This is a genomic window from Candidatus Collinsella stercoripullorum, assembly GCF_027669965.1.
Taxonomy (GTDB): Bacteria; Actinomycetota; Coriobacteriia; order Coriobacteriales; family Coriobacteriaceae; genus Collinsella; species Collinsella stercoripullorum.
Genome location: NZ_JAQECM010000005.1, coordinates 1 through 57,671, shown reverse-complemented (window position 1 = coordinate 57,671; position 57,671 = coordinate 1). Strand labels below are relative to the sequence as shown.

At 68.0% G+C, this 57,671-nt stretch carries 44 protein-coding genes, 5 tRNA genes and 2 pseudogenes (1 of these 51 running past the window's edge); 36 read left to right on the top strand and 15 right to left on the bottom strand.

The features are described from left to right. The 3 genes from greA to PHA29_RS02465 form a co-directional block, all read left to right on the top strand. Positions 1-203, top strand: partial view of a transcription elongation factor GreA gene (greA, locus tag PHA29_RS02475; RefSeq protein ID WP_270403116.1) — the end only. The gene continues 271 nt to the left of window position 1, outside the view; only the last 203 of its 474 coding nucleotides appear in the window; its start codon lies off the left edge, out of view; its stop codon occupies positions 201-203. Between the two features lie 88 nt (positions 204-291). Next, positions 292-2,250 carry a lysine--tRNA ligase gene (gene lysS / locus PHA29_RS02470; RefSeq protein WP_270847906.1) on the top strand — a complete coding sequence of 653 codons (1,959 nt, stop codon included), beginning with the start codon at positions 292-294 and terminating at the stop codon, positions 2,248-2,250. A gap of 106 nt (positions 2,251-2,356) precedes the next feature. Beyond that, complete coding sequence (locus tag PHA29_RS02465; protein WP_270847905.1) at positions 2,357-3,745, top strand: MFS transporter; 1,389 nt, start codon at positions 2,357-2,359, stop codon at positions 3,743-3,745. 258 nt (positions 3,746-4,003) lie between these two features. On the opposite strand, the pseudogene PHA29_RS02460 reads toward PHA29_RS02465, so the two are convergent. Further along, positions 4,004-4,399: pseudogene (locus tag PHA29_RS02460) on the bottom strand (ATP-binding cassette domain-containing protein); the annotation flags it as partial. A 285-nt stretch (positions 4,400-4,684) separates the two neighbouring features. Between PHA29_RS02460 and PHA29_RS02455 the strand changes: the two are divergent. Then, positions 4,685-5,575: a LysR family transcriptional regulator gene (locus PHA29_RS02455; protein WP_270403249.1), complete on the top strand. Its 891-nt coding sequence runs from the start codon at positions 4,685-4,687 to the stop codon at positions 5,573-5,575. A 237-nt stretch (positions 5,576-5,812) separates the two neighbouring features. Here the strand turns inward: PHA29_RS02455 and PHA29_RS02450 are convergent, their stop codons facing one another. Continuing rightward, entirely contained in the window at positions 5,813-10,279 is a 4,467-nt protein-coding gene (locus tag PHA29_RS02450; RefSeq protein WP_270847904.1) for an acyl-CoA dehydratase activase, read from the bottom strand. Positions 10,280-10,728: 449 nt separating this feature from the next. Here PHA29_RS02450 and PHA29_RS02445 point away from each other — a divergent pair, with 449 nt between their 5' ends. From PHA29_RS02445 to cysS, 6 genes are all read left to right on the top strand, one after another. Further along, a complete protein-coding gene (locus PHA29_RS02445) occupies positions 10,729-11,670 on the top strand; it encodes a ribokinase (RefSeq protein ID WP_270847903.1) in 942 nt (313 codons plus the stop codon). 268 nt (positions 11,671-11,938) lie between these two features. Next, complete coding sequence (locus PHA29_RS02440) at positions 11,939-14,560, top strand: ATP-dependent Clp protease ATP-binding subunit (protein WP_270574990.1); 2,622 nt, start codon at positions 11,939-11,941, stop codon at positions 14,558-14,560. Between the two features lie 407 nt (positions 14,561-14,967). After that, entirely contained in the window at positions 14,968-16,032 is a 1,065-nt protein-coding gene (gene disA, locus PHA29_RS02435) for a DNA integrity scanning diadenylate cyclase DisA (RefSeq protein WP_270403106.1), read from the top strand. 3 nt (positions 16,033-16,035) lie between these two features. Further along, positions 16,036-16,791, top strand: a complete 756-nt coding sequence (gene ispD / locus PHA29_RS02430; RefSeq protein WP_270847902.1) for a 2-C-methyl-D-erythritol 4-phosphate cytidylyltransferase — start codon at positions 16,036-16,038, stop codon at positions 16,789-16,791. 112 nt (positions 16,792-16,903) lie between these two features. Beyond that, the gene (ispF, locus tag PHA29_RS02425; RefSeq protein ID WP_270403104.1) at positions 16,904-17,395 is read left to right on the top strand and encodes a 2-C-methyl-D-erythritol 2,4-cyclodiphosphate synthase; all 492 of its coding nucleotides are present in this window, start codon (positions 16,904-16,906) and stop codon (positions 17,393-17,395) included. A gap of 256 nt (positions 17,396-17,651) precedes the next feature. After that, entirely contained in the window at positions 17,652-19,118 is a 1,467-nt protein-coding gene (cysS, locus tag PHA29_RS02420; RefSeq protein ID WP_270403103.1) for a cysteine--tRNA ligase, read from the top strand. Positions 19,119-19,670: 552 nt separating this feature from the next. On the opposite strand, the gene PHA29_RS02415 is transcribed toward cysS, so the two are convergent. Beyond that, positions 19,671-20,951, bottom strand: coding sequence for a hypothetical protein (locus tag PHA29_RS02415; RefSeq protein ID WP_270847899.1), 1,281 nt, complete (start codon positions 20,949-20,951; stop codon positions 19,671-19,673). A gap of 855 nt (positions 20,952-21,806) precedes the next feature. On the opposite strand from PHA29_RS02415, the gene rlmB reads away from it, so the two are divergent. Together rlmB and PHA29_RS02405 are read left to right on the top strand one after the other, a co-directional pair. Next, positions 21,807-22,826, top strand: a complete 1,020-nt coding sequence (rlmB, locus tag PHA29_RS02410) for a 23S rRNA (guanosine(2251)-2'-O)-methyltransferase RlmB (RefSeq protein WP_270847897.1) — start codon at positions 21,807-21,809, stop codon at positions 22,824-22,826. Between the two features lie 6 nt (positions 22,827-22,832). Further along, complete coding sequence (locus PHA29_RS02405) at positions 22,833-23,537, top strand: NYN domain-containing protein (protein WP_270404591.1); 705 nt, start codon at positions 22,833-22,835, stop codon at positions 23,535-23,537. A gap of 272 nt (positions 23,538-23,809) precedes the next feature. On the opposite strand, the gene PHA29_RS02400 is transcribed toward PHA29_RS02405, so the two are convergent. The 3 genes and pseudogenes from PHA29_RS02400 to PHA29_RS10600 all read right to left on the bottom strand — a co-directional run. Next, positions 23,810-23,884 (bottom strand) — tRNA-Thr (locus PHA29_RS02400). Between the two features lie 121 nt (positions 23,885-24,005). Beyond that, the gene (locus PHA29_RS02395) at positions 24,006-24,836 is read right to left on the bottom strand and encodes a hypothetical protein (RefSeq protein WP_270847896.1); all 831 of its coding nucleotides are present in this window, start codon (positions 24,834-24,836) and stop codon (positions 24,006-24,008) included. Positions 24,837-24,957: 121 nt separating this feature from the next. After that, positions 24,958-25,980 (bottom strand): annotated as a pseudogene (locus PHA29_RS10600) (S8 family serine peptidase); the annotation flags it as partial. 807 nt (positions 25,981-26,787) lie between these two features. On the opposite strand from PHA29_RS10600, the gene PHA29_RS02385 reads away from it, so the two are divergent. From PHA29_RS02385 to PHA29_RS02330, 12 genes are all read left to right on the top strand, one after another. After that, positions 26,788-26,872 (top strand) — tRNA-Tyr (locus PHA29_RS02385). Between the two features lie 6 nt (positions 26,873-26,878). After that, a tRNA-Thr gene (locus tag PHA29_RS02380) sits at positions 26,879-26,954 on the top strand. A gap of 4 nt (positions 26,955-26,958) precedes the next feature. Continuing rightward, positions 26,959-27,035: transfer RNA gene (locus tag PHA29_RS02375), tRNA-Met, on the top strand. An 89-nt stretch (positions 27,036-27,124) separates the two neighbouring features. Next, positions 27,125-28,315 carry an elongation factor Tu gene (gene tuf / locus PHA29_RS02370; protein WP_270404586.1) on the top strand — a complete coding sequence of 397 codons (1,191 nt, stop codon included), beginning with the start codon at positions 27,125-27,127 and terminating at the stop codon, positions 28,313-28,315. 206 nt (positions 28,316-28,521) lie between these two features. Beyond that, complete coding sequence (gene rpmG / locus PHA29_RS02365; RefSeq protein WP_270404584.1) at positions 28,522-28,671, top strand: 50S ribosomal protein L33; 150 nt, start codon at positions 28,522-28,524, stop codon at positions 28,669-28,671. A 12-nt stretch (positions 28,672-28,683) separates the two neighbouring features. After that, positions 28,684-28,759 (top strand) — tRNA-Trp (locus PHA29_RS02360). A gap of 75 nt (positions 28,760-28,834) precedes the next feature. Beyond that, on the top strand, positions 28,835-29,215 hold the full coding sequence (secE, locus tag PHA29_RS02355; RefSeq protein WP_270404582.1) for a preprotein translocase subunit SecE: 381 nt from the start codon (positions 28,835-28,837) through the stop codon (positions 29,213-29,215). A 2-nt stretch (positions 29,216-29,217) separates the two neighbouring features. Beyond that, entirely contained in the window at positions 29,218-29,754 is a 537-nt protein-coding gene (gene nusG / locus PHA29_RS02350; protein WP_270404580.1) for a transcription termination/antitermination protein NusG, read from the top strand. 120 nt (positions 29,755-29,874) lie between these two features. After that, positions 29,875-30,303: a 50S ribosomal protein L11 gene (gene rplK / locus PHA29_RS02345; RefSeq protein WP_270404578.1), complete on the top strand. Its 429-nt coding sequence runs from the start codon at positions 29,875-29,877 to the stop codon at positions 30,301-30,303. Positions 30,304-30,414: 111 nt separating this feature from the next. Further along, positions 30,415-31,122 (top strand): 50S ribosomal protein L1, encoded by a 708-nt coding sequence (gene rplA / locus PHA29_RS02340; RefSeq protein WP_270847892.1) that lies wholly within the window; start codon positions 30,415-30,417, stop codon positions 31,120-31,122. Positions 31,123-31,347: 225 nt separating this feature from the next. Further along, entirely contained in the window at positions 31,348-31,698 is a 351-nt protein-coding gene (locus PHA29_RS02335; RefSeq protein ID WP_270847890.1) for a PadR family transcriptional regulator, read from the top strand. Further along, entirely contained in the window at positions 31,695-32,870 is a 1,176-nt protein-coding gene (locus tag PHA29_RS02330; protein ID WP_270847889.1) for a hypothetical protein, read from the top strand. Before PHA29_RS02335 ends, PHA29_RS02330 begins: the two co-directional genes overlap by 4 nt. Positions 32,871-33,130: 260 nt before the next feature. Here PHA29_RS02330 and PHA29_RS02325 read toward each other — a convergent pair whose 3' ends face one another. Further along, a complete protein-coding gene (locus PHA29_RS02325) occupies positions 33,131-34,186 on the bottom strand; it encodes a threonine aldolase family protein (RefSeq protein WP_270847888.1) in 1,056 nt (351 codons plus the stop codon). A gap of 497 nt (positions 34,187-34,683) precedes the next feature. Here PHA29_RS02325 and PHA29_RS02320 point away from each other — a divergent pair, with 497 nt between their 5' ends. The 6 genes from PHA29_RS02320 (at position 34,684) to PHA29_RS02295 (ending at position 42,087) form a co-directional block, all read left to right on the top strand. Further along, entirely contained in the window at positions 34,684-36,219 is a 1,536-nt protein-coding gene (locus tag PHA29_RS02320) for a 2-isopropylmalate synthase (RefSeq protein ID WP_270847887.1), read from the top strand. A gap of 233 nt (positions 36,220-36,452) precedes the next feature. Beyond that, entirely contained in the window at positions 36,453-37,718 is a 1,266-nt protein-coding gene (leuC, locus tag PHA29_RS02315; protein ID WP_270847886.1) for a 3-isopropylmalate dehydratase large subunit, read from the top strand. Between the two features lie 114 nt (positions 37,719-37,832). Beyond that, complete coding sequence (locus PHA29_RS02310; RefSeq protein WP_270847885.1) at positions 37,833-38,339, top strand: 3-isopropylmalate dehydratase small subunit; 507 nt, start codon at positions 37,833-37,835, stop codon at positions 38,337-38,339. A gap of 64 nt (positions 38,340-38,403) precedes the next feature. Beyond that, a complete protein-coding gene (gene leuB, locus PHA29_RS02305; protein ID WP_270847884.1) occupies positions 38,404-39,570 on the top strand; it encodes a 3-isopropylmalate dehydrogenase in 1,167 nt (388 codons plus the stop codon). 554 nt (positions 39,571-40,124) lie between these two features. Next, positions 40,125-40,949: a hypothetical protein gene (locus PHA29_RS02300; RefSeq protein ID WP_270847883.1), complete on the top strand. Its 825-nt coding sequence runs from the start codon at positions 40,125-40,127 to the stop codon at positions 40,947-40,949. 103 nt (positions 40,950-41,052) lie between these two features. Further along, positions 41,053-42,087, top strand: a complete 1,035-nt coding sequence (locus tag PHA29_RS02295) for a DUF6591 domain-containing protein (protein WP_270847882.1) — start codon at positions 41,053-41,055, stop codon at positions 42,085-42,087. A gap of 23 nt (positions 42,088-42,110) precedes the next feature. Here PHA29_RS02295 and PHA29_RS02290 read toward each other — a convergent pair whose 3' ends face one another. Next, positions 42,111-42,317, bottom strand: coding sequence for a helix-turn-helix domain-containing protein (locus tag PHA29_RS02290; protein WP_270847880.1), 207 nt, complete (start codon positions 42,315-42,317; stop codon positions 42,111-42,113). A gap of 89 nt (positions 42,318-42,406) precedes the next feature. Between PHA29_RS02290 and PHA29_RS02285 the strand changes: the two genes are divergently transcribed. From PHA29_RS02285 to PHA29_RS02265, 5 genes are all read left to right on the top strand, one after another. Then, complete coding sequence (locus PHA29_RS02285; protein WP_270847879.1) at positions 42,407-43,699, top strand: DUF4839 domain-containing protein; 1,293 nt, start codon at positions 42,407-42,409, stop codon at positions 43,697-43,699. Positions 43,700-43,710: 11 nt separating this feature from the next. Then, positions 43,711-44,406 (top strand): zinc ribbon domain-containing protein, encoded by a 696-nt coding sequence (locus tag PHA29_RS02280; RefSeq protein WP_270847877.1) that lies wholly within the window; start codon positions 43,711-43,713, stop codon positions 44,404-44,406. A gap of 44 nt (positions 44,407-44,450) precedes the next feature. Further along, entirely contained in the window at positions 44,451-45,848 is a 1,398-nt protein-coding gene (locus PHA29_RS02275; protein ID WP_270847875.1) for an SPFH domain-containing protein, read from the top strand. Positions 45,849-45,859: 11 nt separating this feature from the next. Beyond that, on the top strand, positions 45,860-46,273 hold the full coding sequence (locus PHA29_RS02270) for a DUF4339 domain-containing protein (protein WP_270847873.1): 414 nt from the start codon (positions 45,860-45,862) through the stop codon (positions 46,271-46,273). 122 nt (positions 46,274-46,395) lie between these two features. Beyond that, positions 46,396-47,583 carry a hypothetical protein gene (locus tag PHA29_RS02265; protein WP_270847871.1) on the top strand — a complete coding sequence of 396 codons (1,188 nt, stop codon included), beginning with the start codon at positions 46,396-46,398 and terminating at the stop codon, positions 47,581-47,583. A gap of 49 nt (positions 47,584-47,632) precedes the next feature. Here PHA29_RS02265 and PHA29_RS02260 read toward each other — a convergent pair whose 3' ends face one another. The 6 genes from PHA29_RS02260 to asnS form a co-directional block, all read right to left on the bottom strand. Next, positions 47,633-48,421 carry a mechanosensitive ion channel family protein gene (locus PHA29_RS02260; protein ID WP_270847869.1) on the bottom strand — a complete coding sequence of 263 codons (789 nt, stop codon included), beginning with the start codon at positions 48,419-48,421 and terminating at the stop codon, positions 47,633-47,635. 203 nt (positions 48,422-48,624) lie between these two features. After that, entirely contained in the window at positions 48,625-49,419 is a 795-nt protein-coding gene (locus PHA29_RS02255; protein ID WP_270404542.1) for an ABC transporter ATP-binding protein, read from the bottom strand. 3 nt (positions 49,420-49,422) lie between these two features. Beyond that, entirely contained in the window at positions 49,423-50,352 is a 930-nt protein-coding gene (locus tag PHA29_RS02250; RefSeq protein ID WP_270847868.1) for an ABC transporter permease, read from the bottom strand. Positions 50,353-50,542: 190 nt separating this feature from the next. Beyond that, positions 50,543-51,562, bottom strand: a complete 1,020-nt coding sequence (locus PHA29_RS02245) for an ABC transporter substrate-binding protein (RefSeq protein ID WP_270847866.1) — start codon at positions 51,560-51,562, stop codon at positions 50,543-50,545. 79 nt (positions 51,563-51,641) lie between these two features. After that, positions 51,642-52,661 (bottom strand): ABC transporter substrate-binding protein, encoded by a 1,020-nt coding sequence (locus PHA29_RS02240; protein ID WP_270404536.1) that lies wholly within the window; start codon positions 52,659-52,661, stop codon positions 51,642-51,644. 858 nt (positions 52,662-53,519) lie between these two features. Next, positions 53,520-54,923, bottom strand: a complete 1,404-nt coding sequence (gene asnS / locus PHA29_RS02235; protein ID WP_270404534.1) for an asparagine--tRNA ligase — start codon at positions 54,921-54,923, stop codon at positions 53,520-53,522. A 218-nt stretch (positions 54,924-55,141) separates the two neighbouring features. On the opposite strand from asnS, the gene PHA29_RS02230 reads away from it, so the two are divergent. After that, positions 55,142-56,878 (top strand): ABC-ATPase domain-containing protein, encoded by a 1,737-nt coding sequence (locus PHA29_RS02230; RefSeq protein WP_270847863.1) that lies wholly within the window; start codon positions 55,142-55,144, stop codon positions 56,876-56,878. 166 nt (positions 56,879-57,044) lie between these two features. Here PHA29_RS02230 and PHA29_RS02225 read toward each other — a convergent pair. Further along, positions 57,045-57,671, bottom strand: a 627-nt coding sequence (locus PHA29_RS02225) for an SGNH/GDSL hydrolase family protein (RefSeq protein ID WP_270847861.1), incomplete at its 5' end; no start/stop codon positions are given.

Below are 57,671 nucleotides of genomic sequence, written 5' to 3'. Positions count from 1 at the left end.
CGGTGTCGCTCGTCGACGGCGACGGCGTCGCCACCGACGTCACCCTGGTCGGTACCACCGAGACCAACTCGCTCGAGCACAAGATCTCCAACGAGTCCCCGGTGGGCCGCGCCATCATCGGCCGCGCCGAGGGCGAGACCGTCGAGGTCGTCACCCCCGCCGGCAAGAGCCGCGTCTACACCATCACCAAGATCACGCGCTAGGCCGCACGGTCCCGCGCGTCGACGGCATCATCGTCAGCCCCCTGGGACCTCGCGGCCTCAGGGGGCGTTTTCAGTTCGGAGGACAACCATGGAAGACAACCAGACCGCCACGCCCGACGCATCGACGGCCAACGACGAGCGCGCCCGCCGTCTGGCGGACCGCGCCGCGCTCTACGCCGCCGGCGTGAACCCCTACCCGGAGCATTCCGACGTCACCGACCACGCGGCGGACATCGAGGCCCGCTACGCCGACCTCGAAGCGGGCGTGGACACCGCCGACGTCGTGAAGATCGGCGGCCGCGTCGTGGCCAAGCGCGGCCAGGGCAAGATCATGTTCATCGTGCTGCGCGACCCGAGCGGCGACATGCAGCTGTTCTGCCGCATCAACGACATGCCCTCCGAGGCGTGGGAGCTGCTCGGCGAGCTCGACCTGGGCGATATCGTGGGCGCCGAGGGCGTCGTGGTGCGCACGAAGCGCGGCCAGCTCTCCGTCGCCCCCCGCAAGCTCACGCTGCTCTCCAAGGCCGTCCGCCCGCTGCCCGAGAAGTTCCACGGCCTCTCCGACAAGGAGACGCGCTACCGCCAGCGCTACGTCGACCTGATCGTCAACGCCGACGTGCGCGAGACCTTCCGCCGCCGCTCCGCCATCGTCTCCGCCTTCCGCCGCTACATGGAGGACAACGGCTACATGGAGGTCGAGACCCCCATCCTGCAGACGATCCAGGGCGGCGCCACGGCCAAGCCCTTCATCACGCACTTCAACGCGCTGAACCAGGAGAACTACCTGCGCATCGCGACGGAGCTGCACCTGAAGCGCCTGCTCGTGGGCGGGTACGAGCGCGTGTTCGAGATCGGCCGCATCTTCCGCAACGAGGGCATGGACCTCACCCACAACCCCGAGTTCACCACCATGGAGGCCTATCGCGCCTACTCCGACCTCGAGGGCATGAAGGAGCTCGCCGAGGGCGTCATCAAGGCCGCGAACGCCGCCGTGAACGATTCCGAGCAGATCGAGTACCAGGGGCAGACGATCGACCTGTCCGGCACGTGGCCGAGCCGTCCCATGACGAGCGTCGTGTCCGACGTGCTGGGCCGTGAGATCACCCTCGACACCCCCGTCGAGGAGCTGCGCGCCGCCTGCGCCGAGCACGGCATCGAGACCAAGCCCGAGTGGGGCGCCGGCAAGCTCGTCGCCGAGCTCTACGACGAGCTGGGCGAGGGCTCCATCGTGAACCCTACCTTCGTCACCGACTACCCCGTCGAGGTCTCGCCGCTCGCCAAGCGCCATGAGGACGACCCGCGCCTCACCCACCGCTTCGAGCTCGTGATCGCCGGCCACGAGTACGCCAACGCCTTCTCCGAGCTGAACGACCCGGTCGACCAGGCCGAGCGCTTCCGCGCGCAGGTCGAGGAGAAGTTCGCCGGCGACGAGGAGGCCATGGAGTACGACGAGGACTACGTGCGCGCCCTCGAGTACGGCATGCCCCCGGCGGGCGGCATCGGCATCGGCATCGACCGCGTGGTCATGCTGCTCACCAACCAGGCCTCCATCCGCGACGTCCTGCTGTTCCCGCACATGAAGCCCGAGCGCCGGCCCGGCGCCCCCAAGAAGGCCGCGGCGGCGTCCCCCGAGGCGTCCGCCGCCGTCGCCCCCAACAAGCTGCCGACGCTCGATCTCGACAAGGTCGCCGTCGAGCCGCTGTTCGCCGACGAGGTCGACTTCGACACCTTCAGCCGCTCCGATTTCCGGGTGGTCAAGGTCAAGGACTGCGTCGTGCCGCCCAAGAGCAAGAAGCTGTTGAAGTTCACGCTCGACGACGGCTCGGGCACCGACCGCGTCATCGTCTCCGGCATCCACGACTACTACGAGCCGGAGGACCTGGTCGGCCGCACCTGCGTCGCCATCACCAACCTGCCGCCGCGCGCCTTCATGGGGGTGGAGTCCTGCGGCATGCTCATCAGCGCCATCCACAAGGAGGGCGATGAGGAGCGCCTGAACCTGCTCATGCTCGACGACGCCATCCCGGCGGGCGCCAAGCTGTACTGATCGCCTGCCTCCGCCCGGCCATGCGGCCGCGGCGTCCTCGAGGGGCCGCGTCGACGCTCCGGCGTCCGGCGCGGCCTCCTTTATGGCCGGGATAGGGGGTTGTTCCATGGAAGATGGGTCGACGGGCGCGTCGGGGGAGGCACGGGCGGCCGCCGACGGGTCGCGGAGGCCGATCACGCGCGCGCAGCTGCATGTCATCGCGGTGCTGGGGTTCTGCGGCTTGGTGTCCGCCGCCGACAACTGGTTCGTCTCGCCGGCGCTGCCCGCGATCGCGCGCGGGCTCTCCGTGCTGCCCGCGGCGGCGACGGTCGTCCTCACCGCCTACATGGTGCCCTACGGCGCCCTCCAGCCGGTGTGCGGGGCGATCGCCGACCGCGTGGGGCGCCTGCACCTGCTGCGCGCGATCGTGCTCGGGCTGTGCGCGGGGACGGTGCTGTGCGCCGCCGCGCCGAGCCTCGAGCTGCTGGTCGCCGCCCGCATCCTGACGGGTTGCTTCGCCGCCGGGATCATCTCGGTCTCCCAGGCCTTCGTGGGGGACGTGGTGGAGCCCGCGCGCCGCGGCGGCGCGGTGGGCATGCTCATGGGGATCACCTTCACCGGCCAGGGGCTCTCCGCGGGGCTCGGCGGCATCCTGACCGAGCTGGTGGGGTGGCGCGTCGCCTTCGCATCGTTCGGCATCCTCGCCGCGGCGGCGTGGATCCTGCTGTCGACGCTGCGCGAGCCGGACGGAGCCGGGTCGCGGACGTCGGGAGGCTCCGGGAGCGTTTCCGCTGCGGGAGGGGGCTGCTCTCGGACGTCGGGGGGCTCCGGTGGCGTTTCCGCTGCGGGCGGGCACGGGCGTGCGGACGGGACGGCGGGCGAGGCGCGCGCCCGCGCCGCTTCCGGGCGGAGGGGGACGGGGGCAGAGAGCCCCGTCGTCGCCTTCCTCGCCACCGCCGTGCGCATCTTCCTCGGGCCGCACCGCGCCGTGTTCCTCCTCGCCTGCTCGACCGGCGTGCTGTTTCTCGGCGTCTACGGCCTCATGGGGACCTTCCTCAACGCGGTGTGCGGCCTCGGGTCCACGGAGGCGGGCCTCGTGATGATGCTCTACGGCGTGTTCTGCCTGGTCGGCGGCGCTCTGTCCGGCCGCTTGGGCGGGCGCCTCGGGCTGCCCGGCGTCATCGCCGTGGGCGAGGCGTCGGCGGTCGCCGCCGCCTGCGCCCTGCTCGCGAGCGCGGCCACCGCGTCGTGGGTCCCGGCCCTCGTCGCCGCGGGGTGCCTCGGCTTGGGCTATATCCTGGTCCAGCCGACGCTTGTCACGCTCTCCATGGATGCGGACCCGGGGCGGGCGGGGCTCTGCACGGGCCTCATCGGCTCCGGCGTCTTCATCGGCGGCGGGGTGGGTTCCGCGCTCGGCGGGCTCCTGCTGGGTGCCGGCGGCTACCTCGTGCTCTGGGGCGTCGCGGCGGCGGGGCTCGTCGTCCAGCTCGCCGCGAGCCGGCGCCTGCTGGGCTGACGCGGCATCAGGGCGCGGCCCGTCGCCCCCGGGACTCCATGACGACGGGGCGCGTCTCGGCTGCGGCCGCCCGGCCGCGGCCGCTCCGACGGCACGCCCCCTCTCGACCTCTTGACCCCCGCTCGGGGTGTCCATGCCCCGGGAACGCTGTTTTCCACGGCCCGAGGCGGATTCCGCCCTTCCCGGGGCAGGAGCGCTCGTTCCCGGGGTACGTGCCATCGCTCCCGGGGCAGGCTCGCCCGGTCTTGCCGCCGCCCGTCATGCCGCCGGCCGGCCGTCCGCCGAGCCGCCGGTGCAGAGCTGCCAGTACCGCCCGCGCAGCCCCATGAGCTCCTCGTGGTCGCCGCGCTCCACGATGCGGCCGTCCTCCATGACGCAGATGCAGTCGGCGTCGCGCACCGTGGACAGCCGGTGCGCGATGACGAAGGTCGTGCGACCGGCCATGAGCGCGTCCATGCCGCGCTGCACGACCTCCTCGGTGCGCGTGTCGATCGACGAGGTCGCCTCGTCCAGGATGAGGGCCGGCGGGTCGGCGACGGCCGCCCGCGCGATGGCGAGCAGCTGGCACTGGCCCTGGGAGAGCCCCGCCCCGTCGCCCGATACGACCGTCCGGTACCCGTCCGGAAGGCGGCGGATGAACCCGTCGGCGCCGGCCTCCACGCCGCGGTCGATGATGTAGGCCATGATGAAGGGCAGGAAGACCTCTATCACCACCTCCCCCACGGTTCCCGTGACCGCGAGCGCGGCCTCCCTGCGATACCGCCCCAGCGGGGCGGGCAGCTCTCCCATGAGCACCTACGAAACTTCCGTTGGTTCGAATCGGAGGTTAGTATTGCCGTTCAAATTTGGGGGAGGAGGTTCGTCTTTTCGATTATTGATAGCTATATGTTATAACGTTAGATAGAGACACCTTCATGAAGGGAGCGCCCTGTGAACACCATGCAGCTTTCGTGCTTCGTCGAGGTCGCCTCGCAGCTCTCGTTCTCCAGGGCCGCGGAGGCGCTGCACGTGTCGCAGCCGACCGTGAGCCACCAGATCCAGGCCCTCGAGACGGAGCTGGGGTGCTCGCTGCTCGTGCGCAGCACGCGCTCGGTCCGCCTCACGGACGAGGGCATCGAGTTTTTGGCGACGGCCAACGAGATGCTCGCGCTGGCGGATCAGGCCAAGCGCCGCGTCGCGCGCGGCGGCGCGCGCAGCGCCGACACGCTGCGCATCGGCGTGACCGACGGGATGGAGGCCCAGCTGCTCGCCCCGGTCATGGGCAGGATCCACCGGGAGGACGCCGCGTTCGACCCGGTGCTGCGCATGGGGCCGTACTCCGCGCTGTGCGACATGCTGGAGACCGGGATGATCGACGTGATGCTCGCCTACCGCGACCCGGACGGCGACCCCGCGGGGGCGACCGTGTTCCGCCGCGTGATCGACGTCCCCGTGGCGTGCGTCTACAGCGGCCAGCATCCGCTGGCGGCGTGCGAGCGGGAGACGGTGGGGCTGGACGAGCTGGCCGAGGCCGGTCGGATCGCCGTGGTGAACCCGCGCATGTCGCCCGCGGCGATCGTGCGGGCCCAGCGCGACGCGGGCCTGCGGGTCGACCCGGAGCGCATGATGATGTGCCAGTGCATGGAGATCGCCCTCGCGCTCGCGCATGCGGGCGTGGCGTTCACGCTGATGGCCGACATCCCGGCGATGCACCGCGCCGATCTGAACTTCGTCCCGGTCAAGGGGCTGGGCACCATCTCCCTGGGCGTCCGCACCCGCCGGGGCCGCCGCCCGGCGCTGGTCGACCGCTTCATCGACGTGCTGGGCGTGGAGCTGCTCCGCGAGCCGTGAGCGCCGGCGCGCCATCATTTCCCCGGCCCCCCGCGAGCCGGGGCACCGCAAGGCCCTGGAACGCAGAGACCCGTTCCCAAGCGAGACATCCCGCAGTGCGCAGCACGAGGACGTCGAGCGGGGAACGGGTCTCTGCGCTTCAGGGCCGCCCGGGAGGCTGCCCCTGCTCGCGCCCAACGCGCAAGGACGTCGAGCGTGAAGCCGCCGGGCCGTCCACTGTCAGGGCCGCCCGGGAGGCTACCCCTGCTCGCGCGCCTCCATGATGAGCATCTGGAGGCGGTTCTCGATGTTGGCCTGGCTCGTGTCCGGGTCGTAGTCGAGCGGCAGGATCGAGACGTCCGGGTAGCGCTCCTTCAGGCTCTTCACGATGCCGCGGCCCACGATGTGGTTGGGCAGGCACCCGAAGGGCTGCAGGATGATGAAGGCGCGGCAGCCGTGCGCCGCATGGTGCAGGATCTCGGCGGGGATCAACACGCCCTCGCCGGCGTCGAACGTGTGGTGCACGATGTCGTCGCTCGCTCGCACGAGTTCGCCCATGCGCTCGGGCGGCTCGTAGAGCGGATGGCGGCGGGCGATCCGGTCGGTCGCACTCTGCGCGAACTCGAAGACGTCGTCGGACACGGCCCACTCGGCGCGCTGGGCGAAGGGCTTGTGGATGCCGTACTCGCGCACCTGGGCGTGCTTGTAGAAGTAGGTCTTGCGGATGACGTCGGTCATGCGCGCCTCGATCACCTCGAAGCCGTTGCGCTCGAGGTACAGCTCGATGTCGCGGTTCGCCCCGGGATGGAAGTTCAGCAGGTACTCGCCGACGATGAGCACGCGCGGGCGCGGGTTCGAGCGGTCGACCTCCACGTCCGCCATCACCTCGACGGCACGGCGGAACCCGGCGACGCCGCCGCGCACGCCGCGGGTCTTGATGCCCTCGATCACGTGGTCGAGGGCGATCTCGAAGGCGCGGTCGGACGCGCCGGGCTCGATCTCGTAGGGGCGGGTCTTGCGCAGCAGCTCCTCGAGCGCGTCGATCATGGGCAGGCCGTAGGCGATGCGCATGGCGGTGAGCAGGCTCATCTTAAAGCCGGGATGCAGATCGTGGTCGTCGGCAAGATCGTTGGTGATGATGGGCACGTGCGCGAAGCCGGCGTCGTCGAGCGCCTTGCGCAGCAGGGCGGAGTAGTGCGTGAGACGGCAGTCGCCCACGTACTTGGCCATCATGACGGCGGTGCGGTCGAGGTCGTACCGACCGCTCATGAGCGCGTCGAGGACCTCGCCGATCACGATCTGTGCGGGAAAGCAGATGTCGTTGTGGACGTAGCGCTTGCCCAGACGGATGGCGTTCTCGCGGCCGACCGGCAGCGAGACGGCGTTGATGCCCTGCTTGGTGAAGGCTGCCGCCATGAGGCGCGAGAAAGCATGCGAGGTGTTGGGCACGAGCACCGTGTAGGTGTCGCGCTCGTCGCGGGTGAACTTGACGGGGTAGGGATCGCCGAGCTCACGGACCTCATCGGCATCGCCCTCGCCGCGCTCGCGGCGGATGCGCGTGGTCTCCAGGAAGGAGCGCACGCGGATGCGCAGCGCGCCCTCGGCGGCGCTCTCGTCGACTTTCAGCAACAGGGGCCGTTTGGCCGAGACCTCGTGCATGAGGCGGGCGGCCTCGTCGGCCAGGTAGGCGTCATGCCCGCAGCCGAAGCTCGCGATCTGCGCGAACTCGAGCCCCTCGGTGCGCGCGGCGATGAGCGCGCACGACAGGATCCGCGCGTGGTAGTTGTTGGCGATGTCCAGGCGGCTGCGCGTGAGGTCGACCTCGCGCATGCCGGGGACGGCGTCGGCGGTGAGCACCGGGACGCCTTGCTCCACGAACATGCCGGGCAGGTTGTGGTTGACGAGCGGGTCGGTCTGGTAGGGACGCGCCGCGAGCACGACGGCCGTGCCGCCGCGCGCCTGGACCTGTTCGAGCACCTCGGTGCCGCGGCGCTCGAGCGCGTCGGTAAAGGCCTGCTGCGCGCGGTCGGCTTCCGCGAGGGCGGCGCGGGTCGCGTCGGCGGGGATATCGAAGGTGGCGGCCAGGTACTGCGCGAGCTGGCGCTCGCGGTCCTCGGCGGTGTACCAGTGGAACAGCGGCGAGTCGAGGGGGATGCCGAAGCGCTGCGTCGGGTTGTCCGACGAGCGGATCACCATGGGGTAGCCCTTCACCACCGCGCACATGGACTCGGCGGTCTCGGCCGTGCCCTCGGGCGCGACGGTGGTGATGATCGGCATGAAGATGCGGTCGACCTTCTTGTCGGCGAGGTCGCGGATGTGCCCGTGGACGAGTTTGGCCGGGAAGCAGATGGTGTCGGAGCATACGGCCGGCAGCCCGCGCTCGTACATCGCGTGCGAGCTCATGGACGACAGGACCACGGTGAAACCGAGCGACCCGAGCAGCGCGTTCCAGAAGGGCGCGGAGTCCCAGACGGCCAGGGCGCGCGGGATGCCGATCCTGATGCCGTTGTCGGGCAGGACGCGGTCGTACTCGGGCGTGCGGAACAGCAGGCGCGTGCGCTCCTCGAACAGGTTGGGGACGCTCGCGACGGCCGCCGCCGCGCGCTTGGCCCGGGCGCGGACCTCGGGCTCGCCCGGATCCCCCAGCACCTCGCCGCGCGAGCAGCGGTTGCCGGTCACGTAGCGGTCGCCCGTGGAGAAGCTGATGATGGTGCGCGCGCAGTGGTTGCCGCAGAACGGGCAGGTCACGTTCCCCTCGCGGGTGAAGGAGAGGGCGCGGACCGCGGGGAAGCCGATGAACGAGGTGCCGCCGCGCGCGTCCGACCCGTCCCGCGCGCCGTCCGCGCCCGCGGGTCCCGCCGCCTGCGCGGCGCGCTCGACGTGCTCTTTGGCGAGCAGGGCCGCGCCGATGGCGCCCATGAGGCCGGGATAGGGGCTGCGGGTGACGTCGCGCCCCACGTACTGCTCGAACGCGCGCAGCACCGCGTCGTTGGCGAAGGTGCCGCCCTGCACCACGATGTGCTCCCCGAGGGCGTCCATGTTGGGCACGCGCACGACCTTGGTGAACACGTTCTCGATGATGGAGCGGCACAGGCCGGCCATGATGTCGGCCGGCGTCTTGCCGTCGCGCTGCTCGGAGATGACGCTCGAGGTCATGAAGACGGTGCAGCGGCTGCCGAGCGCGGCGGGCTCGGCGGACGAGAACGCCGTCGCGGCGATGTCCTCCACGGGGATGCCGAGCGAGCGGGCGAAGTTCTCAAGGAACGACCCGCAGCCGCTCGAGCAGGCCTCGTTGACGATCACGTCGGTGATGACGCCGCGGTCGACCCACATCGCCTTCATGTCCTGGCCGCCGATGTCGAGGATGAACGAGGCGTCCGGCTCGTAGGCGAGCGCCGCCCGGGCGTGCGCGACGGTCTCGACGGTGTGGTAGTCGGCGCCGAAGGCCCGTGCGAACAGCTGCTCCCCGTAGCCGGTGGTGCCGATCGAGGCGACCTCGAGCTCGACGCCGCGCTTCTCGTAGGCGTCGTGGAGCGCCACCAGGGCGTCGCGCGCCACGTCGACGGGCTCGCCCTGGTTGGAGGAGTAGAAGGAGTCGATGGGCGTTCCCTCGCCGTCGAGCAGGACGAGCTTGGTGGTCGTGGAGCCGGCGTCGATGCCCAGGTGGACGGTGAGCCGGTCGCCGGGGCGCAGCTCGGGCGGGGCGATCCGGCGCAGCTCGTGGCGGCGTTCGAAGGCGAGCCGCTCCTCGGTCGAGGAGAAGAACGCCGGGGCCGCGGAGCGGCGGCGCTGGGGGCGCTCGGCCATGCCGTCGAGCGCCCGGGCTACGTCCTCCAGGTCGCGCGGGGCGCGGGCGGCCTCGTCTTGGGATCCGGGCAGCCACAGGGCCGCGCCGCGGGCGACGATGGTCTCGGGGTGCTCGGGGATGATGACCTCGTCCGGGGCGAGGCCGAGGCGTTCGGAGAAGACGCGCACGAGGGTGCGGTTGAAGGTGAGCGGGCCGCCCTGGAAGACGACGGGCGCGTTGATGTCCAGGCCCTGCGCGAGCCCGCCGACCGTCTGCTTGACGAGGGCGTGGAAGGTGGACAGCGCGATGTCCTCCTTGGCGACCCCCTGGTTGAGCAGCGGCTGGATATCGGTCTTCGCGAACACGCCGCAGCGGCCGGAGATCTCGTAGACGGTCGTGCCCCGGGATGCGAGGTCCTCGAACTGCTCGGTTTGCACGCCGAGCACCGAGGCGATCTCATCGATGAAGGCCCCGGTTCCGCCCGCGCAGGTGCCGTTCATGCGCATGTCGTCCACGCGCGACGCCCCGCGGTAGGGGTCGTGCGCGAAGAAGATCATCTTGGCGTCCTGGCCGCCGAGCTCGATGACCGTGCGCGCCTGCGGGTAGAGGGCCTGGACCGCGCGTGCGCCCGCGACGACCTCCTGGACGAAGGGCGCGCCGCACGCCTCGGCGATGGGGGCGGCTCCCGACCCGGTGACGGCGATGCGGAAGGTGCGGCCGGGGAGGGCCCGCGCGGCGGCGCGCAGGGCCTGCGCCGCGCAGGCGGCCTGATGGGCGTGATGCCGCTCGTAGCTGGTGTAGAGGACGCTCCCGGTCGCGGGGTCGACGGCGACCGCCTTGACGGTGGTCGACCCCACGTCGAGGCCGAGCAGGAGGCTGTCGTCGGCGGGGGAGGGGGAATCGGGATCGAGAGGGGTTTCGCGCTGGATGTCGGTCATACGGACGGGACCTGCAGTCTTTCTAGGGGGTTGATGTGCCACTGCAACGATACCCAATACCGGGCGGATGTGAAGGGGAATCGGCAGGCTGACGAAAAAATGCTTAGGTACAGTACAAACGCCTCGGGGGTTGGTCGGGGACGGGTTCGTTTCATCCCCTCATCTGTGTCCTGCCCCGGGAGCACGGCGCTCTGTCCCGGGGCACCGCAGCATGCCCCGGGAAGCCCGCGCCCCACCCCGGGAAAGCCATGACCTGCCCCGGGAACGACACGGCATGCCCCGGGAAGTCCGGCCTCGCCCCGAAGCGGACGGATCCGGCCTTCCCGGGGCACGGTGCACCTTTCCGGGGGCAGCGGCGCTCCGGCGCCGGCGCCCGGTCCGTTTCCTGTTCGTGCCGAAAGCGTGGTACAAAGGAGTTGTTTCGTATCCTTGGGAGGGAAGGGGCGCGCATGGCCGACGTCATCGTCTTCGGTAGCCTGAACATGGACCTCTCCATCGAGGCCGACCGCATGCCCCAAGCGGGGGAGACCCTCTCCGGGCGCGGCTTCTTGATGAACCCCGGCGGCAAGGGTGCCAACCAGGCGGTGGCCGCCGCCCGTATGGGGGCGCGGGTGCACATGGTCGGCGCGGTGGGCGAGGATGTGTTCGGCGACAGGATGGTCGCCGCCCTCTCCGATGCCGGGGTCTCGAGCCGCCATGTCCGGCGGCTCACCGGCGTCCCCACCGGTGTGGCGTCGATCGCGCGGGTCGAGGGCGACAACCGCATCATCTTGGACGCGGGGGCGAACCGGATGCTCGCGGCAGACGACGTCTCCGCGTCGCTCGACGCCCTCGCCAAAGCCGGCGACGTGTTCCTCACCCAGCTCGAGTGCTCCCTTGAGGCGACCCTCGCCGCACTTTCGGATGCCCGGGTCCGCGGGATGTACACGGTGCTCAATCCCGCCCCGGCCTGCCCGCTGCCCGAGTCGGTCTGGGCGGATGTCGACCTGGTATGCGCCAACGAGACCGAGTGCGAGGCCATCACAGGGGTCTTCCCGCATGATGACGGGACCATCTGCAGCGCCCTGGAGCGTCTGGCGGAGCGCGGGGTCCCCACGGTCGCGCTGACCCTCGGCGACCGCGGTTCCGCCGTGCTCTCCGGCGACAGGCTCCTCCGCGCGACCCCTCCCCGTTGCGACGCGGTGGACACCACGTGCGCGGGGGACACCTACATCGGTGCGCTCGTGGCGGGGCTGGCGGGCGGCATGGACATCCAGCTGGCCCTCGCATGGGCGTCCGCGGCATCGGCTCTCGCCACCACGCGCGTGGGCGCCCAGCAGTCCATTCCCTCGCGCGATGAGGTCGAGGCGCTCGCGGGGCGGGCGGCGGAGCTCGTCTGCCCGATGGGCTAATGCGCGACGCGGCGGGCGGCGGAGGGGTCCGGCCCGCCGCGGGTCCGGTGCGCCGCGCACTGCATCCTCGGCAAGACGGCTCCCGGCCCCTCCCTTCCCCTGGAGCGCGCTCCAGGGTTTATCCTTTCAGCTGAAAGGACGGATCGCCGCGGTAGCGAAAGTGTGACCGGGGCGCAGGCGCCGGAATCATCGGTTAAGATAATGCAACTCTGGGTACAGCATCTTTCTGAAAACGAACCACGACGGATTGCACGTTAGAGGTATTCGCATGCTAGATCGATTCACCGACCGCGCGCGCCGCGTCATGTCCATGGCGAAGGAGGAGGCGCTCGCGCGCAAGACGAACAAGGTGGGCACCGAGCACCTGCTGCTCGCGCTCGCCAAGGAGAGCGAGGGGATCGCCGCCGAGGCGCTGCGGACCCTCGAGATCTCCTATGAGGACATCGGCGCCCAGCTCGACGAGATCCTCACCACGCAGCCCGGCGACGAGCCCGCCGAGGCGGCCAAGCTCGCCTTCACGCCGCGCGTGATCTCGGTCATGGAGCGCGCCTTCCGCCTGGCGCGCGAGAACAACCAGACCTACGTCTCCACCGAGCACCTGCTCGTGGGTATCGTCGACGAGGGCGACGGCATGGCGATGGACATCCTCATGCGCCTGGGCGTCTCCGCCGCCTCCGTCCGGGGCGCGGTCGACAAGCTCACCGCCAAGGACCAGAGCCGCAAGCGGCCCATGGCCGGCTCCGCCTCCGGGCGCCCCGGCGCGGGGCTGCCGTTCTTCTCCGGCGAGTCCGCGCGCGGCGACGATGCGGACGCGAGCACGCTCGCGCAGTTCGGCACCAACCTCACCGCCGAGGCGCGCGACGGCAAGCTCGACCCGGTCATCGGGCGCGAGAAGGAGGTCTCCCGCATGATGGAGATCCTCTCCCGCCGCACCAAGAACAACCCGCTCATCCTCGGCGACCCGGGTGTGGGCAAGACGGCGATCGTCGAGGGGCTCGCCCAGCGCATCGCCGCCGGCGACGTGCCGGAGAACCTCGTCGACATGAACGTCTGGACGCTCGACCTGCCCGGCCTCGTGGCGGGCGCCAAGTACCGCGGCGAGTTCGAGGAGCGCCTGAAGAACGTCATCGCCGAGGCCACCGAGGCCGACGATGTCATCCTGTTCATCGACGAGATGCACACGCTCATCGGCGCGGGCTCGGCCGAGGGCTCCATCGACGCGAGCTCCATGCTGAAGCCGGTGCTGGCCCGCGGCGCCTTCCAGATCATCGGCGCCACCACCGCCGAGGAGTTCCGCAAGTACCTCACCAAGGACCCCGCCTTCGAGCGGCGCTTCCAGACCATCGACGTGGAGGAGCCGAGCGTCGAGGACACGGTCAAGATCCTCGACGCCCTGCTCCCGCGCTACGAGGAGCACCACCACGTGCGCTACACCCGGGCGGCGGTCGAGGCGGCGGCGTCGCTGTCGGCCCGCTACATCCAGGACCGCTTCCTGCCCGACAAGGCCATCGACCTCATCGACGAGGCCGGCGCCCGCGCCCGCATCGCCGCGAACCGCGCCCCCGAGCCGGTGCGCTCCGCCGAGGCGCGCGTGGCCGAGCTCAAAGCGGCGGTGGAGGAGGCGACCGGCGCCGACGACATGAACCGTGCCGCGGAGCTCAAGAGCCAGCAGCACGAGGCCGAGATCGCCCTGTCCGAGGCCCGCACCGCCTGGAACGCGGAGCTCGACGCGAGCCCGATCACCATCGACGTCGCGCAGATCGCCGACATCGTCTCCGCCACCTCCGGCGTGCCCGTCTCCTCGCTCACCGAGAGCGAGTCGCGCCGCCTGCTCGCCTGCGAGGACGCCTTGAAGACGCGCATCATCGGCCAGGACGAGGCCGTGCGCGCCGTGGCCAAGGCCATCCGCCGCAGCCGCTCCCCGCTCAAGGACCCGCGCCGCCCCGGCGGCTCGTTCATCTTCCTCGGCCCCACGGGTACGGGCAAGACCGAGCTCGCCAAGACGCTCGCGGAGTACCTGTTCGGCAGCAAGGACGCGCTCATCAGCTTCGATATGAGCGAGTTCGCGAGCCAGTACGAGGTCTCGAAGCTCATCGGCAGCCCCCCGGGCTACGTGGGCCACGACGAGGGCGGCCAGCTCACCAAGGCGGTGCGGCGCCATCCTTACTCCGTCGTGCTGTTCGATGAGATCGAGAAGGCCCATCCCGACATCTTCAACATCCTGCTGCAGGTGCTCGACGAGGGCCGCCTCACCGACGGCCAGGGCAAGACCGTGGACTTCCGCAACACGGTGATCATCATGACCTCCAACGTGGGCGCGCGCGAGATCGCGCAGGACGCGAGCGTGGGCTTCGGCACCACCGGGGAGGCGGGCCTCACCGCGGACGAGATCCGCACCCGGGCCATGGGCGAGCTCAAGCGCCTGTTCCGCCCCGAGTTCCTGAACCGCGTCGACGACATCGTGGTCTTCCAGAAGCTCTCGGGCGACGCCCTGACGAGCATCGCGCACCTGCTCGTGGACGACCTGCGCCAGCGCCTGATCGCCAACGGGATGAACATCGAGCTCACGGATGCCGCGATCGCCAAGATCGTGGCGGAGGGCACCGACCTCACCAACGGCGCCCGCCCGCTGCGCCGCGCCATCCAGCGCCTCATCGAGGACCCCTTGAGCGAGGAGCTGCTCGCCGGCGAGTGGCACGAGGGCGATACGGTCCTGACGGACGTGGTGGACGGGCACTTCGTGTTCAGCCATGGCACGGGGGAGATCCCCGCCCCGCGCCCGACCGGCGCCCTCGGGGCGAGCTTCGAGTCCGCCCCGCGTTCCGGCGCGGCGGCCCCCTCGCTCGGGGCCGCGCCCGGAGGCGCCCAGATGGGGGCCGCGACCCGGTAACGGGCCGACGGCCTCCCCATAGCCGGATCGCTGCGCTCCCGGCCGTGAACCGCCCCCCATCTCCCGGACAAGGAAGGAGAAGTCCGAGAGATGGGGGGCTTTCTCTATGGGAACCGATCCCCGATGCGGGCACGACGCGCCCCCCCCTGGTTGAGGCGGCGCGGCCCGGGGCGCCCGCGACGGGCCATCGGGGCACGGGGGACCGCCCTGTCCGCCGCCGTCATCCGTCGCCGCCTGTCAGCACGGCGGGCTTCGAGCCGCCGGGGGAGCCCCTGCCCGCAGCGCCCCGCCCCCGGTGGCGCGCGCCCGTATGTTGAGTTTCAAAAACCCGTCCGCCTGACGTCGCGATCCGTGAGAAAATACAACCATGACTGTGACTGGACCTCGAGCAGACACGGAGCGGCACATTGGATAAGGATGAGATCAAAAAGCGAATGGACCAGGCTATCCGGCTCACGGCACCCGGACAGCCTATCCGAACCGCACTCGACATGATCATCGCCGGGCACCTCGGCGCCCTGATATGCGTCGGCGACACCGAGAACGTCCTCGCCGCGGGCAACGACGGCTTCCCGCTCAACATCTCCTTCACGTCCAACCGTCTCTTCGAGCTGTGCAAGATGGACGGCGCCGTCGTGATCGACGGCGACCTCTCGCACATCCTGCGCGCCAACTTCCACCTGAACCCGGACTCCTCGCTCGCCACGAGCGAGACCGGCATGCGCCACCGCACCGCCGCGCGCATGAGCGTGCTGACCGACGCGATCATGATCTCCGTCTCGTCGCGTCGCGCGGTGGTCAACGTCTACGTCCACGGCAAGGCCTACGAGATCCAACCCGTCGCCATCATCATGAGCTCGGTCAACCAGCTGATCGCCACGCTCCAGACCACGCGCGCCGCGCTGGACCGCTCCCTGGTGCGCCTGACCGCCCTGGAGCTGGACGACTACGTCACGCTCGCCGACATCACGGACATCTTCTCGAGCTTCGAGATCATGCAGCAGGCCAAAAACGAGCTCAAGGACTGCATCGTCAAGCTCGGCAACCAGGGCAAGCTCGTCCAGATGCAGATGGAGCAGCTCGCCGGCCAGAGCATGGACACCGAGTACGACCTCATGATCCGCGACTACGCGAGCGATTCCTCCGAGGAGAACGCGCGCCGCATCCGCCAGCGCTTCAACGACATGACGCCCGAGGAGCTCGCCAACCCCCAGCGCGTCGCCGCCGCCCTGGGTTTCGACAACCTGGACGAGGACTCCGTCATGACGCCGCTCGGCCTGCGCACGCTCTCCCGCGTCTCGGTGGTCCGCGACGGCGTGGCGGAGAAGATCGTCGACGAGTACGGCTCGCTGCAGGAGCTCATGGGCGATATCCGTAAGGACCCGGAGCGCCTGGGGGATTTCGGCGTCAACAACCCCGCAATCCTCGCCGACTCGCTCGCCCGCATGCAGGGCAAGCAGGCGGGGGCGTGATCCATGCCGGCTGACGTCTGCGCGGTCATCGTCGCCGGCGGGTGCGGGCAGCGCTTCGGGAACCCCGGCGGCAAGCAGCTCGTGAACGTGGCGGGCCGTCCCCTCATGACCTGGTCGATCATGGCGTTCGACCGCTCCGCCAACGTGGGGCGGATCGTGGTGGTCTGCCCGCCCGAGCGCGCCGGGGAGATGCGCCGGCTGGCCATCGACCCCTTCGGGTTCGCGACGCCCCTGTCGATCGCCGAGGCGGGGGAGACCCGGCAGGACTCCACGCGCGCGGGTCTCGATGCGGTGCCCGCCGGCTACGCCTACGTCGCCGTGCACGACGCGGCGCGCCCCCTCATCACCACGGAGGCCATCGACCGCGCCATCTGCGCCCTGCGCTGCGCCCCCGCCGCCGACGGCGCGGTGTGCGGCCAGCCCGCCATCGACACCCTGAAGATCGTGCGCGGCAACGCCATCCAGAGCACGCCGCCGCGCAGCATGTACTGGGCGGCGCAGACGCCCCAGATCTTCAAGGTCGAGGCCCTGCGGCGCGCGCACGACGCGGCGGACGCCGACGGTTTCGTTGGGACGGACGACTCCTCGCTCGTCGAGCGCGTGGGCGGGCACGTGCTGTGCGTCGACAGCCCGCGCGACAACCTCAAGGTCACGCTTCCCGAGGACCTGCGTCCCGTGACCGCCATCCTGCTCGGCCGCATGAGCGATGCCGACAGCGCCCAGGACTCCGGCATCCTGGGGCGCGCCCCGCTCGTGTAAAGCCCGGTGGCCCGCGGGCGCCCTCGTCTTCGCCCCGGCCCCCGCGCCCCCGTCCCTCGTCGCATGCTGCTATGATGGCAGGGTCGCACGCTTTGGAGGAAAGGGGTCGGCTGTGCCGAACAGCTCGCTTCGCATCGGACACGGATACGATGTGCACCGGCTCGTGGAGGGCCGCCGCTGCATCATCGGCGGCGTCGACATCCCCTACGGGCGCGGCCTGCTCGGTCATTCCGATGCCGACGTGCTCGCCCACGCGCTGGCCGACGCCATCCTGGGCGCCTGCCGCGGCGGCGACATCGGCCAGCTGTTCCCCGACACCGACCCCGCCTATGCGGGGGCCGACTCGCTCGTGCTGCTCTCGCGCGTCATGGAGCATGCGCGCTCGCTGGGCTTCGAGCTCGTGGACGCCGACTGCACCATCGCCGCCCAGGAGCCCAAGATGGGGCCCCACCGCCAGGCGATGCGCGAGAACCTCGCCCGCGCGCTGGGCGTCGAGGTCGGGCAGGTGGGGGTCAAGGCCACCACGACCGAGCGCCTCGGTTGGGAGGGGGCCGGCGAGGGCATCGGCGCCTGGGCCGTCTGCCTGCTCGAACGATGTATCTGAAAGGGTTCGGAGAGTCCGGCTCCGTCGGGCCCGTCGATCTCCCTTCCCACCGAGGACCCTTGACCGCATGATGCGCGCGCCGATGCCATCTGCGCGCGTACGCTACCATCTACCAGAGTCGACACACGAGGAGGCCTGCCGGATCCGCCCGTCGCGGGTTCCGCACGCGCGGGAGCAGCCGGCGGCCCTGCAGTCCCGCACAGGACCGTCCGAGCGCCGGGCGAATCCGGCGGACCTTCCCAGAAGGGCATCTACCATGAAGATCTACAACAGCAAGACCCATGCCAAAGAGGACTTCCGTCCCATCGAGGAGGGCCGCGTCCGCATGTACGTGTGCGGCCCGACCGTCTACGACAACATCCACATCGGCAACGCGCGCACGTTCATCTCCTTCGACGTGATCCGCCGGTGGCTGATCGCGAGCGGGTACGAGGTCACCTTCGCCCAGAACCTCACCGACGTGGATGACAAGATCATCAACCGCGCCAACGAGCAGGGACGCACCGCCGAGGACGTGGCGACCGAGTTCTCCGAGCGCTTCATCGAGGTCATGCACAGGGCCAACGTGATGGACCCCGACGTGCGGCCGCGCGCCACCAAGGAGATCGGCCCCATGATCGGCATGATCAAGGCGCTGATCGAGCAGGGGCACGCCTACGCGGCGGACAACGGCGACGTGTACTTCTCCGTCCGCAGCGACCCCTCTTACGGCGAGGTCTCCGGGCGCAAGATCGACGACCTCATGGTCGGCGCGCGCATCGAGGAGAACGAGGACAAGAACGACCCGCTCGACTTCGCCCTGTGGAAGGCGGCCAAACCCGGCGAGCCCCAGTGGAACTCGCCCTGGGGTCCGGGCCGACCGGGCTGGCACACCGAGTGCGCCGCGATGGTCCACCGCTATCTGGGCACGCCCATCGACATCCACGGCGGCGGCTCCGACCTCGCCTTCCCGCATCACGAGAACGAGTGCGCCCAGGCCACCTGCGCCTGGCACGAGGGCTTCGCCAACACCTGGATGCACACGGGCATGCTGCTCGTGGACGGCGAGAAGATGAGCAAGTCGCTCGGCAACTTCTTCACCCTGGAGGAGGTGCTGGAGAAGCACTCCGCCGCCGCCCTGCGCCTGCTCATGCTCCAGACGCACTACCGCAGCCCGCTCGATTTCTCCTGGGAGCGCCTCGAGGGTGCGGAGAACTCGCTCGAGCGCATCGCGACCTGCGTGGAGAACCTCATGTGGGCGGCGAACCACGCGTCGGGCGAGGCGGATGCCGACCGCGGGGCCGCGCTCATCGCGGCGGCCGAGCGCGCGGCGGCCGAGTTCGAGGCGTCCATGGACGACGACTTCAACACGGCCGGCGCCGTGGCGGCGTACTTCCAGCTCGTGACCGAGGCCAACACCTACCTGGACGAGGTCGGGGGAGCGGCGGACGCGGAGGCGTGCACGGCGTGCGCCGCGGGGATCGCGGGGGCGTTCTCCGTCCTGGGCGTCGGGCTGCGCGAGCCCAAGGAGGAGCTGCCGGTCGGCCTGCTCGGGGTCGCCGCGGGCCTGGTGGCCTACACCGGCGACGACGTGGACGAGGCCGCCGAGCGCATCCTCGCCGCCCGTGCCGAGGCCCGCGCCGCCAAGAATTGGGAGCTCGCCGACGCCATCCGCGACCAGCTGCGCGATATGGGGCTTGTGATCGAGGATACCGCCGCCGGCAGCCGCCTCAAGCGCGCCTAGGGTCCCGGGGCACGCCATCTTGCCGCTCACTCGTCGGTCGCCGCACGCGAGGCGCGCTCCCTCCTCGTTCGCGGCAACCTGGCGCGCCCCGGAACTCTAGGGGTCGACGCGAGGCGGCCGGTGGCCGCTTGCCGGATGCCGGCGCTTGGGCATGCTGGGGCGACCCCTTTATCAAAGCATGTCGTATCTGACACGGCCCCCTCCCGTCCAGGTACCTAAATGTCAGATACGACATGCTTTCCAGCAGACGCTCCCGATCCAGAAGGTTTCCCGATTCAGAAGACGCCTTCGATCCAGAAGGTTTCCCGATTCAGAAGACGCCTTCGATCCAGAGGGCGTCCCGATCCAGAGGGCGTCCCGACCCAGAAGGCGCCCCGATCTGGAAGGCGTATTCAATCCAGAGGATTCCCCCGATCCAGCAGGTACCCTCCGCTCGGGGCGTCTTGCGTGCGCGCGGTCGGCTCGGAGTCCGAGGGGGATACGATTGGATGCACCTGCATCCGCGTCCGCCGTGGAGCTCGAAGATGTCTTCAGCGGAAGGCCGCCCTCTTCCTACTGACGGTGCGGAGCCCTGACGCTCTGCCTCCGCTTGTCGCGATCGTCCTTCGACGCCGGAGCAGGGCGGTCGGTCTCGGCCTCCCGTGCCCTGCCGTCCTTCTCCGATATCCGTGCAGGCCCGTGGCCCTCGGCTTCATATACGGCGTCGCCGCTCTGCGGTGCCGGATCGGGTCCCGGGCCGACTCCTTCGGCCTCCTGCATGGCGCCGCCGTTTACCGACGTCGCCGCGGGCTCCGAGTCAACCCCCTCGGTTCCCTGTGCGTTGCCATCCTTCTCCGACGCCGGTGCGGGCTTCCGATCATCCTCCCGTTTCCAGCGCTTGATGAGCTGTTTCCTCAGCTCGTTCTGCTTTCTTTGGAACGCGGCGCTGCTCGGGGCCTTGATGCCGAGGGTCTCTGCGATTCCGTTGAGTGCGCGGTGCAACGGCAGCTGCTCACTGAAGTGCCCCGCGGTGACCGTATGCATGCGATACCCGAGCCTGAGGAAGGCGCTGCTGCGGTCGGCGTCGCGTGTGCGCTGCTTGAGCGGGGCATGCACGTCCCCGTCGTATTCGATCACCGCCTGCGCCGCAGGTGCGAAGACATCGGCTTCAAGATATTCCAACGAGCACGACCTTCGCATGTCCTCCGGGATGTCGATGCGGCGGTTCATCTCGATTCCGAGGTAGTTGAGTCCGCCATGGCGGTGCGGCGCGAGAATCATCAGGGCGAGCGCGGTCTCCATGGGGGAACGGGCCCCGTCGCGCATGCGGGCGAGCGCTCGTTTGGCCTTGCGTGCCCCGTGCGCTCCGGCGCAGTCTTTCGCGGTTGTTCGAATCTTTTTCACCGACGTGAGCGCTTTCCGCTTGCGATACGGCGATCCGTTTCCAGTCGAATCAAGCTCGTACGAACCGCAGAACTCGAATCCGAGTTCCAAGAGCTCGATATCCTTCATGTACGTTGCAGCCAGAATGAAGCAAAGCTCCGGTTTGATGATGAACAGCCCCGGTGCAAGGTGGATGAGCTGCTTCATGGGTATCGGTCCACCGTACACATAGCTTTTGAACTCCTTGGACCCGACCCTATCGTGTTCGGTGGGGCACAGCACGTCGAGGCGGGCCAGCCCGTACTCGGGAACGCCGCAATCGCTGAGAAGTCCCCTGACCCTGATGGCGACATCACGGGCCCTGCCGGCGGTCGGATTGAGGTCGTAATCCCGTCCCCGTACCGTGGCGCGGTCGGGCGCGCGGTAATACAGGACGGCGGTCCGATGCGAGAGGACGATCGGCAGGTCCACGGCATACCTCCCATCTGAGTGCGGGGCCTCGTGTCCGTGCAGGTCGCCGCCGCGTCTCCTGAGCCGCTCTCCTCCGAGCGCAGCGGCCTTGGTGGTACGGCTTGGCCGCCAACGGAGTCTTGGTTCTCCCTTCCCTGCGTGACGGCCTCCGAGTGATGGAAGGCGCAGCGCGCGCAGACGAGATGCGGCTCTCCGAGTGCAGCACCCGCGAAAGCTCGGAGATCCCGGCGGCGAAGGGGGCCCGAAGGGACGGGAACCCTGACGGAAAGGGACCCCAAAGGGATGGGGCCCTGACAGCGAGGGGCCCCCGGAGGCGCCCGCGCTCCGGGCGGCGCGCGGGCGCCTTGGCCCCTGTCCGCCTCATCGAGCCGAGGCCTTACGAGCGCGGGCCGGAGCGGCCGGCCGTCTCCGGGGGTCACTCCGTCGCCGGTATGTAATCGCCCAGTATGGGGGAGATGGGGGAGGATTGCAAAAAGCATGTCGTATCTGACACGGCCCCCTCCTGTTCAGGTACCTGAATGTCAGATACGACATGCTTTCCGTATCGGAAGGGTACCTCACGGCGGCGTTGGAAGGTCGGAAGAGTGCCGCACGTCGGCGCGAAAGACCGGAGGCGCGCTGAACAGGGGCGCGGGAGGGCCGCAGTGGCGCTGTGCGACGGCGCGGGGCGGTCGGAGGCGGCCTGTACGACGACGCGAGGAGGTCGGAAATGGGCTGTGCGCCCCGCGAAAGGGTCGGAAGCGGCCTGCACGACGGCGCGGGAGGGCCGGAGACGGTCTGTACGACGGCGCGCCATCGGGCGGCTTCGCGGGTCGTCGGGATATACTGGGGTGATCGACGACCGGAAGGGGCCACATGGCAGACAGGAAGAAACGCGGGGCGCGCGGCGGCTCCGCCTCACCGTCGGGAGCGCAGCGCTCCGGGCGCGACCAGCGGCCGCAGGGGTCCGGGGACCGCTCCGCGCGGCGGAAGGGCGTCGCTGCCGGCGGCCCGCGCCCCACGCGTCCCCGGCCCGCGGACCGCGCGGCGGAACGGGGGCCGAGGGCGGCCTCCCGGGAGGCGGCGGAGGGCCGTCCCCGCGGCCGGGACGCGCTCCCGGGACGACTCGCCGGCAACGTCATAGAGGGCCGTCGCGCCGCGGCGGAGGCCCTGCGCAGCGGCTTCCCCGTGAAGCGCGCCCTCGTGGCCGAGGGCGCGGGCGGGGACGCGGCGCTCGCGCCCATCATCGCCGACCTGCGCGCCGCCGGCGCGCGCGTGCAGACCGTCCCGCGCTCGCAGCTCGACGCCCTGTCCGCCCACGGTGCCCACCAGGGGATCGTGCTGGAGACCGGTTCCTTCCCCTATGCGGACCTCGCGGACGTCATCGCCCGTGCCGGCGACGGCCCGGCGCTCGTTCTGGTGCTCGACCATGTGACCGACGCCGGCAACTTCGGGGCCATCGTGCGCTCCGCCGAGGTCGTCGGCGCCGCGGGCGTGGTCATCGCGTCCAAGCGCGCCGCCGAGGTGACGGTCGCCACCTACAAGACCTCCGCCGGGGCCGTCATGCACCTGCCCATCGCGCAGGTGCCCAACATCGCCCGCGCGCTCGACGACCTCAAGGACGCGGGCTTCTGGGTCTGCGGCGCCTCCGAGCACGCCGAGCAGGTCTGCTGGGACGCGCCGCTCGCCGGGCGCGTGGCGCTCGTGATGGGTTCCGAGGGCGAGGGCATCTCGCGCCTCGTGCTCGAGAAGTGCGACTTCCTCACCAAGCTGCCCCAGCGCGGCCTCACCGAGAGCCTGAACGTCGCCCAGGCCGCGACGGCGCTCGCCTTCGAGTGGATGCGCCGCAACCGCGACGCCCTGGCCGCCCCCGTCTCCGATCGGGTGGGGGTGTAACGCGCCATGACCAAGAAGAACCGGGCCAAGTCGAAGGCCAAGCGCTTCGGCGAGGGCTCCGCGCGCACCATCGTGGATGCGAGCACCTACGGCGCGGGCAACGCCTTCGCCTCCGCCTTCTCGACGCCCGCCGCGCCGCCGCGGGGCTCGAACGCGCGGGGCCAGCGGGAGCTCCTGGTGGTGGACGGGTACAACATCATCCATGCGACGCCCCGCTACGAGCGGCTGATCTTCGATCGCTCCGACGACCCCTATTCCAGCGACGTCTACGACCGCGCCCGCACCGCGCTCATCGCCGACGTGGCGGCCTTCGCGCAGAACCGCTACGAGGCCGTGATCGTGTTCGACGGCGCCGGCAACGTCAGCGCCGACCGTCCCAACCTGCCCCAGGCGGGCGTGCGCATCGAGTTCTCGCCCACGGGGATCTCCGCCGACACGGTGGTCCAGCGGCTGTGCACCGATGCGCGCGAATCCGGGCGCGCGTGCACCGTGGTCACGAGCGACGGGACCATCCAGGCGACCGTCATGGGCAAGGGCGTGACGCGCATCTCGGCGCGGATGCTGGTGGACGAGATTCGCCAGATCGATGCGGACGTGGCGGAGGCGGAGGAGGCCCCGCAGGTGAAGATGACCCTCGGCAGCCGCCTGTCGCCCGAGAGCCTGGCCAAGCTGCAGCGGCTGCGCGGCGAGGCCGGCAGGCCCTCGGCGTAGAGCGCCGCAGCCGGGTTCGATTCCCGGCTCTCAACGGGAACGGGCCCGGTTCCGCGAGGGAGCCGGGCCCGTGTCGTCCATGGAGCCAGCGACAGGAATCGGCGCGCGGCCGGTGCCGCGCACCCTCCGCTTCGGCGGCCGTCCGGCCGCCTCGCGCGCTCCGCGGCGGATGCTCGCGCATCCGCTCGCTCCGCGCCCGCAGCCGGGTTCGATTCCCGGCATTCAACGGGGACGGGCCCGGTTCCGCGAGGGAGCCGGGCCCGTGTCGTCCATGGAGCCAGCGACAGGAATCGAACCCGCAACCCAGTGATTACAAATCACTTGCTCTACCGTTGAGCCACGCTGGCATGCTCGGCGCAGGTCGCGCGGAGCCACTACAGGATACTGAAACCGGGCGCAGGCGGCAAGGCCCGCCGCGCCCCGCCGCCGGCCCGGGAGCGCGTCGCCTCCGAGCCGGCGGCCGGGGCCTCACCGATAGGCGTCGAGCAGCCCCGCCTCGTCGTAGACCAGCAGCTCGAGCGCGTTGACCTCGCCCGCGTCCATCGTAGATGCCGCGCCGCACAGGTCGACGACCTCGCCGCCGCCGGTCCCCGCGAGGTGCTCGGAGGGGCGCAGGGTGCACCGCAGCGCCACGGTGCCCATGGCGTCGTCGTACGCCGAGCCGACCTCCTCCAGGAAGGTGCTCCGCATCGCCTCGTCCTCGACCCCCATGCCCGCGAGCGCCCCGTCGTAGGCGTCCTGGTGGCGGGACAGCGTATCCGCCGAGACCGAGGCGCCGTCGTCCCACCGCTCGTCGAGCACCTGCCCCCATCCGGTCCAGGAGCCCGCTTCGAGCGGGGTCGACCGGACGAGCGATTCCAGGGCCTCGACGCCCTCCGCCTCCATGCAGACGATGGCGTTGTAGTGCTCGAAGCAGTTGACGCCGCCGGCGAGACGCAACGCCGACCCGTCGTAGCTGAGTCCGACCGTGCCGAACCACGTGTCGTTGAAGTTGCCGCAGTGGTCGACGAGGACCGTCGGGGCGCCGTCCCCGTCGAGCAGCGCCACGTGGACGCCCTGAATCGGGTGCTCGTCGGGCAGCCCGGGGACGACGGCCGCGAGCTCGTCGGCGAGCTCGGCCCCCTCGCCTGCGGACTCGTAGACGCTGAGGACGAGCCGCACCTCGTTCCACGCGCCGTCCTTCCGGACCGTCCAGCCGGCGCCCGGATCGAGCCGCACGGTGAGCATCTCGAGCGCTCTGTCGCCGTCGAAGTCGCGGATGTCGGCGGACAGCAGGCCGGTGAGGCGCGTCGCCTCCACGAGCGTCCAGCCCCCTCCGTAGAGGCCCGCCCTGCTCCTCGCCGCCCCGCGCGATGCCGTCCCCGCTGTGGACGAGCAGCGAGCGCACCTCCGCCGCCGTGAGCGAGGGGTCGAGCGACCACAGCAGGGCCGCGGAGCCCGTCGCCATGGGCGCCGCCGCGGAGGTGTCGCCGAAGGGGCCGTACCCGTTCACGCAGGCCGCGTAGACCCCCTTGTGGGGGCCGGGCGCGCACAGGTCGACCCACGGCTCGCCGAAGCACGAGGTCTCGCACAGGCGCCACTCGTCCCCCTGCAGGGCGACCTCCCCCTCGGTGCGTTCGCGGGCGGCGCCCACGACGAGCGTGTGCGCATGGACGTCCCCGAAGGAGATCCCCGCGACCTCCCCCTCGGGGAAGCACTCCTCGAACAGGTCCTCGTCGATGCCGGCGAAGTACCCGTTCGCGTAGGCGCCGAGCGGCGCCCCGTCGACGAGGCCGTTGCCGGCGGACTGCACGAACAGGAAATCGCGCGCCGCCCCGTCCGGGTCCGCCTGGCGCGCGTCGAGCATGAGGCAGACGATCGCCGCGAGGTAGGCCTCGGAGGTGTCGCGCGCGTGGCGGATCAGCGCCTCGCGGCGCCCGTCCTGATCCCACGCGTCGAACGTCGACGTCGGCGGTACGCCGTAGGAGCAGTTGACGGCGATGCCGCCCTGCCCCGGCATGCCTTCCTGGACGAGCGCACGCAGCACCGCGGCGTCGCCGCCCTTGCTCGCGTACTCGGCGCTGGTGTAGTCCGCACAGACCAGGGTGGGGGAGGCGCCGTCGTCGCCGGCGGCGACGCCGCGCAGGCCCTCCCCGTTGTCGAGCGCGCCGATGATCGAGGCGACGGCGGTCCCGTGGTCGGACGCCTCGTTACCCGAGTGGGAGGACAGCAGGGTGGCCGCGCCGTCGAGGTCGGGGTGGTCGAGGTCGAACCCGTCGTCTATGACGCCGACCGCCACCGGGCTGAACCGGTCGGCGTGCTCCCAGGCGCGATAGGCGCCGATGGCCTCCGCCCACCAGTTGTTGCCGGAGGGGTCGTCCTCGATGCCGCCGCCGTCGCCCCAGCCGTTGGGGTCGGCGCCCGCATCCGCTTGGCGCAGCAGCGGCCCCTCGACGAGCGCCATGATGACGCCCTCGGAGGAGGAGAGCTCCTCCGCCATGGCGGTCAGGTCGGCGAAGGGGGCGTCGCCGACATGGATCTGCACGAGGTCGACGCCCCCTTCGAGGTTGCCCACGACGGTCCCCCCGACGCGGTCGGCCAGCGCGAGGCGCTCGCGCGCGCCGACGCCGGGCTCGAGGTAGGCGATGAGGGTGTCGTCGGCGTACAGAGCGTGCTCGTCGGCGTCGTAGGCGATGTCCTCCTCCGGGAACAGGTGGGTGAACCCGCCGTCCTCCCCCACGGTGATCCGGTCGGCGAAGGCGTCGGGCACCCCGACCACCGGGGCGAAGGGGCCGAGTCCCAGCGCCCACGCCCCGACGATCGCGGCGAGCGCGATGCAGGCGCCGGCGCAGGCGCCGATGAGGAAGTGGAATCGACGGCGGCGACGGCGGCGCGGCATGAGATCCCCCTTGTATATATGATGCAGCTGACACGCGACCATTGTAGGGCGGGCGCGGGAGCGCTCCCGCGCGCAAACCGGCGGCTGGCGGTGCAAGGAGAACCGGCGGCGGAGGATGGGCGCGCCGGAGCCGGGGAGGGGTGGCCCCGTCATGGACGGCCCGGAGGGGGGCCGGCGGAGCTTGAAACCGACGCCCTCCATAACCTCACCATGCTAAAGTGCCCTCGTTTTCGCAGGTGAATGGGGTGACGTACTGGAATAGATACGCCCGGAGCCGTGGATTATAGGGTTTTCCGTTGACACAGGCGCCCGCCGCGTCGTAATATCCTTTTGCTCGCGAACGCGGCAACGCGCAAACGAGTGTGAACATATGGGAGTTTGCCCGAGTGGTTAATGGGGACGGGCTGTAAACCCGTTGGCTATGCCTACATAGGTTCGAATCCTATAGCTCCCACCAGTTCACGCCTGTATAGCTCAGTCGGTAGAGCACTTCGTTGGTAACGAAGAGGTCACCAGTTCAAGTCTGGTTGCAGGCTCCAGTAAGGCGGTGTAGCTCAGCTGGTTAGAGCACACGGTTCATACCCGTGGCGTCACTGGTTCGAATCCAGTCACCGCTACCAGGTAACACGGTGGCTTTCCTATCAACTAGGGGAGCCACTTAGGTTTAAAGGCATGTCCCGCCGGGGACGACCTTGAAGGAGGAGGCTTCATGGCCAAGGAAAAGTTCGAGCGCACTAAGCCGCATGTCAACATCGGCACCATCGGTCACGTCGACCACGGCAAGACCACGCTGACCGCTGCCATCACCAAGGTTCTCTCCGAGACCGAGGGCTGCAAGGCCGACTTCACCGCGTTCGAGAACATCGACAAGGCTCCCGAGGAGCGCGAGCGCGGCATCACCATCTCCGTCGCGCACGTCGAGTACGAGACCGAGACCCGTCACTACGCTCACGTCGACTGCCCCGGCCACGCCGACTACGTCAAGAACATGATCTCCGGTGCCGCCCAGATGGACGGCGCTATCCTGGTCATCGCCGCCACCGACGGCCCCATGGCCCAGACCCGCGAGCACATCCTGCTCGCCCGTCAGGTCGGCGTGCCCTACATCGTCGTCTTCCTGAACAAGTGCGACATGGTTGACGACGAGGAGCTCATCGACCTCGTCGAGATGGAGACCCGTGAGCTCCTCTCCGAGTACGACTTCCCCGGCGACGACATCCCCGTGATCCGCGGCTCCGCCCTCGGCGCCCTCAACGGCGACGAGAAGTGGTATGACTCCATCCGCGAGCTCATGAAGGCCGTCGACGAGTACATCCCGACCCCGGAGCGCGACAACGAGAAGCCGTTCCTGATGGCCGTCGAGGACGTCATGACCATCTCCGGCCGCGGCACCGTCGCCACCGGTCGTGTCGAGCGCGGCGAGCTCAAGCTCAACGACCCCGTCGAGATCGTCGGCATCAAGGAGACCAACTCCTCCGTCGCCACCGGCATCGAGATGTTCCGCAAGACCATGGACTTCTGCGAGGCTGGCGACAACGTCGGCATCCTGCTCCGTGGTATCAAGCGCGAGGAGATCGAGCGCGGCCAGGTTCTGTGCAAGCCCGGTTCGGTGCACCCGCACACCAAGTTCACCGGCGAGGTCTACGTCCTGACCAAGGAGGAGGGCGGCCGCCACACGCCGTTCTTCGATGGCTACCGTCCGCAGTTCTACTTCCGTACCACTGACGTGACCGGTTCCGTCAAGCTCCCCGAGGGCACCGAGATGGCCATGCCCGGTGACCACATCACCATCGAGGGCGAACTCATCCACCCGATCGCCATGGAGGAGGGCCTGCGCTTCGCTATCCGCGAGGGCGGCCACACCGTCGGCTCGGGCATCGTCAGCACCATCATCGAGTAGCTTCGGCTCTCGTCGCTGATTGATTCGCGTGACCCGGCTCCTTTCGGGGAGCCGGGTTTTTCATGTCGATGCCAGCATTTGTGCAGGTTGTGAAACGTATCTGCAGAAGACCGATCATTTGCGAAGAGGCATTGACAGGGTCTTAGACCGTTTGATAATGTGTACCACCGTGCCCGTATGGGACGGTACATGGAGGTTTCAGATACATGCGTACTCTCGTTACACTTGCCTGCACCGAGTGCAAGCGTCGCAACTACACGACGACCAAGAACAAGGCGAACATGCCTGATCGCATGGAGATCAAGAAGTATTGCCCTTGGTGCCGTCAGCACACCGTGCACAAAGAGACTCGCTAGTCTCACATACATACGCCAGTAGTTCAATTGGTAGAGCATCGGTCTCCAAAACCGAGTGTTGAGGGTTCGAGTCCTTCCTGGCGTGCCAGTCACTAATCCGTAAGCCTCCTCGCGAGGCTTACGGTTTCTAATGTACATGTGGTTCGGGCCGGAGGTAAGCATCATGGCCAACAAGAAGACCAAGAAGGGGACCAAGCAGAACGCTGCCTCCTCTCCTGCGCAGGAGGCCTCCAAGGCCTCTGCCAAGAAGGTCGACGCCAAGAAGGCCGCTCCCAAGAAGGACGCCGCCAAGAAGGCTTCCTCGGCTAAGAAGACCACGAAGAAGGATAAGAAGAACGCCAAGCCCGGGATGTTCGCCCGCGCGAAGAAGTACATCGGCTCCATCCGCACGGAGATGCGCCGCGTCGTGTGGCCCTCCAAGAAGGAGCTCGTCAACTACTCCGTCGCCGTGATCGTCTCTCTGATCGTCGTCGGCGTCGTCATCGCGGTGCTCGACGCGGTCATCGGCGAGGGCCTGGTTCTCTTCTCCGGGTTGAGGAGCTAAGCATGTCCAAGCGTTGGTATGTCGTCCACACCTACTCCGGGTACGAGAACCGCGTCAAGTCCGATCTCGAGCACCGCATCGAGACCATGGGCATGACCGACCGCATCTTCGATATCCAGATCCCCACGGAGCGCGTCACCGAGATCAAGGAAGGTGGCAAGCGCGAGACCAAGGACGCCAAGATCTTCCCGGGCTACGTGCTGGTCCGCATGGAGATGGATGACGACGCCTGGACCTGCGTGCGCAACACCCCCGGTGTCACCGGCTTCCTCGGCGCCAACGGCAAGCCCGCTCCGCTCTCCCGTGACGAGTACAACAAGATGATGCGGAAGTCCGACAAGGGCACCGCCCCCAAGCGGACCTCCGTCAGCATCGAGGTCGGTACGGCGGTCAAGGTCGTCTCCGGCCCCCTGTCCGACTTCGACGGCAAGGTGTCCGAGGTCAACGCCGAGACCGGCAAGGTCAAGGTCACCCTGCTCATCTTCGGCCGCGAGACGCCCGTCGAGCTCTCCCTCGACCAGATCGCGGTCATCGGCTAGGCTGTCCGTTCGCGCGTGCGCGCTTCGCGTCCCGGCTGCTCACCGGGATGGCGTGCTTCTAACGGGTTCGCGCTGACGATATAGGAATTGTTCACACGTACGTGTTCAGGAAGGAATGACATGGCTGAGAAGAAGGTTGCCACCGTCATCAAGCTCCAGATTCCCGCTGGCGCTGCGAACCCCGCTCCTCCCGTCGGTCCCGCCCTGGGTGCCGCTCAGGTCAACATCATGCAGTTCTGCCAGGCGTTCAACGCCGCCACGCAGGACAAGGCCGGCGACATCATCCCCGTCGAGATCACCGTCTACGAGGACCGCTCGTTCAACTTCATCTGCAAGACCCCGCCTGCGGCTCACCTGATCAAGAAGGAGCTCAAGCTCAAGAGCGGCTCCGCCGTCCCGCAGCGCGACAAGGTCGGCCAGCTCACCCAGGAGCAGCTCACCAAGATCGCCGAGATCAAGATGCCGGACCTCAACGCCAACGACATCGAGGCCGCCAAGAAGATCGTCGCCGGCACCGCCCGTTCCATGGGCGTCACCATCGCCGAGTAGGCGAAGCTCGTGTAATTCGGGCGCGTCAGGACGGCGCGCCCGTTCGTGTGCAATAGGGCACACATCGATGTGGGAGGGCCCAGGCCCGTTTGACCACAGGAGGTATGCAACATGGCCAAGCATGGAAAGAACTACAGCGCCGCCGCCCAGAAGGTCGACCGCGCGCAGCTCTACACCCCGCTCGAGGCGGTGAAGCTCGTCAAGGAGCTCGCCCCCGCCAAGTTCGACGAGACCGTCGAGGTCCACTTCCGTCTGGGCATCGACACCCGTAAGGCCGATCAGAACATCCGCGGCTCCATCTCCCTGCCCCACGGCACCGGCAAGACCGTCCGCGTCGCCGTGTTCGCCGATGGCGCCAAGGCCGATGAGGCCCGTGAGGCCGGTGCCGACGTCGTCGGTTCCGACGAGCTGATCGCCGACATCCAGAAGGGCGAGATCAACTTCGACGCCGCCATCGCCACCCCCAACATGATGGCGAAGGTCGGCCGCATCGGTAAGATCCTCGGCCCCCGCGGCCTCATGCCGAACCCCAAGCTCGGCACCGTGACCATGGATGTCGCCAAGATGGTCTCCGAGCTCAAGGCCGGCCGCGTGGAGTACCGCGCCGACCGCTACGGCATCTGCCATGTGCCGCTGGGCAAGGTGTCCTTCGATGACGAGAAGCTCATCGAGAACTACGCCGCCCTGTACACCGAGATCCTGCGCGTGAAGCCCGCTTCCGCCAAGGGCAAGTACGTCAAGAGCATCGCTCTGGCCTCCACCATGGGCCCTGGCGTCAAGGTCGATCCCTCGATCCAGCGCGACTACATGGCCGAGTAGCGAAACGCCCGCATATCCGGTGTCGCTTCCAACCCGGTTCCGCATCTGCGGAGCCGGGTTTTTTCTTGCCGTGGACCTGTGCGGAGAGATCTGCGTAACCCACCGTCCACCTCGGGATATCGACCGCTTATATCTGCCTGCAAAAGTACATCGACACACATAGTATTGTGTGATATATTGAAGCCGTACCGATGGCAACGCGAACAGGAACCAGGAGGTGACGACGTGTCGACCAGGGATGCCGTGAGCGATCTGATCAGGGGGAACATCGATGCCATCATCCTGTGCACCCTCTCGGGGGGCGACAGCTACGGGTACGAGATCCTCAAGGAGGTCGCATCGACGAGCCAGGGCGCGTACGAGATGAAGGAGCCCTCGCTCTACACGAGTCTCAAGCGGCTCGAGAAGCAGGGCTTCGTGCAGAGCTATTGGGGCGATGAGACGCAGGGTGCGCGTCGCAAGTACTACCGGATCACCGATACGGGCAAACGCGAGCTCGATGAGGCCACCGAGAGGTGGGTCCGCGTGCGGGACATCATCGACAGGCTGTTGAAGCAGAAAGGGGAGGACCGATGAACGAACTCCGTATGTATGTCGAGCACCTCTTCGAAGGCAAGGTGCTCACCGCCGATATGATCGAGCTCAAGGAGGAGATCTACGGCAACCTCGTGGCGCGCTACGAGGACTACGTGGCCGGGGGCATGGACGCGGCCGAGGCGCTCGAGAAGACGAAGGCGAGCATCACGAGCCTGGACGACGTCCTCACCGCCGACGCGGAGGACGCCCAGGGCGCCGATGGCGCTCGGGGGAGGCAGACGGGGCCCGCCGACTCCGCCGGCTCGGCGGCGGGGGAGACCGCGGGCGCGGGCGACGCCGGTGCCGCCGAGACCGTGCGCATGCCCGCTGCAGACGCCTATGCCGCCTCGACGCGCCCGGCGGGCGCTCCGGTGCCCCCTCAGGCCGCAGGCGCCCCCGCTGCGGACGCCCCGCGTGCGAGATGGCCGATCGTGGTCGGCGTACTCGCGGCGGTCGTCATCATCGGGGCCATCGGGGTCGCCGCCTTCGGCTTCGTGAGGGACTCCGCGCGAAGCTACGAGCAGGATACGACGGTCCAGGTCGACCCTCGATCCGACGGGCAGGGGGCGACGTCCTCCGGAACGGACACCGGGACCTCGATGGACGGCACGCGCTCCCAGAGCGGCGATGCGCCGGTGTTCGACGACCCGGAGGACCAGCGCGAGTACGAGGCGACCATGGCGCTGATGGATCAGATCGACGGCGGCACGGCGGAGGCGCTCCGTAGCCATGTGGGGTTGAACCTGAACGATACGGAGACGGTCCTCGGGTTGGTGCAGGGCCTGCCGCTGGGTACGTACGCCGCGAGTTTGTCGGGCGACGGGACCGGTGCGTCGCTGAGCATCGAGTACGCGGCCATCGACAGCGATATCGAGGGGGATGCGGTCGATTGCGCGCTCGCGTACGATGTCGTGGCGCTCATGTCCATCCAGCCGTCGCTCTCGAGCGTCCAGGTCACGGTGAACGATGACGATGACCATCGGGACGATATCGACCTCTACGTCTTCGAGCGCGCGACGGTCGAGAGCCTGCTCGCGAGCGCGACGGACAACGCGATCACCCAGGTGAACGACTCGCTGCTGGAGTCCGAGGACTCTTGGAACCAGGTGCGTGGGTATGTGGCGACGGAGCGGTTCTCCGATGCCCTCATGGAGCGCTCGGAGCGGAACTGACGGCTCGATAGGCTGCCCGCCCTCCCACAGCGTCGCGTGCCGGCACGCCTGTGCGGGGGACGGAGCCGCCGGCGATGAAGAAGGGCGCGGCTCCGCCCCGGGGGACCGGGGACGGGGCCGCGCCCCATGTGGCGAAGCCCTGCCGATGCCGCCGGGCCGGCGAGGTTCCCGCAGCGGCCGAGGCGGCCGACCGACCCCCGACCGACCCCCTCCCGACCGGCCGCAAGGGCCCGGCACGAGGGCGCGGCCGTCGTACGGCGTCAGGCATCCGCCTCGGCACCGAGCTCGGCGTCGAGCGCGCGCACGATATCGGCCGCCGCGAGGGCGTCGGCACGCGTGACGCCGCGGTAGAAGACGAAGCGGATGTAGCGCTTGAGCACGGGCCGGACGATGAGCCCCCGCTCGGCTGCGAGCTCGCAGTAGCGCAAGGGGTCGGGGCAGCAGGAGCTCACGTCGACGACTGCGATGTTGGTGGCGACGGCACCGACGAGGCGCGTATGCCGGAGCCCCGCGATGCGCTCGGCGAAGGCCCGGGCGTTCCCGTGATCCTCCGCGAGCCGCTCCACGTTGCGGCGCAGGGCGACGAGGCCGGGGGCCGCGATGACGCCCGCCTGGCGCATGGCGCCCCCGAGCGCCTTGCGCATGCGCCGGACCTCGAGGATCGTGTCCTGGGGTCCGCAGACGAGCGAGCCGACCGGCGCCGAGAGCCCCTTCGAGAGGCAGAACATGAGGGTGTCGACGTGCCTGCAGAGCTCCTCGGGCGCCACCTTCAGCGCGACCGCCGCGTTGAACAGGCGGGCGCCGTCCATGTGGACGGGCACGCCGGCGGCGCGGGCGAGGCGGTGGACCGATTCCAGGCGCTCGGGCGGGATCGCGGCGCCTCCCGCGTAGTTGTGCGTGTTCTCGACGCAGACGAGGCCGACGCCCCCTTCGGCGAGCCGCGCCTCGATATCGGCCAGGACGGGACGGCCCTGCGCGTCGTGGCGGTAGGTGCGTGCCCGCATGCGTCCGAAGTCGGGGTCGAACAGGTACTTCTCGCTGATGAGCAGATGCTGCTGCTCGTCGACGAGCAGGGTGGAGCCGGGCTTCACCTGGGCGAGGACGGCCGCGGTGTTCGCCATGCACCCGGAGGGCATGAGCACGGCCGCCTGCTTGCCGGTGATCCGGGCGGCGAGGTCCTCGAGCTCGTTGACCGTGGGGTCCTCCCCGCGGCCGAGCTCATGGGTGCGGTCGTCGTCCCCCAGCGGGGCGGTGAGGACGGCTTCGAGCATCTCCCGCGTGGGGGTGGTGAGCGTGTCGCTGCGCAGGTCGATCATGGGGCGCTCCTTACGGCGTCTCGGCGGGTCCGCGCCCGGGCTGTTCCGCCGGGGGCGCACACCCGATTGTCGCATGCCGCCATCCGGCCCGGTGCGGCGCCGCGCGGATGGACCGTTCGCGAAATCATCCTTGGCGGAAGCGCTTTAGTTTGCTACACTGCACTACATTGCAGTGGCGGCCGGCGGACGGCCGCATGCAACGGAAGGACGGAACGCATGGCGCAGGTTACGCACAGCACGATCGGGACGGCCGGCACGGCCGCCGCCCGCACGCTGTCCCTAACCCTAGCGCTACTAGCCGCCGATGCGCGCTAGGGTCCTTCCACCCACCGTACGGGCGATAGCCCCGAGCTTTCGAAGCACCCCACCGCGCATCTGACCGCCGCCTTGCAGGGCGTGACGCGCGACGGGGTGCTTTTCCGTTTCCGATACCGACGGCACCGCCACCTCCTGCAGGCCCGAGTGAAGACGGACGTCTCGAGCACCAGGAGGGACCCATGACCAGAAAGATCGCGATCTTCGACACGACGCTGCGCGACGGCGAGCAGTCGCCCGGCGCGAGCATGAACACCGAGGAGAAGCTCATCATCGCGCGGCAGCTCATCCGTATGAACGTGGACGTCATCGAGGCGGGGTTCCCCATCTCGAGCCCGGGCGACTTCAAGAGCGTCGCCGAGATCGGCCGCATCGCGGGGGACCGCTGCACCGTCTGCGGGCTCACCCGCGCGGTGGACAAGGACATCGAGGTCGCCGCGGAGGCGCTGAAGACCGCCAAGCGGCCCCGTATCCACACCGGCCTGGGCGTGTCCCCCTCCCATCTGCGCGATAAGCTGCACCTCACGGAGGATGAGGCGATCGAGCGCGCCGTCCATGCGGTCAAGCTGGCGCGCAACTTCGTGGACGACGTGGAGTTCTACGCGGAGGACGCCGGCCGCGCCGACCAGGACTTCCTGGTCCGCATCGTCGAGGCGGCCGTGAAGGCGGGCGCGACGGTGGTGAACATCCCGGACACCACCGGCTACAACCTGCCGTGGCACTTCGGTCAGCGCATCCGCGACCTGCGCGAGCGCGTCGACGGGATCGAGGACGTGACGATCTCCGTGCATACGCACAACGACCTCGGCATGGCGACGGCGCTGGCCCTGGAGAGCGTCCGCAACGGCGCGACGCAGATCGAGTGCACGGTCAACGGCCTGGGCGAGCGTGCGGGCAACACCTCGCTGGAAGAGGTCGTCATGGCCATCCGCATGCACGGCGAGGAGCTCGACGCCCATACCGACATCGTGACCCAGGAGCTCACGCATGCGAGCAAGCTCGTGAGCTCGATCACGGGCATCATGGTCCAGCCCAACAAGGCGATCGTCGGCGCGAACGCCTTCGCGCACTCCTCGGGCATCCATCAGGACGGCGTCCTCAAGGCGCGCGACACCTACGAGATCATCGACCCCGCCGACGTGGGCGCCGCCGGCTCGCAGATCATCCTGTCTGCCCGCTCCGGCCACGCCGCGCTGCGCCATCGCATGGCCGAGCTCGGCTACACGTTCAACGACGAGGAGTTCGAGGGCATCTACCAGTCGTTCCTCGAGGTCGCGGACAAGAAGAAGGAAGTCTACGACGAGGACCTGGAGTCCATCGTCCACGAGCGCGAGCGCGTGAGCACCGCGATCTGGACCCTGGGTTCCGTGCAGGTCTCCTGCGGCTTCCCGCTCACGCCGACCGCGACCCTCACCCTGGTGGACGAGGACGGCGGGGAGCACACCGTGGCGACCTACGGCACCGGCCCGGTGGATGCGGCCTACAAGGCGGTCGACGAGATCGTGCGCGTCGAGAACGACCTCTCCGAGTTCGCCATCAAGGCCATCACGCGCGGCATCGACGCGATGGGCGAGGTCACGGTGCGCGTGACCGCTGCGAACGGCGAGGTCTACACGGGACGCGGGAGCGACAACGACATCATCGTGTCCTCGACGAAGGCCTACATCAACGCGCTGAACCGCCTGATCTCCGAGCAGCGGGAGCAGGCCGCGGAGTAGCGGGGCCGACCGGGCTCGCGGATGTTCGCCCCTCGCCGGCCCTCGCGCCTCGCGCTGCGGGAAGGCTCGGGACGAAGCATCCGCAAGCCCCAGCGCCTGGCGGAGTGATTGAACGGATAGTGAATGCCGGCTCCGCTGATTCGCGCTGAGCGATTCCGCAGGCCGAAGGCCGAGGATCAACGAAGCGCGAACCGGCGGGGCCCTGAGAAGAGAGACGGAAAGGAACGACGGCTATGCCACGACCCATGACTGTTGCCGAGAAGATCCTGGCGGCCCATGCCGGGCTCGAGGAGGTGCGCCCGGGGCAGCTCGTCGAGTGCGACCTCGACATCGTGCTCGCCAACGACATCACCGCGCCCATCGCCATCGACGTCTTCCACGAGCTGGGAGCCGAGCGCGTCTTCGACCGCGACCGCGTCTGCCTCGTGCCGGACCACTACGCGCCCAACAAGGACATCAAGAGCGCCGAGCAGACCAAGAAGATGCGCGACTTCGCCCATGAGCAGCGGATCACCCATTACTGGGAGCAGGGCTGCGCGGGCATCGAGCACGCGCTGCTGCCCGAGACGGGCACCGTGGTGCCCGGAGACCTCATCATCGGCGCCGACTCGCACACCTGCACCTACGGCGCGCTCGGCGCGTTCTCCACGGGCGTGGGCTCCACCGACGCCGGCGTGGGCCTCGCCACGGGCCGCGCCTGGTTCAAGGTCCCGCCGACCATCCGCTTCGAGATCGACGGCGCGCTCGCCGACGGGGCGAGCGCCAAGGACATCATCCTGCACATCATCGGCCTGATCGGCGTCGACGGGGCCCTGTACCAGGCCATGGAGTTCGCCGGGTCGACCATCGGCTCCCTGTCGATGGAGGGTCGCATGACCATCTCCAACATGGCGATCGAGGCGGGCGGCAAGGCCGGCATCATGGAGGTCGACGACGTGGCGCGCGCGTGGCTGAAGGACCGCTGCCAGCGCCCCTACGTCGAGTACCACGCCGACGAGGACGCCGAGTACGCGCAGGTCATCCATATCGACGCGGCGGACATCAAGCCCTGCGTCTCCTGGCCGCACCTGCCCTCCAACACCCATCCGGTGAGCGAGTCCACGCATATCGCCGTGGACCAGGCGGTCATCGGCAGCTGCACCAACGGGCGCATCGAGGACATGCGCGCCGCGGCGGAGGTGCTCGCCGGCCGCCGGGTGAACGAGAACGTCCGCTGCATCGTCATCCCCGCGACGCAGGCGGTGTTCAAGCAGTGCATGGCGGAGGGCCTCGCCGACATCTTCATCGATGCCGGCTGCGTGTTCTCCACGCCCACCTGCGGCCCCTGCCTGGGTGGGTACATGGGCATCCTCGCCGCGGGCGAGCGCTGCGTGTCCACCACGAACCGCAACTTCGTGGGGCGCATGGGCGACCCGACCTCCGAGGTGTACCTGGCGAGCCCGGCGGTCGCGGCGGCGAGCGCCGTGGCGGGCCATATCGCCGCCCCGTCCGACCTCTAGCCCGCGGCGGGGACGCGCCCGCGCCGCGACGCGCCGCCGGACCGGCGCGCGGACGGGGCGGGCGCCGTGCCGCCGAGCACCTAGACCTGCGACCATCCAGCAAGGAGCCTAACCATGAACTTCGAGGGAACCGTCTTCCGGTACGGGCGCGACGTCGATACCGACGTCATCATCCCGGCGCGCTATCTCAACAGCTCCGACCATGCGCACCTGTCGGCGCATGCCATGGAGGACATCGACCCGACCTTCGCCGAGCGCGTCCAGCCCGGCGACATCATCGTCGCCGAGGAGAACTTCGGCTGCGGATCGTCGCGCGAGCACGCGCCGGTCGCCATCAAGGCGGCGGGCGTGTCCTGCGTCATCGCCAAGAGCTTCGCGCGCATCTTCTACCGCAACGCGATCAACGTGGGCCTGCCCATCATGGAGTGCCCCTCCGCGGTCGACGCCATCGCCGACGGCGCGCGCGTGGCGGTCGACACCGATACCGGCACGATCGCGAACCTGGATACGGGCGAGACGTTCACCGCCGAGCCCTTCCCGCCGTTCATCGCCGAGATCATCGAGGCCGGGGGGCTCGTCGAGCGCACGCGGCGCAAGCTCGCCGCCGAATCGGGGCGCTAGCCCGTACGGGCGGCGCCCCGTGGGGATACCCCGCGGGGCGGCCGACGAACCGCAAGGAGGACACATGCCATTGGACAACCCGTTCGCAGCGGGCCCGAGCTCGCTTGATTGGAGCTGCAACGTGAAGAAGACCTACCGCATCTGCTGCCTGCCCGGCGACGGGATCGGGCCGGAGATCATCGCCGAGGGGAAGAAGGTGCTCGACGCCGTCGGGCGGCGCCACGGCGTCGAGTTCGCCTGCGAGGACGCCCTGATCGGCGGCTGCGCGATCGACGCGACCGGCGACCCCCTGCCCGACGAGACGCTCGACGCGGCCCGCGCCGCGGACGCCGTGCTGCTCGCCGCGGTGGGCGGCCCGAAGTGGGACACCACCGATCCCGCCGCCCCGCGCCCGGAGCAGGGGCTGCTCAAGATCCGCAAGGAGCTGGGGCTCTACACCAACCTCCGCCCGGTGCAGATCTTCTCGGCGCTCGCCGGGGCGTCGACCCTGCGCCCGGAGATCGTCGACGGCGTGGACATGATAATCGTGCGCGAGCTCACGGGCGGCCTGTACTTCGGCCGCCGCGAGCGCTTCTACGACGAGGCGGGCGCGGGCGCGGACGGCGCGCCCGGGCAGCGCGCGTACGACACGCTCGAATACCGCGAGTACGAGGTCGAGCGCATCGCGCGCCAGGCGTTCGAGGCGGCGCGCCGGCGCCGGGGCAAGGTGTCGAGCGTGGACAAGGCCAACGTGCTGGAGACGAGCCGCATGTGGCGCGAGGTCGTCCACCGCGTGCACGACGCCGACTATGCGGACGTGGAGCTCGAGGACGTGCTCGTGGACAACGCCGCCATGCAGCTCATCAACCGCCCTGCGGACTTCGACGTCGTGGTGACCGAGAACATGTTCGGCGACATCCTCTCCGACGAGGCGGCTCAGATCACCGGCTCGCTCGGCATGCTCGCGAGCGCGAGCCTGGGCGACGGCGTCGCGCTGTACGAGCCGAGCCACGGCAGCGCGCCGGATATCGCCGGGCAGGGGATCGCCAACCCGCTCGCGCAGATCCTCTCCGTCGAGATGATGCTGCGCTACAGCCTCGACATGGGCGAGGCGGCCGACGAGGTGCGCGCCGCGGTGACCGCGGTGCTCGACGCCGGCCTGCGCACGCGCGACATCGCGGACGGGTCGACGCCCGCGGAGCACGTGCTCGGCACCGCCGCCATGGGAGATGCGGTGGTGGCACGGCTGTAGCCGGTCGTGCGGCGAAGAGCCGCATCGGGACAGATCGCTCGGAGACGGGGTCTCGCACACGGTGCGGGGCCCCGTTTTTTCGTCGGGGCGCGGCGGCCCTGCCGTGCGCGCCGGCCTTCCGTAACGGCACGGCATCCCGGCTGCGAGCGCCGGTTTCCCGACGCGGTACGGCGCCCTGCTCGTGCGCGCCGGCCTCCCGACGCGGTACGGCGTCCCGCTCATGTGCGCCGGCCTCCCGTTCGCCGGGCGGTCGGCGAAAAGGGGCCCGAATTCAGTTGGCAGCTGAGGAAACGAAGCGCCCGGCTCGCGAAAATCGCAAGCGTTCTTCTGGAAGGGCTCGCCGAGAGGGCGGTGCCGAGGATCTCCAGAAAGGAGGAGCGATGGAACGGGAGCGGGATCTGCTTCGCGCGGGGACGCGGCGCCTCCGGGCGCGGCCGGCCGCGGCGCCATCCCTCATCGGTGCGGTCGGGGGATCTCCCGCCGCCCTTGCCGCCCGGAAACCGGGCGGTACAGCATGGGGTGCGGGGGAGGTGCCTATGTGGAAACGGTCGCAGGTGGAACAGCTCACGGGACTCACACGTCATACGATCCAGGATCTGTGCAATCCCAACACGGCGGGGGACGGCCTGGGGTTTTGGAGGCCGGCGGTGTCCAAGCCGGGCTACTCGCGCTTCGATGAGGGCGACCTGCTGGCGTTCTACCTCGTACGGCAGCTCACCAAGGCGGGCTTTACGCTCAGGGAGGTCGAGCCCGCCGTGTTCGATCTGCTCGAGGATGACGGATCATTCGGTCGTGCGCTACTTCGCAAGGCGACGACGTTGCGCCGGCGCCGGGCAGAAATCGATGACAGGCTGGCAACGCTCGAGTATCTGGAGGTCGTGGTGGAAGCACCGGTCGATGATCGCCTTTATGTTGCGATGGAGGCCGCTTTGATGCAGAGCGCAGAGCGCGCGGTGCGAGCTTCCGTACTTGAGCTGCATGCTAAGGAGGAAGATGGGGAGTCCGTGCGCCGTGGCCTGCAAGGTCTGGTCGTCGCGCTTCTCGGCGTGCTCCGTGGAGACGATGCCCCTTCTGCAGTGAGGGAGCACGGCATCGAGTCGCTCGTAAACGGTTGGGCCAGTTCGCTTGCCGGGTTGCTTGGGGACAATTCGGAGTCCGATTCCGTTGAGGCGAAGTTGCTGGCATTGGATATCGCACATGCGATTGCAGACGAAGACGCCAACGATACTCAGGTAGATCTTGCGATTCGAGCCCTCGCGGCATTTCTCGGCGAGTCTGAGAACGGCGTTCCCGTCGAGTTGGTTTTCGGTATGGGCTCATTTGAGTTTCTCGCTCGGGCAGTGCTTGCCTGCACGAGCGGTTCGGATGGGCGAACGTGACGATAGGAGGGCGGTGAAAGGTGGGGTTTCCCGGAAAGCTGGGAAATGTCTCGACAAGGACTATTCGGAATTCGACGTTCCGCTCGAAAAAAGGAGTTGCGATATGAGCGAACAGAACGGTAAGGGCCTATCGAAGAAGTTCGTTGCCGGCATCGTTGTGCTGGCAGTGGTGCTGTTTTTTGTGATAAGGCAAATGGCGTGCAGCGCTTTGGGCACGGGGAAGGCCTGGCCGACAACCGGGCTCGCGGAGAAACTGCCTGAACCGCCAGGCAGAATCGAGTCGATCGATATGAATGAGAAGCAGTTGAGGGCGAGTATCGACCGATGCTCCGACGCCGAATACAAGGCCTACATAGAGTCATGCAAGGATATGGGCTTCACCATTGATGCGGAGGGAAGCACGGAGGACTTCTATCGAGCGTATTCCAAGGAAGGGTATCTCCTCGATTTGTCCTCCTACAGTTCAGGTGAGGACTTCACGATAACGCTGGACGCGCCTCTTGAATTCAGTGAGATCGCCTGGCCCACGAGCGGAGCGGGATCACTCGTTCCTGCTCCGCAGTCTGCAAAGGGAATCATAGATTCGGATAGTTCGACGTTCTTCTTCGCCTACGTTGGGGGAACGAGTCCCGATGCATTTGCGCAATATGTAGACGCCTGTTCCCAGGCTGGCTTTAATGTGGATTACAACCGCGGCGATACGTTCTATCAAGCTGATAACGCCAACGGGGTGAGCCTGAGCCTGGACTATAGGGGCTACAACACCATGACTGTGCGCGTGGATGCCTCCAATGCAGGGGCGGCTAACGATACCCCCGTCGGACAGGAAGCCGAGGTTGAGACCGACGCTGATGCGGGCGCGCCAACAAGTTCAGAATCGGTGTCTCCCGATTTCAAAGCAACAATGGACGAGTATGAGGCATTCTTTGACCAATACGTCGAATTCATGAACGCGTACAACGCTGACTCCAGTTCGCCCGAGCTGCTCGCTCGGTATGCGGACATGATGTCTCAGTACTCAGATATGATGAACTCGCTCGATAAGATCGACGAAGAGAGTCTCTCACCGGCGGATTATGCGTATTACACCGAGGTGATGGCCCGGATTTCGGCAAAGCTCGCCGAGGTCGCCCAGTAGCAAAGGTGCGATTCGGGTGGCATCTAGAACTCGATGAGCTCGCGCACCTGCGTGTCGAGCGCATGCGCGATGCAGATGAGGACGTCGACCCCGACATCGGCCGCTCCCGTCTCGATCTTCCAGAGATAGGAGCGGCTGATGCCCGTCATCAGGGCGAGCTGCCGCTGCGAGATGCCCTGCTCGCCTCGGAGCTCCCGGATGCGGGATCCCAGCTTCCTCTTTTCGCGCACGTTATCCATGCTTCGAGCATACGTGCGGTATAGTTTGAAATGGCTCTCTATAGAGAGCATGTCGGGGCTAGCGCACGGAGGAGAGCGGCATGAGCAGTGATGTTTGTGCTCATAAGGTTGTGAGAAGCGTATTGGCTGCTGTACTGGGCTGCTTGTTTGCTTTCTCGGTAATGGGGTGCAGCGAGAGCGCTGGAGTCGTATCCGGGGCGGCGGATACGACCGATGCGTCGGGAAAGGGGGGACGGAGCGTCTCCCTGATAGTCGAGTGCGAAGAGAACCTCTTTCTCAGTAGGTATGACCTTGATCTTTATGTGGATGATGAGCTTCGAGGGTCACTCGATCATGGGGCCACCGAAGAATTCGTCTTAGAGCTTGATGAGGGGGAGCATTCGCTTCGCGTTGCCGAGAAGGGCGATGAGAGCGTGGACGGAAACGTCCGGTTTGCCGTAAACGGCGAAGTTGCGCTGAAATACAAGGTGAAGTGTACCGCTCAGCAAGTTGAAATCGAGGCCATCGACACCATATGTCCTCCAACCTCCTCAGACGAGATGCAGTCGTACTATCACGATGAGCTCCATCGCGCTTTCAAGGATGCCGGCTTCACCAATATCAGAGAGGTGGAGCAGCGAGATCTGAGTATCGGCCAACGCGAGCGAAACTGGCGTGTCGGCTCTGTAACGATTGCCGAAGTTGACGGCTTTAGCAGTGACGATGCATTCTTCAGCGACGATGAGGTTGTTATCACCTATCACGTTCTTTCCGACCTCAATGCCCCGGCTGCGTCTTCAGCACTTGAGGGGATGAACTATTCAGAAGTCGTCGCTTTGTTCGAAAAGGCCGGATTCATCAATGTGACGACGGCGGCCACGAGTGCATCCGGTGCCAGGGATACCGTGTCGCAGGTGCGAATAGGAGGATTGTTCGGGGATAGCGATTTCTCGGCAGATGATACCTTCGCTTTTGATGCCGGGGTAAAGATAACATATTATTCGGGCGGCACCGGTGAGCGCGACGCGTCGGATGCAGAGCCCGTTCCTGAAGCGGACTTGAATAAGCTACTCAATCAGAATGACGCAGATGCCAGTTGGTTCAGCTCGGCATATAAGGGGAGGACCATCACATTTAATGGATGGGTCGGTAGCCTTCAGCACCACGAAGATTATGACACGCGTTGGGATGTGCTGATATTGAAGGGCGATCGTGGAAGCGCGTCTGGTGATTTGAACTTCCGCCTTACCGACGTCTCATTTGGCGATATGAACGTGGTGAATGGCGATGCATTGCACGAGGGGGACAACATCACCATCACGGCTGAGGTCGGCGATTACAACGCGACCGCTGGATGGCTTGAACTCGATCCGGTTTCAATCTCATTACGATAGGTTTGCGTAGAATGACGTATTGCAATAATTGCGGCGGAAGATTGATGGACGGTGCATCGTTCTGCACCTCATGTGGTGCGCCCGTTCAGTCACAGCGTGTTAACCGCTATGCGGGAGTGATTGTAAAGTGCCCTGTGTGCGGGGAAATACTTGAGTCATTTGACGCGTTCTGTCCGTCATGCGGTTCCGAGATTCGCGGTGTTCAGGGTGTTAGCTCCCTGAACAGCTTGATGCTTCAACTTCAGGCGGCTGAAAACCATCCTTCTTCTGGCAGGAGGAAGGGGCTTCTGGAGCGCTTTAATCGAGAGCCATCCAAAGAGGATGAATGGAAGGCATCGTTAATCAGGTCCTTTCCCATTCCTAATACCAAGGAGGATTTGCTCGAATTCATTATCGTGTCCGCATCGAATATCAATGCCGATGCTTTTAACGAGGTTAAGTACGGGACACTGCCCCCTTCCGAAGTCGCGCTTTCTCGAGCTTGGGCCTCAAAGCTCGAACAGGCGTATCAAAAGGCTCAAATTGTTTTAGAGCACGATGAGGATTTTGCCGAGATAGCGGAGTTGTATGAAAAGACGGCGGGGAGGATTGAGCACGCAAGAAAGGGAGCAATCAGGCTATATCTGGGTGTTGCGCTCCTGTGGATTGCCATGATTGCCATCATTATCGTTCTCTGCCTAATTAACTCGGCGTTATCCAGTTCCTGACGGGAGAATGTATGTCTACCTTTAGCAGAAGCTCTGGCGGGTTCATGGACGAGATTCGCTGCGATGAGCCGGATTATCTGATCTGGAAATGGCATCCGGCGGGGTCGCAGCGCGGGAACAACCGTCGTGAGAACGCCATCCGCTGGGGTTCATCGCTTCGTGTGCGCGATGGGTCGGTCGCTGCGTTCGTCTATAACCAAAGAAACGGTGTCTATCAGGACTTTATCGAGGGTCCGTACGACGAGGTCGTCAAGACGGCGAACCTGCCTGTGCTGGCGAGCATCGTGGGCCTTGCGTACGAGGGCGGTACTCCCTTCCAGGCGGAGGTCTATTTCATCAACCTCGCCCATGTGGTGCAGGTCCGTTTCGGCGTACCGTTCTTCGACGTCTACGACCCGCGGTTCCTCGATTTCGGCGTACCCACGGCCGTGCGCGGCACCATTACGTTCCACATCAAGGATTATCGGCAGTTCATCAAACTGCATCGTTTGGACGAGTTCGATCTCGAGCGGTTTCAGCGGCAGATTCGAGATGCGGTGACGCGCTACGTGAAGGGTGTGGTGGCGAACGCCCCCGCTGATCTGGGCATCCCCCTCGTTCAGATCGAGCGGGGCATCGCGCAGATACATGACGAGGTGGAGCCGGAGATCGCATCACGTCTTGCGCAGGATTTCGGGGTCGAGGTTTCGGGGGTGGATATCTCCGCCATAGAACTCGATAAGACGAGCGACGGTTATCGACAGCTCATGGCGGTCACGCGCGATCTCGAGGCCCGGACCGTGCAAGCTCAAACAGAAGTCAATATCAAGAATCTGCAGGACCAGCAACGCATCAACGCGGAGAACCTCGAGGAGACCCTGCGCGTGCAGCGCGAAGAGGCGCAGCGTGCTCAGCGTTTGGCTTCCGAAAGCGCGAACTTCGCAGCGTTCCAGGTGGAGAAACAGACAGAGGTCGGCGTTGCCGGCGCCCAGGCTCTTGGGCAGATGGGATCGGGCGGTGCGACTCAGATGGGCAATACAGGCCTTGGCGAGAGTGGAGGAAGCGGGTTCGACCCCGTTGCCATGATGGCCGGCATGGCGGTCGGTGGCGCGGTCGGACAAAACATCGCCGGCATGATGGGCGGCATGATGGGAGGTCTGGGCGGTCAGCCAGGGGCGCCCTTGGGTGGCGACCGGTCCGTCGCTGCGGCAACGGGGCAGGTCCCACCTCCGATTCCCACGACTGGATACTATCTGGCTGTAAACGGTGCCGCAACGGGGCCGTTCGACATGATGGCGCTTCGGCAGATGGCTGAAACGGGTGCGTTAGGGGATGCCAGCCTAGTTTGGAAACCGGGTATGGCTGAGTGGCGGCGGGCCGGGGATGTCGACGAGCTGGCCGTGGTGCTGACGTCCTCAACGGGCACGGTGCCCGGTATGCCGCCGGTTCCGCCGAGCGCATAGGAGGATGCGATATGAGCGAGCCGAGTTTCTATTCCATTGATCGCTTAGTCGAATTCGGACTGAGCTTGGGAGTCGCAACTCAGATGGCGCAATCGATGAATGCCATGTTGCAGGAGATGTGCGTGCCTGGAGCGAATAACTCCCTGCAAGCGGCACAGATGCCACAGGGCGGGCAGCTTACCCCTACGAAGCGAGCTCCCGAGTCTTTCCAATGTGGGCAGCCGGTTTACTACGCGGTGCTCGATGGCAAGGTTGCCGGCCCGTTTTCCATCGTCGAGCTCGCTCGCCTTGTCGTTGAGAAGCGCGTAGTCAAGGAAACCTATATCTGGACGCCCGGGATGGCCGACTGGGGACTTGCGGAGGCCGTTCCAGACGTGTTGCAGCTCGTTGCTCTTACGCCGCCACCGGTTCCTGACGCGGGGTAGGGGTCTCATATAGCATCGTATACATGGCTCGTGCTTGTCTTAGGGAGGATGCGATACGGGATATTTCGAGGAGTGCTTACCAATCGTGTGGAGCGTATAGCTGAAAGAGAGTAAGGAGCTTGATGGGAACTGGAGACGATTCTTGCTGTGATGCCCGGCGGCAAATTGCCCGGCAGGTATCTCAAATCGAGCTGAAGCCCCTAATGGCGGACGTGGAAATGTCAAAGGAGAATACGCTCAAGCTTCCGCTCGATTTACTACCGTCATTGGGTATCGGCTTTTCCGAGGTCAGCCAAGCCGTTCATGCGGCGCTTCAACCAAGCGGCACGCATGTGCTGTACCGGGCGGTGCTCCCGAACGGAGCGGTGCTCAAGCAGGCAAAGAACGGTCTTTTTTCGAGCGCGGCGCGTACGATGGATGGGGGTGCCGCATGGGCGCAATTTCAACAAGTAAGTACTGTCCAGAATATCGCAGCGTATTTCAATCCGACATCCCTCGCCATGGCAGCTGCTCTTGCTCAGATCACATGGAAGCTCGATGCCATCCAAGAGACCCAAGAGGAGATGTTCGATTATCTGCGCCAAAAGGATAAGGCGGTTTTGCTTGGTAATATGCAGACCCTCACGGGATTGTTCAATGACTACCGGTATAACTGGAACAACGACATGTGGCTAAAGAACGCTCACATGAAGGTGCTGGACATCAAGCAGGAGTCCGATAAGAATTCGGCGCACCTGAGGGCGCAGATAAGCGGAAAGCTTGGCAGCCGGGGTCCGCTTGAAATCCGTGCGGTGATAGATCAGCGGCTGGACGAAGTGCTTGACCAGCTGAAAGACTACCAGCTTGCGACTCATCTCTATGCATTCGCATCATTCCTGGAGCCTTTGTTGAGTGCCAATTATGATGGGGCGTATTTAGCGACAATCACGAAGGGCATCTCGGAACGCGCCCTTCAATATCGTGAAACATACAGCGAATGCTATAACGAAATAGAACGGGAGTCCAAAGGGGCCGTCGATTCGATTCTTCTCGGTGGTGTTTCCGCTGTCGGGCAGGCCCTCGGCGGGCTTATCGCTTCCACTCCCTTGGGGGCGACTGAGATCGACGATTCCATTTCCAGCGCCGGGAAAAGCGCTGGAAGACTGAATGAAGATATCACAGAGGGTCTGATGGCAAAACTCAGGAGAGCGAAGTCGTCCGATGTGCTGGTGTTTCAGCAGGCCCTCGATTCAATCGACAAGCTGTATAACAAGCCGGTGGAGGTTCTGATCGATTCGGAAAACATTTACGTAATACAGGAAGCCTTATAGCAGATAGACGGGGCGGCCGTTGCGGCCGCCGGCCCTCCCGCCTCCTCGCCTACCTCAGGCGCCCGGCGATGGCGCGGACGATGGCGTCGGCGGCTCGGGAGGTCTGGGCTGAGTCCTCGACCTGCAGGATGATCTTGCCCTTGATGCCGAACTCGGTGACCTCGGAGAAGAAGACGCTCGGCTCGCTGGTGACGGGGGAGACCCCGGCCGCCGCGTCCCGGGCGACCGCGGCCAGCTCGTCGGCGAAGGCATCGAGCGATACCGCGATGTCGCTGCCGTCCTCGCGCAGCCGCTGCACGGCGAAGGGCACCGCCACGCGGTTGGCGGGCAGCAGATGCACGAGCGCGTTCTTGGAGATCACCGAGTTGGGCACGATCACGGTCTGACCGAGCGAGTCCTTGATGGTCGTGTGGCGCCAGGTGATGTCCTGCACCACGCCCGCCTCCGCGCCGACCTCGATGTTGTCGCCCGGCTTGACGATCTTCATGAACGTCACCTGCAGGCCGCCGATGAGGTTGGACAGCGTGTCCTGGAAGCCGAGGGAGACGGCGATGCCGCCGACGCCGAGGGCGGCCACGATCGCGTTGGTGTTGACCCCGTAGACGCCGTCCAGGATGATGCTCCCGCCGCCGATCCAGATGACGGCGCGCACGATGTTGATGATGATGCTCGCCGAGGGCAGGGGGACGGTATCGAGGTTGAGGAGCTTGCGCAGGCCCTTGGCCGCGACTTGGGACAGCGCGACCGTCGTCGCGGCGATCACGGTGGCCCAGAACGCCCGCTGGACTTCGGGATATGCGATGAACTCGAAGATCGCTTTCAAGATGCCGTCGAACATACGGGCTCCTCTCGGGTGGCTCATGTCATGATACCCCGTTCGGCACCCGGCTCATGCATGGCGCGGGGTCCAGACGAGCGGCGCGTCCGCAGGCCCCTGCGGACGGCGGGCGGGATACAGGCCCGCCTCCAACGGATCGAAAAACGCGCCCGCCGGGGATCCCGACGGGCGCGTTCGGAGTGCGGGGCGCACGGGCTCGGGCGTCAGCTCAGCAGCATGCGGTCGTTGGCGAGCTCGCCGCCCGAGACCTCCTCGAACTTCTGCAGGAGGTCGGCCACGGTGAGCGAGCGCTTCTCGGCGCCGGACACGTCGTAGATCACGCGGCCCTCGTGCATCATGATGAGGCGGTTGCCCAGACGGATGGCGTCGTTCATGTTGTGCGTCACCATGAGGGTGGTGAGACGGCGCTCGTCCACGATCTTCTCGGTGAGGTCGAGCACCTTGGACGCGGTCTTGGGGTCGAGCGCCGCGGTGTGCTCGTCGAGCAGCAGCAGCTTGGGCTCGGTGAGCGTGGCCATGAGCAGGGTGAGGGCCTGGCGCTGGCCGCCGGACAGAAGGCCCACCTTGGTGGTGAGGCGCTTCTCGAGGCCGAGCCCCAGCTCGCGCAGGCGCTCGGTGTACTCGTCGCGCTCGGCGCGCGTGACGCCCCAGGCGAGGGTGCGGCGCTTCCCGCGGCGCTTCGCCATGGCGAGGTTCTCGATGATCTGCATGTCGGCGGCGGTGCCCATCATCGGGTCCTGGAACACGCGGCCCAGGTACTTGGCGCGTGCGGGCTCGGAGAGCAGCGAGATGTCGCGCCCGTCGAGCTCGATGACGCCCGAGTCGATGGGGTACACGCCGGCGATCATGTTCATGAGGGTCGATTTGCCGGCGCCGTTGCCGCCGATCACGGTCACGAAGTCGCCGGGGGCGAGATGCAGGTCGACGTTGACCAAGGCGCGCTTCTCGTTGATGGTCCCGGCGTTGAAGGTCTTGCAGACGTTTTGCACCTTCAGCATGGGCTATCGCCCCCCTTCGGGACGGGCGGCACGGGTGTAGGACCGCTTGAGCTGGTGCTTCTCCCACACGACGGGGATGCACAGGGCGAGCGCCACGATGATGGCGGACAGCAGCTTCATGTCGTTGGCGTCCATGCCGAGCTGCAGGACGATGGCGCGGATGAGGAAGTACACGACCGAGCCCACGACGGCGGAGGTGAGGCGGCCGCCGAAGGAATGGAGCTTGGCGCCGGGCAGGATGCGCCACAGCACCTCGCCGATCACGATGGCGGCGAGGCCGATGACGATCGCGCCGGTGCCCATGCCGATGTCCGCGTACTTCTGGCTCTCGCAGATCAGGCCGCCGGACAGGCCGACGAGGCCGTTGGAGAGCACGAGGGCGATCATCTTGGTGACCTTGGTGTTGACGCCGAGGGCGCGCACCATGGCCTCGTTGTTGCCGGTGGCGCGGCAGGCCGAGCCGATCTCGGTGCCGAAGAACCAGTACAGCGCGGCGATGATCACGACGGCCACGACCAGCCCGACGATGATGGAGCCCACGTTGGTGGACAGGCCGGTGAGGTCCGTGACGCGCGAGAAGATCGTGTCGTTCTGCAGCAGGGGCGTGTTGGACTTGCCCATGATGCGCAGGTTGATGGACCACAGGCCGATCTGCGTGAGGATGCCGGCGAGGATGGCCGGGATCTCGAAGACCGTGTGCAGGAAGCCCGTGACCGCGCCGGCGACCATGCCGGCGACCATGGCGGCGAGGATCGCGACGAGCGGGTCCACACCTCCCACCACGAGCACCGCGCAGACGCTGCCGCCGAGCGCGAAGCTCCCGTCGACCGTGAGGTCGGCGATGTCGAGCAGCTTATAGGTGATGAACACGCCGAGGACCATGATGCCCCAGAGGATGCCCTGGGATACGGCACCGAGCATGGCGAGCCCCATGTCGTCTCCTCCTTCAAATCGAGCCAAATGAACCCCGCCAGGCGCGAGACCTGCCGGGGTTCATCGTACCAACGATGCTACATATGCAGCGGACAGTGTACCACGGCGCGGGTGCGCGCACATGGTAGCGGGCACATGCGAAATGCATTCGAAACGCATCGCCCGCAGGGCCGCCCGATGCGGGGCCGTGCTAGGCGGACACGTCCTGCCCGCCCTCGTCGGCGAGCGCGGAGACGTCGACGCCCAGCGAATCGGCCGTCTGCTGGTTGTAGACGAGGTCGCACTCATCGGCGGACATGGTCTCGATGGGCATCTCGGCGGGGTCGGCGCCCTCGGTCAGGATCTGGACGGCCATCTCGCCCGCGCGGTAGCCGAGCTCCTCGTAGTTGATGGAGACCGACGCGAGGCCGCCGTTCTCGACCATGCCGACCTCGCCGCAGATGGTGGGCAGGCCGTTCTCGTTGGCGACCATGGCGACGGTGGTCATGCCGGCGGCGATGGTGTTGTCGGTGGGGGTGTAGATGGCGTCGACCTTGCCCACCATGGACTCCACGACCTGCTGGATCTCGTTGGAGCTCGACACGGTGAAGCGCTCGTGCCCGATCCCGGCGCCGTCGAGGGCCTCCTCGGCGAGCGACACCTGGATGTCGGAGTTGGACTCGGCGGTGCAGTAGAGCAGGCCGACGGTCTGGGCGTCGGGGAGCAGCTGCTGCAGCAGGGCGATCTGGTCGGCGACGGGGTTCATGTCCGAGGTGCCGGTGAGGTTGCCGCCCGGGGCGTCGTTGTCCTCGACCAGGCCGCTCGCCGCGAAGTCGGTGATGGCGGTGCCGACGATGGGGATGTCGCTCGTGGCGCCGGCGACGGCCTGCGCGGCGGGCGTGGCGATGGCCAGGATCAGGTCGCAGCCGTTGTTGACGAGCGTGCTGGCGATGGTCTGGCAGGCCGACTGGTCGTTCTGGGCGTTCTGCTGGTCGATGTCGTAGGAGATGCCGGAGTCGTCGAGCGCCTTCACGAAGCCGTCGTTGGCGGCGTCGAGCGCGGTGTGCTCGGTGAGCTGCAGCACGCCGATCTTGTAGGTGGTGCCGGAGGCGCCGCCGGTGGAACCCGAGGCGGCCTCGCCGCCGCAGCCGGCGAGGCCTGCGAGCGCGACGGCGCCGACGCCGGCGAGGCCCTTGGTGAACGAGCGGCGGGAGAGGGTGGTGCGGTCCATAGCTGTGCTCCTTAGCTTGGTCGGTACGTGGTTCGGGCTGATGCCCGCGGTCCGTCGGCGCCCTCCGGCGCGCGGCCCGCTAGACGATCTCGGCGCCCTCGAGACCCGAGACGTCGACGCCGAGCGCATCGGCGGTCGCCTGGTTCACGATGAGCTGGCACTCGTCGCTCGACAGGTACTCGATCGGCATGTCCGCGGGCTCGGCGCCCTCGGTCAGGATCCGGAGGGCCATCTCGCCCGCCTTGTACCCGAGGTCGTAGTAGTTGATGCTGTAGGAGGCCAGGCCGCCGTCCTCGACCATGGTGTCGCAGCCGACGATGACGGGCAGCCCGTTCTCGTTGGCGACCATGGACACCGTCGCCATGCCGGCGGCGATGGTGTTGTCGGTGGGCGCGTAGATGGCGTCGACCTTGCCGACCATGGACTCGATCATCTGCTGGATCTCGTTGGAGCTCGACACGGAGTAGCGCTCGTGGGCCAGGCCGGCGCCGTCGAGGGTCTCCTCGGCGAGCGACACCTGGACCTCGGAGTTGGACTCGGCGGAGCAGTACAGGATGCCGACGCTCCCGGCGTCGGGGAGCAGCTGCTGCAGCAGGTCGATCTGGTCGGCGACGGGGGTGAGGTCGGAGCTGCCGGTCACGTTGCCGCCGGGGGCGTCGTTGGATTCGACGAGACCGCTCTCCGCATAGTCGGTGATGGCCGAGCCCACGATGGGGATGTCGCTCGTCGCCCCGGCGACGGCCTGCGCGGCCGGGGTGCCGATGGCGAAGATCAGGTCGTCGCCATCGTTCACGAGCTTGCTCGCGATGGTCTGGCAGGCGGACTGGTCGTTCTGGGCGTTCTGCTGGTCGATCTCGTAGGAGATGCCGGACTCGTCGAGCGCGGCGACGAAGCCCTCGTTGGTCTGGTCGAGCGCGCCGTGCTCGGTGAGCTGAAGCACGCCGATCTTGTAGGTCGTGCCGTCACCCGATGCGCCGTTCGAGGACGAGCCCGAGTCCGCCGCGTCGTCGCTGCAGCCTGCGAGGAACACGGAGCCCGCCGCGGCCAGCGCGCCGAGGGCAGCGGCGCGTCGGGAAACGGGACGGTCGATGATAGTCATGTGCGACCTCTTTCAGTGTCGATGCGGTCCCCCTACACGAACCCGCGCCGCACCGCCGCGCCCGCGAGGCGTGCGCGGCGCCGCATCGCTGCGTGCGCGCGGGTAAGAATCAATGATACTCAGGCGGCCGCGCCGACCGGGGTTGATACCGACTGTTAACCTTGCCGTCGGCGAAAGGCCTTCCGGGTCCGCCCGCCGATTTCCCGCGGGCGGGGGTCGTGCTGGCACGGCCGTTCGGTGCGCTTCGCGTCACTCGTTGAGTTGCGGAGGGCCCGCTTCCGCGGGCGGGTTCCCTTTGGCGGCCGTTCTCCTGCCGACCGGGCTTTCGGGCCATCGCGTACCGAAAAGGTTTCGCGTCCCGAGAAGTGGTGTAAGGCCGTTTTCCGAACCGGGAGGGCCGCTCCGAGCCGGGCGGGGAGCTGTCGATAGGTTCGTGCACGGGATCCTGGCGCGTTTTCGGTGTTTGGGGGAGGGCCCATCGGGTCCGACGGCGGGCTCGGGGCCCTTCGGCCCCGGAGGCGCCGTGGCTTCGGGCATCTGGGGCCGGGAGCCGGCTTCCTCTGCGCATAACCGCCGCGTTTTTGGCGCATCAAAAGGGGTCATGACGGACGATACGGCTAGAGCGGACAGCCCGATGGGGACACCGACGCAGGCGACCCTCCCCCAAACGGCTCTTTTCTGCCTTGAGGGCGAACGCGAACGCCCGCCGGGGCCGCGGGCGGCCTTCCGGCGGGCGTTCGAAGCGGATCGGCGGCCGATCGGATGCGAGGATGCCCCTGCGGGCCGGTGCCCCGCGCGATGCGGCGGCGTCGCGGGCGGGTGCCGCGATGCCGCCCGCGCAGGACCGGGCGGCGCCTCTTAGAACTCGGCGTTGCCCACGGTGCGCGGGTGCGGGATGACGTCGCGGATGTTGCCCACGCCGGTGAGGTACATGACCAGGCGCTCGAAGCCCAGGCCGAAGCCCGCGTGCTTGCAGGTCCCGAAGCGACGGAGGTCCAGGTAGTACCGGTACTGGTCCGCGTCCATGCCGAGCTCGGCGATGCGGCGCTCCAGCACGTCGAGGCGCTCCTCGCGCTGCGAACCGCCGATGATCTCGCCGATGCCCGGGACCAGGCAGTCGGCGGCGGCGACGGTCTTACCGTCGTCGTTCAGGCGCATGTAGAAGGCCTTGATCTCGGCGGGGTAGTCGGTCACGAAGGTCGGGCACTTGAAATGCTCCTCCGTGAGGAAGCGCTCGTGCTCGGTCTGCAGGTCGATGCCCCAGGAGACGGGATACTCGAATGCATGCCCGGCCGCGACCGCCGCCTCGAGGATCTCGATGGCCTCCGTGTAGGTCACGCGGGCGAAGTCGGAGGTCGCCACGTGGGTGAGTCGTGCGATGAGGCCCTTGTCCACGAACTTGTTGAGCATGCCGAGCTCGTCGGGGCAGCGGGTCATGACGTCGTCGATGACGTACTTGAGCATGGCCTCGGCGAGGTCCATGTCGTCGGCCAGGTCGGCGAAGGCAATCTCGGGCTCGATCATCCAGAACTCGGCGGCGTGGCGCGTGGTGTTGGAGTTCTCGGCGCGGAAGGTGGGGCCGAAGGTGTAGACGTCGCCGAAGGCCATGGCGAAGTTCTCGGCGTTGAGCTGGCCGGACACGGTGAGCGAGGCGGCCTTGCCGAAGAAGTCGCGGCTCCAGTCGACCTCTCCGGACTCGGTCAGCGGCGCCGCGGCCGGGTCGAAGGTCGTGACGCGGAACATCTCGCCGGCGCCCTCGCAGTCCGAGGTGGTGATGATGGGCGTGTTCACGTACACGAAACCGCGGTCCTGGAAGAAGCGGTGGATGGCGGCGGCCGCCACGGAGCGGATGCGGAAGACGGCGCGGAACAGGTTCGTGCGCGGGCGCAGATGCTGCTGGGTGCGCAGGAACTCGACGGTGGCGCGCTTCTTCTGCAGCGGGTAGTCGGGGGCGGAGGGGCCCTCGACCTCGATGGTCTCGGCGGTGAGCTCGAAGGGCTGCGGCGCGTCCGGGGTGAGCTTCACGGTGCCCGTCGCCACGAGGGCGGCCGAGACGTTCTGGTGCGCGATCTCGTCGTAGTTGGCGAGGCTGTCGCGGTTCATGACGATCTGCAGGTCGCGGAAGCAGCTGCCGTCGTTCAGCGTGACGAAGCCGAAGTTCTTCATGTCGCGGACGGACTTGACCCATCCGGCGACGGTCACGGTCTGCCCGCCGAGCGACTCGGCGTCCGCGTAGAGCTGGGCGATCTTGGTGCGGTCCATGAGGGTACGGTTCCTCTCGTTTCCGGCGCGATGCGCCGCGCTTGTCAAACGGCTCAATCATAGCAGTCCGGCGCGGGAGCCGAAGGCAGGGCGGCCCGACGGCACCGCAATCACGCACCCCGCGGCGGGCTTCCCGCGGCCGCGGGCAATCGCGTACCCTGTAAGCGTCCCGCGCCGGCGAGGTCGGGCGGGCGCCTTGCGAGAGAGGGGAGCGGACGATGAGGACCGAGCGCGATCTTGCCGAACGGCTTCGTGCGATCGACAGGCGGGGGTACCCGGCCTACAAGAGCCTGAGGGGCGTCTACGACCTGGGCGGCCTCGAGCTGTCCGTGGACCACGTGCAGGGCGACCCCTTCGCCGCCCCGTCCCAGGTGTCCGTCATGCTTCCCGCCGCACGGGCCGGGTTCCCCGGGGAGCTGTTCGACGCCCCGCATCGGAGGGTCGCCCTCGAGGACCTGCTCGTGCGCCGCTTCGCGCGCGCCGCCGCGCGGGTGAGCTTCGCGGTGGGCGGCTCGGGGAAGAGCGGGCTGATCGCCACGAGCCGCCCCGGCCCCGAGGTCCTGCCGCGCTCCGCGTGCTCCGTGGGGGCGGACGGGTCGGTGACGCTGCGCCTCGAGGCGGGTCTGCCGGCGCACGGCCGCACGGTCGACGGGCGCGCCGCCGCGCGGATGCTGCTCGACCTCATCCCCTCGTGCGCGGAGGAGGCGCTCGTCTGCACGCCGCGCGTGGGGCGCGAGGCGCGCGCCGCCGCGGACCTCGCCGACGACCGGCGGTTCGTCCGCGAGGAGCTCGTGCGGCGGGGGCTCGTGGCGTTCGTGGCGGACGGCTCGGTGCTCCCGCGCGAGAGCGGCGTGTCCTCGCGCCCGATGGAGGGCGCGCGCCCGTTCACCTCCCCGGAGAGCATGCGCGTGGTGCTCGACCTGCCGCATCGCGGCCCCACCCCCGGCATGGGCGTGCGCCGCGGGATCACGCTCATCGTGGGAGGGGGCTACCACGGCAAATCGACCCTGCTGCGGGCGCTGCAGGAAGGGGTCTACGACCACGTGGCGGGCGACGGCCGCGAGCTCGTCGTCACCGACGCCGCGGCGGTGAAGCTGCGCGCCGAGGACGGCCGCCCGGTCAGGGATACGGACATCTCCCTGTTCATCGGCGAGCTGCCCGACGGCCGCGACACCGTGCGCTTCACGACCGCCGACGCCAGCGGCAGCACGTCCCAGGCGGCTGCCGTCGTGGAGGCGCTCGATGCGGGCTCGCGCGTGCTGCTGGTCGACGAGGACACCTCCGCGACGAACTTCATGGTGCGCGACGCCCTCATGGAGGCGGTCGTGTCGGGCGGGGACGAGCCCATCACCCCCTTTGTGGAGCGCGTGCGCGACCTGTGGGAGCGCGCGGGGGTGAGCTGCGTGATCGTGGCTGGCAGCTCGGGCGCGTTCTTCTCGGTCGCCGACGCGGTCGTGCAGATGGACCGCTACGAGGCGCGCGACATCACCGACCGCGTCCGCGCGGTCTGCCGCGAGCTCGGCGCGCCCGAGACGCCGCGGGCCCCGCGCTTCTCCGAGCCGGGGCCGGGGAGGCGGCTGACTTGGGGCGTGGCCGAGCGGCGGGGGCGGGGGCGCGGCGGCCGGACCGCCCGGGACGGCCGCGAGCAGCGGGTCCGCGCCCGCTCCCACGGGCTCGACGCCGTCGAGGTGGGCGGAGGGTCGGCGGACCTGCGGCTCGTGGAGCAGCTGGTCGACCCGGAGCAGACCGCGGCGCTCGCCCAGATGATGCGGACGGCGGCCCATCTGGGCCTGCTCGACGGGTCGCATACCGCCGCCGAGGCGGTGCGCGCCGTGTTCGGGCGTCTGGACGAGGGCGGCTGGGAGGCGGTCTCGGAGCACGGGGAGGCGGCCTGCGGGCTCGCCCTGCCCCGACCGCAGGAGCTCTACGCGCTGCTCGCCCGCTGGCGCGGGTAGCGGAAGGGGGGGCGGGCGGCGTCTCGGCGTCCCGCCCGCTGCGGCGTCCGACGGCCCAGGTCGAAGGGTCTCCGGGGCGGGGCCGGGCCTGCCCGCTGCGGGCCTCCGGGACAGGCCCGGCTCCCCGTCGGCTGGCGGCGCGCCCTCATCCGCGCGCCGCGGCGGCTCAGCTCCCGCAGAGCGCCTGGCGGATGAGCTGCGCGAACGCCTGGCAGCCCGCATCGGTCAGATGGACGCCGTCGTCCACCAGGTACTCGCTGTGCCCCTCGCTCGCCCCGCACCAGTCGATGATGCCGACGTTTGCGTTCTGGGACGCGTAGCGCCGCAGGATCTCGTTGTTGATGTCCTGAAGGGGGTAGGGGCTGCGGATCGTGACGAAGTAGAGCGGCTTGCCCCCCACCATGTCGATGACATCCTGGACCTGCGATTCGTCGCGGATGAGGCTGTTGCCGCCGAGGGCGACCACCACGGCGTCACCGTCGGTGCCGTCGGCCTCATGGCCGGCGTACACCTCGGGTCCGGTGTAGAGCTGGCGGCTCACCTGGCCGTCGACCGTCGCCTCGGGCAGCATCGCCCGCAGGGTGCCCGAGGCGCCCTCGGTGACCGAGTCCCCGATGATGAGCACGCGGGCATCGCAGGTGCCGGTCGGCTCGTCGAAGCTCCAGTCGCGCCACGGCAGGTTGTCGGGAACCTTCTCGGCGACCGGCCCTTCGTGCGCCTCCTGCTCCCCGGCGGCTCCCGGGACGGATGCGTCCGCGTCGCCCGCGGCTCCGGCGGGGTCGGCCCCGGCATC

Coding starts and splice junctions, on each gene's coding strand:
- lysS (WP_270847906.1), top strand. CDS start 292: ATGGAAGACAACCAGACCGCCACGCCCGACGCATCGACGGCCAACGAC.
- PHA29_RS02465 (WP_270847905.1), top strand. CDS start 2,357: ATGGAAGATGGGTCGACGGGCGCGTCGGGGGAGGCACGGGCGGCCGCC.
- PHA29_RS02455 (WP_270403249.1), top strand. CDS start 4,685: ATGCAGCTTTCGTGCTTCGTCGAGGTCGCCTCGCAGCTCTCGTTCTCC.
- PHA29_RS02450 (WP_270847904.1), bottom strand. CDS start 10,279: ATGACCGACATCCAGCGCGAAACCCCTCTCGATCCCGATTCCCCCTCC.
- PHA29_RS02445 (WP_270847903.1), top strand. CDS start 10,729: ATGGCCGACGTCATCGTCTTCGGTAGCCTGAACATGGACCTCTCCATC.
- PHA29_RS02440 (WP_270574990.1), top strand. CDS start 11,939: ATGCTAGATCGATTCACCGACCGCGCGCGCCGCGTCATGTCCATGGCG.
- ispD (WP_270847902.1), top strand. CDS start 16,036: ATGCCGGCTGACGTCTGCGCGGTCATCGTCGCCGGCGGGTGCGGGCAG.
- cysS (WP_270403103.1), top strand. CDS start 17,652: ATGAAGATCTACAACAGCAAGACCCATGCCAAAGAGGACTTCCGTCCC.
- rlmB (WP_270847897.1), top strand. CDS start 21,807: ATGGCAGACAGGAAGAAACGCGGGGCGCGCGGCGGCTCCGCCTCACCG.
- PHA29_RS02405 (WP_270404591.1), top strand. CDS start 22,833: ATGACCAAGAAGAACCGGGCCAAGTCGAAGGCCAAGCGCTTCGGCGAG.
- tuf (WP_270404586.1), top strand. CDS start 27,125: ATGGCCAAGGAAAAGTTCGAGCGCACTAAGCCGCATGTCAACATCGGC.
- rpmG (WP_270404584.1), top strand. CDS start 28,522: ATGCGTACTCTCGTTACACTTGCCTGCACCGAGTGCAAGCGTCGCAAC.
- secE (WP_270404582.1), top strand. CDS start 28,835: ATGGCCAACAAGAAGACCAAGAAGGGGACCAAGCAGAACGCTGCCTCC.
- nusG (WP_270404580.1), top strand. CDS start 29,218: ATGTCCAAGCGTTGGTATGTCGTCCACACCTACTCCGGGTACGAGAAC.
- rplK (WP_270404578.1), top strand. CDS start 29,875: ATGGCTGAGAAGAAGGTTGCCACCGTCATCAAGCTCCAGATTCCCGCT.
- rplA (WP_270847892.1), top strand. CDS start 30,415: ATGGCCAAGCATGGAAAGAACTACAGCGCCGCCGCCCAGAAGGTCGAC.
- PHA29_RS02330 (WP_270847889.1), top strand. CDS start 31,695: ATGAACGAACTCCGTATGTATGTCGAGCACCTCTTCGAAGGCAAGGTG.
- PHA29_RS02325 (WP_270847888.1), bottom strand. CDS start 34,186: ATGATCGACCTGCGCAGCGACACGCTCACCACCCCCACGCGGGAGATG.
- PHA29_RS02320 (WP_270847887.1), top strand. CDS start 34,684: ATGACCAGAAAGATCGCGATCTTCGACACGACGCTGCGCGACGGCGAG.
- leuC (WP_270847886.1), top strand. CDS start 36,453: ATGCCACGACCCATGACTGTTGCCGAGAAGATCCTGGCGGCCCATGCC.
- PHA29_RS02310 (WP_270847885.1), top strand. CDS start 37,833: ATGAACTTCGAGGGAACCGTCTTCCGGTACGGGCGCGACGTCGATACC.
- leuB (WP_270847884.1), top strand. CDS start 38,404: ATGCCATTGGACAACCCGTTCGCAGCGGGCCCGAGCTCGCTTGATTGG.
- PHA29_RS02295 (WP_270847882.1), top strand. CDS start 41,053: ATGAGCGAACAGAACGGTAAGGGCCTATCGAAGAAGTTCGTTGCCGGC.
- PHA29_RS02285 (WP_270847879.1), top strand. CDS start 42,407: ATGAGCAGTGATGTTTGTGCTCATAAGGTTGTGAGAAGCGTATTGGCT.
- PHA29_RS02280 (WP_270847877.1), top strand. CDS start 43,711: ATGACGTATTGCAATAATTGCGGCGGAAGATTGATGGACGGTGCATCG.
- PHA29_RS02275 (WP_270847875.1), top strand. CDS start 44,451: ATGGACGAGATTCGCTGCGATGAGCCGGATTATCTGATCTGGAAATGG.
- PHA29_RS02270 (WP_270847873.1), top strand. CDS start 45,860: ATGAGCGAGCCGAGTTTCTATTCCATTGATCGCTTAGTCGAATTCGGA.
- PHA29_RS02265 (WP_270847871.1), top strand. CDS start 46,396: ATGGGAACTGGAGACGATTCTTGCTGTGATGCCCGGCGGCAAATTGCC.
- PHA29_RS02260 (WP_270847869.1), bottom strand. CDS start 48,421: ATGTTCGACGGCATCTTGAAAGCGATCTTCGAGTTCATCGCATATCCC.
- PHA29_RS02255 (WP_270404542.1), bottom strand. CDS start 49,419: ATGCTGAAGGTGCAAAACGTCTGCAAGACCTTCAACGCCGGGACCATC.
- PHA29_RS02250 (WP_270847868.1), bottom strand. CDS start 50,352: ATGGGGCTCGCCATGCTCGGTGCCGTATCCCAGGGCATCCTCTGGGGC.
- PHA29_RS02245 (WP_270847866.1), bottom strand. CDS start 51,562: ATGGACCGCACCACCCTCTCCCGCCGCTCGTTCACCAAGGGCCTCGCC.
- PHA29_RS02240 (WP_270404536.1), bottom strand. CDS start 52,661: ATGACTATCATCGACCGTCCCGTTTCCCGACGCGCCGCTGCCCTCGGC.
- asnS (WP_270404534.1), bottom strand. CDS start 54,923: ATGGACCGCACCAAGATCGCCCAGCTCTACGCGGACGCCGAGTCGCTC.
- PHA29_RS02230 (WP_270847863.1), top strand. CDS start 55,142: ATGAGGACCGAGCGCGATCTTGCCGAACGGCTTCGTGCGATCGACAGG.